Here is a 52,633-nt window from a genome sequence, read left to right as displayed (position 1 = left end):
TTCTGCCCCCCTATGACGTTATCCCAGGTGGGGGAGAGGGCGTCCTCAAAGTCCGCCATGAAGACCTTGGCCCCCGAGTTCAGGGCGTTCACGATCATCTTCCGGTCCACGGGGCCCGTGATCTCCACCCGGCGGTCCAGGAGGTCAGGGGGGGCCTCGGCCACCTTCCAGTCCCCGCCCCGGACGAAGGCGGTCTCCCGGAGGAAGTCCGGCTTCTCCCCGGCCTTGTACCGCTCCCAAAGGGCTTTCCGCCGCTCCAATAGGGCCTTGCGCACGGGGTTGAACTCCCGGTGCAGGGCCACCACGAACCCCAAGGCCTCCTCCGTCAGGACCTCCTTCAGGAGGGGATGGTCTTTGCGGATCTCCACGCCCTTCATGGTGGCCTGAGCCTAAGGGGGAGGGCGGGGGTTTGTCAAGATACAAAATAGTTTTTTGCATCTTGAAAAATCCCCCAGGGCCTGGTACCCTGGGGCCATGCCGCGGCCTAGGGCTAAGGGCGCAGGGACGGTGAAGACCCTGGAGCGGGGGCTCGGGGTGCTGGAGGCCCTGGCCGCCCTGGGGGAGGCCCGCCTCTCCCAGCTGGCGGCGGAGGCTGGCCTCTCCCCCAGCACCCTCTACCGCCTCCTCCAGGCCCTGGCCCGCCGGGGCTTCGTGGAGGAGGAGGGGGGGGTTTACCGGGTGGGGCCCCGGGCCTTCGCCGTGGGCCAGGCCTATCCCCGGAAGAGCCTCCTCCGGGCGGTGCGGCCCGAGATGGAGGCCCTGGCGGCGGAGACGGGGGAGAGCGTGAACCTGGCGGTAATGGCGGGCATGGAGGCCCTCTACCTGGACCAGGCGGAGGGGACCAAGTTGGTGCGCCTCTTCACCGCCCCCGGCTCCCGGGCCCCCCTGCACGCCACGGGGGTGGGGAAGGTGCTCCTGGCCTTCCGCGGGGTGCCCGAGGGGCTTTCCCTCGAGGCCTACACCCCCCACACCCTCACCCGCCGGGAGGACCTGGAGCGGGAGCTGGAACGGGTGCGGGCGAAGGGGTACGCCCTGGACAACGAGGAGAAGGAACTGGGGGTGCGGTGCGTGGCCGCCCCGGTCTTTGGCCCTGGGGGGGAGGTGGTGGGGGCCATCTCCCTATCGGCCCCGGCCAGCCGCCTCTCCCCCGCGGAGGCCCACCGCCTGGCCCCCCGGGTGGTGGAGGCGGCGAAGAGAGCTTCCTTGCGCTTAGGGTTTGCCCCTGCCCTATAATGAATGGGGTTAGGAGGTTTTAGCGGGAGGGGCTAAGGGCCATGGACAAGGACCGTCCGGTCTACGTGATCTCGGTGGCGGCGGAGCTGGTGGAGATGCACCCGCAGACGCTAAGGCTATACGAGCGGAAGGGGCTCATCAAGCCGCGGCGGTCGGGCGGGAAGACGCGGCTTTACTCGGAGCGGGACATTGAGCGGCTTAGGGAGATTCGGCGGCTGACGCAGGAGCTGGGGGTGAACCTGGCTGGGGTGGAGGAGATCATGCGGCTTCGGGCGGAGCTCGAGGCCCTGCAGGCCCGCTTTGAGGCCGAGGTGGCCCGGCTCAAGCGGGAGATCGGGGCCCGCTTTGAGGCCTTGGAGCGCCCCGCCCTTCCCGCCCCCGGGGAGACGGAGAAGCCCTCCCCCAAGGACCGCCCCGTGTACGTGATCTCGGTGGCGGCGGAGCTGGTGGAGATGCACCCGCAGACGCTAAGGCTATACGAGCGGAAGGGGCTCATCAAGCCGCGGCGGTCGGGCGGGAAGACGCGGCTTTACTCGGAGCGGGACATTGAGCGGCTTAGGGAGATTCGGCGGCTGACGCAGGAGCTTGGGGTGAACCTGGCTGGGGTGGAGGAGATCATGCGGCTTCGGGCGGAGCTCGAGGCCCTGCAGGCCCGCTTTGAGGCCGAGGTGGCCCGGCTCAAGCTCCTCCTTTTGGAGGAGGGCAAGGCGCTTTCCGAAGGAGGTAGTATGGGCGCGTGAGCGCCCTGGAACCCCTTTTGGAGTTTTTGGCTATCCCTTCCGTCTCCACCGACCCGGCCCGCAAGGAGGACGTCCGTAAGGCGGCCCTTTGGCTTGAGGAAAGGCTTAAGGCCCTGGGTTTCCGCACCGAGCTCCACGAGACCCCCCTTCACCCCATCCTCTACGCGGAGCGCCGGGTGGGGGAGGAGGCCCCCACGGTCCTGGTCTACGGCCACTACGATGTCCAGCCCCCTGACCCCCTGGAGCTTTGGGACACCCCGCCCTTCTCCTCGGTGGTGCGGGAGGGGAGGATCTACGCCCGGGGGGCCTCCGACGACAAGGGGCAGCTTTGGGCCCACGTCCTCGCCGCGGAGGAGGCCCCCGTCAACCTGAAGTTCCTGGTGGAGGGGGAGGAGGAGATCGGAAGCCCCCACCTCCTGCCCTTCGTGCGGGAACACCGGGAGAGGCTTCGGGCAGACGTGGTCCTCATCTCCGACGGGGCCATGTTCGCCCCCCACACCCCCACCCTCACCTACGGCCTCCGGGGGCTTTGCTACCTGGAGGTGCGCCTTAAGGGGGCCAGGCGGGACCTCCACTCCGGGGCCTTCGGCGGGGTGGCCCCCAACCCCATCCAGGCCCTGGGGTGGCTTCTCGCCCGGCTCAAGGACGAGAGGACGGGGAAGGTCCTGATCCCCGGGTTTTACGACCGGGTCCGGCCCCTGTCCTCAGAGGAGAAGGGCCTTTGGCCCGCCTTGGACGAGGAGGCCCTGAAGCGGGAGCTTGGCGTGGAGGCCCTGCCGGGGGAAGAGGGGTTTGGCCTCCTGGAACGCCTTTGGGCCCGGCCCACCCTGGACCCGAACGGCATCTGGGGCGGATACCAGGGGGAGGGCTCCAAGACGGTGATTCCCGCCGAGGCGGGGATGAAGCTCTCCATGCGCCTGGTGCCGGACCAGGACCCCGAGGAGGTGGCGGACCTGGCCGAGGCCTACCTGAAGGCGGTCTGTCCTCCCGGCTACACCTTGGAGGTCCACAGGCTTCACGGGGGCAAGCCCGTCCTCACCGACCCCTTTAGCCCCCCCATGCGCCTCATGGCCCGGGCCCTGGAGGAGGTCTGGGGCCGCCCGCCCGTCTACGCCCGGGAGGGGGGGACGATCCCCGTGGTGGCCGAGCTGCAGGAGGCCTTAGGGGCCCCGGTGGTCCTCCTGGGCCTGGGGCTTCCCGACGACAACCTCCACGCCCCCAACGAGAAGCTGGACCTGGTGAACCTGGAGAAGGGCGTGGCCACTTTAAGGCGCTTCCACGGGCTCTTGGCGGGGGAGTGGAGGCCCTGAGGCCCCTCCCCCGTGCCGGCAAGGGCCAGCGCGGGGTGGTCTCAGCCCCCCTGCCCGGGGTGGGTTCGCTTGAAGATGAGGGCCTCCCCCACCCGGCCCGAGAGGAGGGGGACGGCGGCGCTCTTGGCCACCTCTGCGCAGAAGGGGACGTCTTCCTCCAGGCCCACCGCCTTGAGGGCCTGGGCGGCCGCGGAGAGGCTTAGGGCCTCGAGGGGATCCTGGTAGGAGCGCTTCACCGCCAGGGCCACCCGGGCCCCGTCCTCGGGCTCCACCTCCCCCATGAGGCCCAGGTACTCCGCCAAGACCCCCGCGGTGTAGAGGTCGTCCAGCCCCACCCGCCCCTCCTTGCCCGCGCAGAGGATGGCCACCTCTTCCGTGGCCAGCTCCCGGGCCAGCCTGGCGGCGGCGTGGGCGTTGTAGAGGGAGGCCAAGAGGACGTGCTTGGCGGTTCTGGCCGCCGCATGGGCGGCCCTGGTGCCGTTGGTGGTGCTCATGACCACGATCCTTCCCCCCACGGGGGCCTCCAGGGCCTCCCGGGGGGAGTTGCCCAGGTCAAAGCCCGGGGGCTTGAGCCCCCCCACCTCCCCCACCAGGACCACGTCCCCATCCTTGAAGGCCTTGGCGGCCTCGAGGCTCGGCACCAGGTACAAGGCCTCCGCCCCCGCTTCCAAGAGGCAGGTGGCGGTGGTGGTGGCCCGGATCACGTCCACCACCAGGACCACATCCGGGTAAACCAGCTCTTCCGTGGGCAGAACGTCCACCTTCAGGCGCACGGAAAGACCTCCCTTGCAAAGCCCTCAGACCAGACCAAAGGCCACTTCCTCCAGGATTTTCTCGTCCACCACCTCCACCTCCCCTTGGGCCAGGCGCAGGACCTCCTGCTCCCGGAGCTGGTGCAACACCCGGGTCACGGTCTCCCGGCTGGCCCCGGCCAGGGCCGCCAGGTCCTGGTGGCGCAGGCGCAACCGGGGGCCGTGCCCTTGGCGCAGGAGCTTCAGGAGGGCGTAGGCCACCCGGCTTTGCGCCTCCTCAAAGGCCAGGAGGTCCAGCTCCAGGTCGGCCTCCCGCAGGCGGTGGGCCAGGATGCGGGCCAGGTTGTGGGCGAAGAGGGGCAGGCGGCGGATAAGCCCCAGGTAGGCCTCCCGGTAAAGGGCCAGGAGGAGGGTGTCCTCCTCGGCCACGGCGCTGGCGCTCCGCTCCGAGCCGTCCAGGAGGCTCATCTCCCCGAAGACTCCTCCCGGGCCCACGAAGCCCAAGGTTTTCTCCTGGCCTCCCAGGTGGGTGCGGTAAAGCCGTACCCGGCCCCGCTCCACCAGGTAGAGGCTTTGGCCCAGATCCCCCTGGGCGAAGATCCGCTTGCCCTTGGGGTAGGCGAGGGGCTGGAAGTAGGAGCGCGCCAACCCGGCTTCCTCGGGGCTCAGGTCCTGGAAGAGGGGGCTATGGCCCATCGGGCCTCACTCTAACCGAAGCTTCATCTATTGCCTAGAGGATGGGGGGGTGGGTCCGGTGCTGGAGGCGCGGGGTTTGGGGTTTGCTTATGGGAATGGCCCCCTCTTCCGCGGGCTTTCCTTCGCCCTCCACCCCGGGGAGGCCCTGGCGGTCCTGGGACCTTCGGGGAGCGGCAAGACCACCCTCCTCCACCTCCTGGCGGGGCTCCTTCCCCTGCAGGAGGGGGAGGTCTACTGGGAGGGGGAGCCCATCCGGGGGCTTCCCGAGGGGCGCCTGGCCGGGAAAAGGCTCCGCTTCCTGGGCCTGGTCTTCCAGCACCACTTTCTCTTCCCCGAGCTCACCGCCCTGGAGAACGTCCTGGCCCCCGGGTTCCTGGCGGGGCGGGTGGACCGGGAGCATGGGCGCTGGCTTCTTGCCCGGCTCGGCCTTGCGGCGCGGGCGGACTACCTTCCTCAGCGGCTCTCCGGGGGGGAGAGGCAGCGGGTGGCGGTGGCCAGGGCCCTCTACCTCCGGCCCAGGTTGCTCCTGGCCGACGAGCCCACGGCCAGCCTGGACCGCCGTCAGGCCCGGGAGGTGCTTGGGCTCCTGAGGGAGCTCGCCCTGGAGGTGGGGGCCGCCCTCCTCCTTTCCACCCACGACGAGGCCCTGGTGGAGGGCTTTCCGGTCCTGCGCCTGTAGGCGGGGTAAGATGGGGCGGTATGAGTCCCATCCACGTGCGGGGCAAGCGGGGCGACGTGGCGGAGCGGGTGCTCCTGCCCGGCGACCCGGGCCGGGCGGAATGGATCGCCAAGACCTTCCTGCAGGACGCCGTCCTCTACACCGCCCACCGCGGGCTTTTGGGCTTTACGGGGCGGTACCGGGGGGTGCCGGTCTCCGTGCAGACCACGGGGATGGGGGCGCCCTCGGCCAGCATCGTGGCCGAGGAGCTCCTGCAGCTTGGGGCCCGGGTGCTCCTTCGGGTGGGCACCTGTGGGGCGGTGGATGCCGCCTTGGCCCCAGGGGATCTGGTGGTGGTCCAGGGTGCCGTGCCCCTGGACGGGGCCACGCGGCAGTACCTGGAGGGCCGCCCTTACGCCCCGGTGCCCGACGCCGAGGTCTTCCGGGCCCTGTGGGGGCAGGCGGTGGCCAAGGGCTACCCCCACCACGTGGGCCTGGTGGCCACGGAGGACGCCTTTTACGCCACCACCCCGGAGGCGGCCCGGGCCTGGAGTCGCTACGGGGTGCTGGCCTTTGAGATGGAGGCCAGCGCCCTGTTCCTCCTGGGCAAGATGCGGGGGGTGCGGACGGGAACCATCCTCACCGTCTCCAACCGCATCGGCGATCCCCAGCTGGCCCCCCCGGAGGTGTTGCAAGAAGGCGTCCGGCGTATGGTGGAGGTGGCCCTCGAGGCCCTTTTGGAGGTGTAGCCATGGCCCACGAGCACGAACACGAGCACGAGTTCATCCTGGAGATCCCGGAGTTTGAACACCTCGCCTACGAGGTGGATGAGGGCATCGCCCTCGTGACCCTGAGGCGGCCCGAGGCCCTGAACGCCCTTTCCCAGGACCTCCTCCGGGAACTGGCCGAGGTGGCCGAGGTGATCCACCAAGACCCCGAGGCCCGGGCCGTCATCTTCACCGGGGAGGGGAAGGCCTTCGCCGCCGGGGCGGACCTGAAGGAGATCGCCGCCCTCAAGGATCCCTTCATGGCGCGGGAGTACGCCCTCTTGGGTCAGCAGGTCTTTGCCGAGATCGCCGCCCTACCCGTCCCCACCATCGCCGCCATCAACGGCTATGCCCTAGGGGGCGGCCTGGAGCTCGCCCTGGCCTGCGACCTCCGGGTGGCCGCCAAGGGCGCCAAGCTGGGCCTGCCCGAGGTGGGCCTGGGCCTCATCCCCGGGTTCGGCGGCACCCAGCGGCTCCCCCGTCTCATCGGGCGGGGGCGGGCCTTGGACCTTATCTTCACCGGGCGGCACGTGGACGCGGAAGAGGCCCTCCTTTTGGGGCTCGTGAACCGGGTGGGGGAGGACGCCCTGGAAGAGGCCAAGAAGCTGGCGCAGAAGATCCTGAAGAACGCCCCCATCGCCTTGGCCTTGGCCAAGGAGAGCGTGGTGCGGGGGGAGGGGCTGGACCTGGCGGAGGCCCTGGAGATTGAGGCGGACCTCTTCGGCTACGCCTCAGCCACCCAGGACATGAAGGAAGGGGTCCAGGCCTTTTTGGAAAAGCGGGCGCCCAACTTCCGGGGCGAGTGATCCCACCCCGGCAAAAGGCCCCGGTGGGGGTCTTTAGGGGCTTCCTTTTGCGGAACCCCCGCTTTCTTGGCCGCGGGGATGGTGTAAGGTAGGAGGTGCCCATGACGGGAGACCGCGTGGTCCACGTGGCCAGCCCCAAGGCCAAACTCTACGCGGAGGCCGACCAGGCCATCCGTGAGCGCCTAAAGCCCTTTCCCAGGGCCCTGAGGGCCTACGAGCTCCTCATCCAAGACCCCGAGGCCCGCTCCGGGTGGAACATGGCCAACTACCTCACCATGCGCAAGCTGGGCTACAACGACCACGGCCGGGTTCACGCCCTCCTCACCGGGGCGGCCAGCGTGGCCATCCTGCAGCTCCTGGCCGAAGCCGGGGTGCGGCTGGACACGGTGGAATCGGGGGCCGGGGACCTGGAGGACGCCTACGTGGTGGTCCTCCTCGCCACCATGCTCCACGACCTGGGGAACCAGGTCCACCGGGAGCACCACGAGGCCTTCGGCGTCACCTTGGCCCTCCCCATCCTGAACCGCATCCTGGAGAAGATCTACCCGGATCCCGAGCAGCGCACCGCCCTAAGGGCCCTGATCCTCCACGGCATCTACAGCCATGACCTCTCCCCTGAGCCCCTCACCCTCGAGGCGGGCGTCACCGCCGTGGCCGATGGCACCGACATCACCAAGGGCCGGGGGCGGAAGGCCTTCGCCCTGGGGAGCATTGATATCCACTCCATCAGCGCCCTGGCGGTGGACGAGGTGCGCATCCTCAAAGGGGAAAGGACGCCCGTGGAGATCCAGGTGACCATGAACAACTCCGCGGGGATCTTCCAGGTGGAGGAGACCCTCACCAAGAAGGTCCTCAAAAGCCCCTTGCGCCCCTACGTGACCGTGGTGGCCATGACCGAGCCCGACGGCGGCCAGGACCAGCGCATCGTCCACCGGGTTCGGCTTCACGAGACGGAGGACCGCTTCGTCCTGGACTGAGACCACGCCGCCTCCCTGAGCTCCCGCTTGAGGATCTTGCCCACGCTAGACTTGGGGAGGCTGTCGCGGAACTCTAGGATGCGGGGGACCTTGTAGGCGGCGAGGTTTTGGCGGCAGAAGGCTTCGATGTCCTTTTCCGTGACCTTGCCCCGGTAGTCGGGTTTGAGGACGAGGAAGGCGGCCACGGTCTCCCCGCGGTAGGGGTCTGGGAGGCCCAGCACGGCGGCTTCTTGGACGGCGGGGTGCTGGTAGAGGACTTCTTCCACTTCCCTGGGGTAGATGTTGTAGCCGCCGGCGATGATCATGTCTTTTTTGCGGTCCACGATGTAGAAGTAGCCGTCCTGGTCCATTTTGGCCATGTCGCCGGTGTGGAGCCAGCCGTTTTTGAGGGTTTTTTGGGTTTCTTCGGGGCGGTTCCAGTAGCCTTTCATGACGTTAGGGCCTTGGACGAGGAGTTCGCCCACCTCGCCCGGGGGCACCTCCTTCCCCTCCTCGTCCACCACCTTGGCCTCCACCCCGGGGAAGGGAAGGCCCACGCTTCCCGGGCGCCTTTCCCCGTAGAGGGGGTTGCAGTGGGTGACGGGGCTTGCTTCCGTGAGGCCGTACCCTTCCACCAGCTTGGCCCCCGTGAGCCTCTGGAAGCGCTCGGCCACCTCCAGGGGCAAGGGGGCGGAGCCGGAGATGCAGGCCCGCACGCTCTTCAGGTTCCGCCTTTCTATGCCGGGGAAGTGGTTGAAGGCCACGTAGAGGGTGGGGACCCCGGGGAAGAGGGTGACCCGGTGTTTCTCTATGGCCTCCACGATGGCCTTGATCTCCGGCCTTGGCAGGAGGATGAGCTTGGCCGCCCCCAGGAGGGCCAGGTTCATGGCCACGGTCATCCCGTACACGTGGAAGAAGGGGATGGCTCCCAGGACCACCTCCTCCCCCTCGCGGAAGTCGGGAATCCAGGCGCGGACCTGCAGGGCGTTGGTGGAGAGGTTTCGGTGGGTGAGCATGGCGCCCTTGGCCACGCCGGTGGTCCCTCCGGTGTACTGCAGGAGGGCCAGGTCGTCCAGGTCCACGGCCACGGGCTCGGGGGGCCCTTTCTTGAGGAAGCCCCGCCAGGGGATGCCTTCCCGCAGCCTGGGCCACGCGCCCTTGCGCTTCAGCAGGAAGGGGTAGAGGAGGTTCTTGGGGAAGGGGAGGTAGTCCTGAATGCCCGTGTGCACCAGGACCTCCACGGGAGCCTCCTCCTTGATCTCCTGGTAGCGGGGGAGGAGCTGGTCCAGGATCACCAAGACCCGGGCGCCCGCATCCTTAAGCTGGTGGCGGAGCTCCCTCGGGGTGTACATGGGGTTCACGTTCACCCCCACCCCCCCGGCCAGGAGGGTGCCGAAGAAGGCGATGACGAACTGGGGGGAGTTGGGGAGCATGAGGGCCACCCGGTCTCCGGGCCTTACCCCCATGGCCTGCAGGCCCCGGGCGAAGGCCTGCACCTCCTGCCAGAGTTGCCGATAGGTGAGACTTCGCCCCAGGAACTCCAAGGCCACCTTTTGGGGGAAGCGTTGGGCGTTGGCCTCGAGGGCTTGGGGCAGAAGCCAGGGCCTGGGGGCCTCCTTGGGGACCCCGGGGTCGTAGTGGGCGTACCAGGGGCTCATGGCACCTCCTTGAACCGGGTCAAAGTTTATACCCCCTGGGGGGGACCCCGCAAGGGGGTGGCTCAGGTGCGGAAGTAGCGGAAGGGAGGACCTTCTCGGGCCAAGAGGCCCTGGTGGCGCAGGTACTCCAGGTGGGCCAGGGTCTCGGCGAAGGCAAAGCGGCGGCCCGCGGGGTCCAGTTCCTGGGGAAAAAGCCTGAGGGAGAGGGACCAGGCGCTTTGGGGGTGGGTGAGAAGGCCGAGGAGGGCCTCCAGGCGCTCCTGGTGGTGAAGCTTGAGCTCCTCCGCCCGCCTCTTCACCTGGGGGATGGGGCCGAAGTGGCCCGCGTGGGCTTCCCTTAGGGGAAGCTCCGAGATCCGGTCCAAGGAGCCCAGGAAGTCCTCCAGGGGGTTTTCCCGGGTGTAGGCCCACAGGCCCACGTTGGGGGAGACCCGCTCCAGGAGGGCATCCCCCGCAAGCAGGATCCCTTCGTCCTCCAAGAGAAAGGCCACGTGCCCGTCCGCGTGGCCCGGGGTCCAGATGGCCCTCAGGCGCCTTCCCGCCACCTCCAGCACCTCCCCGTCCCTCAGGGGGATGGGGCTTTGCGGTGGGTGGACCCGCTCCCGGGTCTTGGCCATGGTCTCCCGGATGTCCCGGAGGGCACTCTCCGGGGTGCCGTGGTCCCGGAAGAGCTGCCAGCTGGCCTCGGCGAAGGCCTCCGGGTGAAGCCAGAAGCGGTGGCCTCGGGGAAACTCCTCCTCGTGGAGGTAGACCCGGGCTCCAAGCCCCTCAAAGAAGCCGGCGAGGCCGTAGTGGTCCGGGTGGTGGTGGGTGAGGAGGACCACGTGCACGTCCTGGAAGCACAGGCCGAGCTCCGCCAGGTAAAGCTCCAGGCTACCCCGGGCGGTCTTGGTGCCCAGGGCGGTGTCCACCAGGGCCACCTCGCCTTCCCCCTTCAGGAGGTAGAGGTTGACCGCCTTCAGGGGATAGGGGATGGGGACCGGAAGCCGGTATAGCCCGGGGAGGAGTTCCCTCATAGGAGCACCCGCAGGAGGAGGAGGGCCGCCAGGAAGGGGTCCTTCTCCGATAGGTGCCAGGGGAAGCGGAAGCCCCCTTCCCCGTCCGCCTCCACCTCCCGGCCTGCCAGGGCTTCCTCCAGGTGGGCCAAGGCCCCTTCCGGGGGGAGCATCTCCCCCCCGGGGAGGACCACGGCCAGGCGGTCCGCGTCCCCGTCCAGGGCCAGGCCCAGGGCCGGGGGCTCCTGGGCCTTCATCAGGACCCGGAGGGTGTTCAGGTTCTCGGGCCTGGGGTCTGGGTCCACCCCGTAGAAGAGGGGGTGGGGAAGGGGGTGGATCTCCCGGAGTTCCGCCTCGAGGCCCAGGCGCTTAAACGCCAAGGGCATCACCCCTCCCCCCGCGCCCCCCATGGTGTCCAGGTAGACCACGCCCCGCTTGCCCTTGGCGCCCTCCCCGGCGCTTTCCGCCAGACGTTCCAGGTAGGCCTTCCTCAGGTCCAGGGCCCCGAACGCCCCCGGGCGGGGAAGGGCCTCGGGCAGGGAGAGGCCCTGCGGGGAGAGGGGCCTTCCCGGCCCCAGGCGGAGCCGCACCCCTTGGTAGCGGGCGGGCTTACGGCTGGCGGTGAGGTAGAACCCCGCGGCCTCCACCTGCTCCAGGGCGAAGGCGAAGAGGGGGAAGGGGGCGGGTCCTTTTAGGAGGTGGACCTCCAGGCCGAGCCCCGCCAGCACTCCCGCCGCCTCCTCCGCCATCTCCTTGGCCAGGAAGCGGGCGTCGTGGGCCACCACCACCCGGCCTAGCCCCTCGGCGCGCGCCCGCTCGCCCAGGCCCGCGGCCAGACGGGCCACCGTGGCGAAGGTGAAGCCCCTGGCGATCTCTCCCAGGAAACCGTCCTGCGTGGGGTAGAGCTCCATGCCCTCAAGTCTACCCCGTGGTACACTCTCCCCCGTGGACGACAGGCTCCTCCATTCCCTGAACGAGGCCCAGCGCCAGGCGGTCTTGCACTACGAGGGTCCGGCCTTGGTGGTGGCGGGGGCGGGAAGCGGCAAGACCCGCACCGTGGTCCACCGGGTGGCCTACCTCATCGCCCGGCGGGGGGTGTACCCCTCGGAGATCCTGGCGGTCACCTTCACCAACAAGGCCGCCGAGGAGATGCGCACACGGCTGAAGGGGATGGTGAAGGGGGCGGGGGAGCTTTGGGTTTCCACCTTCCACTCGGCCGCCCTGCGCATCCTCAGGGTCTACGGGGAGCGAGTGGGCTTAAAGCCCGGCTTCGTGGTCTACGATGAGGACGACCAGACGGCCCTCCTCAAGGAGGTCCTGAAGGAACTGGGGCTTGCCGCCAAGCCCGGGCCCATCAAGGCCCTCCTGGACCGGGCCAAGAACCGGGGGGAGCCTCCGGAAAACCTCATTGCCGAGCTTCCCGAATACTACGCGGGGCTAAGCCGGGGGCGGCTTTTGGACGTGGTGAAGCGCTACGAGGAGGCCCTCCGGGCCCAGGGGGCCTTGGACTTCGGGGACATCCTCCTCCTGGCCCTGAGGCTTTTGGAAGGGGATGGGGAGGTGCTAAAGAGGGTGCGCCAGCGGGCCCGCTTCATCCACGTGGACGAGTACCAGGACACGAACCCGGTGCAGTACCGCTTCACTCGGCTCCTCGCGGGGAGCGAGGCCAACCTCATGGCGGTGGGGGATCCGGACCAGGGCATCTACTCCTTCCGGGCCGCGGATATCCGCAACATCCTGGACTTTACCCGGGACTTCCCCGGGGCCAAGGTGTACCGCCTCGAGGAGAACTACCGCTCCACCGAGGCCATTTTGCGCTTTGCCAACGCCATTATCGTGAAAAACGCCTTGCGCCTGGAAAAGACCCTGCGCCCGGTGAAGCCCGGGGGGGAGCCTGTCCGGCTCTACCGGGCCAGGGACGCCCGGGACGAAGCCCGCTTCGTGGCGGAGGAGGTGCTCCGCCTGGGCCCCCCCTACGACCGGGTGGCCGTCCTCTACCGCACCAACGCGCAAAGCCGCCTCCTGGAGCAGGCCCTGGCCTCCCGGGGCGTGGGGGTGCGGGTGGTGGGGGGCGTGGGCTTCTTTGAGCGGGCGGAGGTCAAGGACCTGTTGGCCTACGCCCGCCTCGCCTTAAACCCCCTGGACGCGGTAAGCCTCAAGCGGGTGCTGAACACCCCTCCCCGGGGCATCGGCCCGGCCACGGTGGAGAAGCTCCTCCGCCTGGCCCAGGAGCGGGGGCTTCCCCTCTATGAGGCCTTGAAGGTGGGGGCCCAGGCCCTCTCCCGGCCCGAGCCCGTGCGCCACTTCCTGGCCCTCATGGAGGAGCTTCAGGATCTGGCCTTTGGCCCTGCGGAGGCCTTTTTCCGCCACCTCCTCGAGGCCACCGACTACCCCGCCTACCTGAAGGAGGCCTACCCCGAGGACCACGAGGACCGCCTGGAGAACGTGGAGGAGCTCCTCCGGGCGGCCAGGGAGGCAGAGGGCCTCATGGACTTCCTGGACAAGGTGGCCCTCACCGCCCGGGCGGAGGAGCCCGCCGAGTCCGGGGGCAAGGTGGCCCTCATGACCCTGCACAACGCCAAGGGCCTGGAGTTTCCCGTGGTCTTCCTGGTGGGGGTGGAGGAGGGGCTTCTGCCCCACCGCTCCGCCCTGAGCACCCTGGAGGGCCTCGAGGAGGAGCGCCGCCTCTTCTACGTGGGCGTGACCCGGGCCCAGGAAAGGCTCTACCTCTCCCACGCGGAGGAGCGGGAGATCTACGGCCGCCCGGAGCCCGCCCGGCCCAGCCGCTTTCTGGAGGAGGTGGGGGAGGGGCTTTACCTGGAGTACGATCCCTACCGGGAAGGCCTCCCGGCCGCGGCGAGGCCGGTTCCCCCGGCCCACCGGCCCAGGCCCGGGGCCTTCCGGGGAGGGGAGAAGGTGGTCCACCCCCGCTTCGGCCAGGGCACGGTGGTGGCGGCGCAAGGGGACGAGGTCACCGTGCACTTTGAGGGGGTGGGGCTAAAGCGCCTTTCCCTGAAGTACGCGGACCTCCGCCCGGCATGAGGTGAGGGATGCGCCCCCAGTACCCCAAGGCCCGCCCCCTGGTCTTCCTCTACCGGAAGCCCACGCCCCTCTTTGACCGCCTGGCGGCGGAGGTGGCCGCGGCCCGGCTTCCCCTCTTCCCCTACCCCGTGGAGGTGGAGGACCCCTGGAAGGCCCTTCCCTGCCTGGCCCCCTTGGGCCTGGCGGGGGCGGTGCTGGGGGAGGCGTGGCCGTCTGCGGAAGGGGTCCGGCTGGAGCCCGAGGCCCGGGCGGCGGGCCTGGTGGACCTCGTGGTGCCGGGCGCAGGGGGCCCCGTGGGGCAGTACACCGAGGGGGTGGCCCTGGAGCGCTTCCTCTCCCTTTCCTTTCCCGGGGCTAGGGGGCTCTGGCTAGGCCCCTTGCGCCCGTCTCTGGCCCCCTTTCTCAGGCCCCTGGGGCAGGTTTCCGTGGCGGCGGGAAGCTTTGCCGAGGGGGATGGCTTCCTCGCCCGGCTTCCCGAAAGGGCCCGGGGACACGTGGCCCTGAGGCGGGAGGAGGTGGCCTCCTTGGCCCTAAAGGCGGACCTTCTCCTCTACGCCGGGGGCGGGTTTCCCCTGGATATTTTACAACCATTTCACGCCCTGCTGGCCCTCGCGCCCGTGGACCGGGGGGTTTGGGAACGGGTGCATGCCGTCTACCCCCCGGAGGAGCTTTTGGCCTTCCAGGCGCGCGTGGCCCTCGAGGGGCTCGGCTACCCCCTTTGAAAGCGCCGGGCCTCCCCGGCCAGGAGGGCCATGCTGAGGGCGATGAGGGCAAAGGCGATGAGGGCCTGTAGGGGGATGGGGAACGCTGGGATGTACTCCACGGAGCAGGGGACCGGGGGTTTGCAGGCCAGGGTGAAGAGGTCGGGGAACCGTTGCTCCATGAGGTGCAGGGTGCTGAGGCTTCCCCCCATCAGGGAAAGGGCAAGGCTATAGGGCCAGACGCCTAGGTCCTGCCGCCACAGGGCCAGGCCCAGGAGGACCGCCTGGGGGTACATGAAGATGCGTTGGTACCAGCAGAGCTCGCAGGGCAGGAAGAGCCTGACCTCGGAGTAGTAGAGGCTTCCCAGGGTGGCCACCAGGGCCACCACCCAGGCGAAGCCGAGGAGAAAGGGACCGCGCCTCATGGACCCAAGCATACCCCTAGACTGGGGCTTGTGAAGGCCGAGGAGCTCAAGGAGGGGGAGGACTTTTACTGGGAGGATGGCCGGGTGGTCTTCACCGAGGCCTACCACCGGAAGCGGGGCTACTGCTGCGGCTCGGGGTGCCGCCACTGCCCGTGGCGGCAAAAAGAGAGGCCCCCGGAGGAGAGGGAGCCTTCGGCGTCCTGATAGGGGTCAGGCCTCCAGCAAGGCCTCCACAAAGGCCTCGGGGTCAAAGGGCTGCAGGTCCTCAGGGCCTTCCCCCACCCCGATGAACTTGATGGGCACCTTAAGGGTGCGCACGATGGGCACCAGCACCCCGCCCTTGGCGGTGCCGTCCAGCTTGGTGACGATCACCCCGGTGAGGCCCACGGCCTCGTGGAAGCGTTTGGCCTGCTCCAGGCCGTTCTGCCCCGTGACCGCATCCAACACCAGCCAGACCTCCCCCGGTTCCCCGGGGTCGGCCTTGGCGATGGCCCGCTTCACCTTCTTCAGCTCCTCCATCAGGTTGTGCTTGGTGTGGAGGCGGCCCGCGGTGTCCACGAAGAGGAGGTCCAGGCCCCGGGATTTTCGGGCCTGGGCGGCGTCAAAGGCGAGGGCGGCGGGGTCGGCCCCTTCCGGCCCCTGGAGGACGGGAATGCCTAGGCGCTTGCCCCACTCCGCGAGCTGGGCTCCCCCTGCGGCCCGGAAGGTGTCCCCGGCGCAGAACATCACCTTCTTGCCCAGGTTCTGGTAGTAGCGGCCCAGTTTGGCGATGGTGGTGGTCTTGCCCACCCCGTTCACCCCCACCACCATCACCACGTGGCCCTGGGGTTCCACGGGCCTGGGGTTTTGCGGGCGGAAGCCGAGCTTCCTCAGCGTGGCCTTCCGCTCGTCCGGCTCCAGCATCTGGACGAGCTTTTCCTTCACCGCTTCCTTCAGGTCCTTGCGCCCGGAGGCCCGCACCTCATGGAGGAGTTCCTCGGTGGCGGAAAGGCCCACGTCCGCGGCGAGGAGGGCCACCTCCAGCTCCTCCAGCACCTCCTCGGGGTCGCTCCCCCAGGGGATGGCCCTGAGGAGCCTCTCCCGCGTCTTGGCGAGGCCCGCTTTAAGGCGATCGAAGAAGCCCATCTTTAGGGTTAGCGGAAGTTTACCCCCAGGGCGAACCGCCAGACCTTGGGGAAGGCGGCGAAGCCGTACACGTAGGTGCCCTCGGCGAAGAGCCCGGTGGAGGGGTCCAGGTGGCCTTCCAGGCCCAGGGTGAAGCCGACCCCCGCGGTGAGGCTTGGCCCCACCACCGCCCCCAACCCCCCGCCGAAGTAGGGCAAGAGGCCCCCCAGGGCGGGATCGTACTGGCCCAGGTCGGGCTTGAAGAGGAGAAGGGCCTCGAGGGCCACCCCGGGGGCCGCGGGGGCCAGCTCCGCGGTGAGGCGGCCCACCAGGTTTCGCCTTAGCTGGTTCTCCAGGCCGGCGCCGAAGGTGAGGCCCAGCCCTTCCCCGTAGCCGAAGCGCATGCCGATGGCGCTTTGGGCGCTGGCTAAGCCGAGGAGGGTGAGGAGGGCAAGCCACCGCTTCACGCCCCCCAGTATACCCCCTCTTGCGCCAAGGGCCGTCTAAGGGTTTTCGCCTAGGGCCCGCGCCAGCCGGGAGATCACCCGTTCCTTCCCCAGGAGGGCCATGATCTCAAAAAGCCCCGGCGTTTCCAGGCTCCCCGTGAGGGCGGCCCGGAGGGGCTGGGCCAAGTGGCCGAGCTTCAAGCCCTTCTCCTGGGCCAGGCCCCGGAGGAGGGCCTCGAGGGCCGCCTCGCTCCAGTCCTCCTGGGCCTTTAGGTGGGGGAGGACCTGGCGCAGAAGGGGAAGCCCTTCCCGCAGCTTCTCCTGGGCCCTTTCCGACATGGGGTAGGCCTCGCTGAAGAGGTAGGGGGCCTTCTCGGGAAGCTCCTTCAGGGTGTCAAACCGGGGCCGCATGAGGGCCACCGCCCGCTTGAGGTAGGCTTCGCTCTCCCAGGAAAACCCCGCCGCCTGCAAGAAGGGCTTGACCCTTTCCGCCACCTCCTCCAGGGGGAGCACCTCGCGGATGTACTTGCCGTTCATCCAGCGGAGTTTCTCCAGGTCAAAGACCGGGCCCCCCAAGGAGACCCGTTCCCAGGTAAAGGCCTCTATGAGCTCCTCCAGGGTGAAGATCTCCCGGCCGTCGGGCATGGAGAAGCCCATGAGGGCCAGGTAGTTTCTAAGGGCCTCCGGTAAAAACCCCTCGGCCCGGTACCACTCCAAGGAAGTGTGGCTCTTGCGCTTGCTGATCTTGGTCTTGTCGGGGTTGCGCAGGAGGGGCATGTGATAGAACTTGGGCACTTCCCAGCCGAAGGCCCGGTAGAGGAGGACGTGGATGGGGGTGGAGACCAGCCACTCCTCGGCCCGGATCACGTCGGTAACCTCCATCAGGTGGTCGTCCACCACGTTGGCCAGGTGGTAGGTGGGGTAGCCGTCGGACTTCAGGAGGACCACGTCGGGGATCTCGGCGTTGTCGTAGACCACCACCCCCCGTAGCTCGTCCTTCACCTCCGTGGTGCCCGGGCGGGGGACCTTGAGGCGGATCACGTGGGGCTCCCCCCGCTTGGCCCGCTCTTCCGCCTCCTCAGGGGGGATGTTCCGGGCCCTTCCGTCGTAGCCGCCCTTCTCCTTCCGGATCCTCTCCAGCTCCTCCGGGGTCTCAAAGGCCCGGTAAGCCCATCCCCGCCGGAGAAGCTCCTCCGCGTGCTTTTGGTAGAGGGGAAGCCTTTCCGACTGCCGGTAGGGGCCGTGGGGGCCCCCCTTGTCCGGCCCCTCGTCGTAGGGGATGCCGAGCCACCCCAGGGCGGCCAGGATCCTTTCCTCCGCCCCGGGCACGTAGCGGGCCCGGTCCGTGTCCTCAATGCGCACGATGAAGCGGCCCCCGTTTTTCCTGGCCCACACGTAGTTGAAGAGGGCGATGTAGGCCGTGCCCACGTGGGGGTCCCCCGTGGGGCTTGGGGCGATGCGGGTCACCACCATACCGTGCCCATTATCTCATCCGAAGCTAAAGGCCGGGCCTTACCCTAGAGGATAATGGACGGGGAACTTCTGGCCCAAGGCCTGCGCAAGCGTTATGGCCCCAAGGAGGTGGTGCGGGGCGTGGACCTTGCCCTGAAGCGGGGGGAGATCGTGGCCCTCTTCGGCCCCAACGGGGCGGGGAAGACCACCACCTTTTACATGCTGGTGGGCTTTATAAGGCCCACGGGGGGGCGCATCTTCCTGAAGGGGCAGGAGGTGGGCCGGTTGCCCATGTACAAGAGGGCCCGCCTCGGCCTCGGGTACCTTCCCCAGGAGCCCAGCGCCTTCCGGCGCATGACGGTTCTGGAAAACCTCCTGGCGGTGCTGGAGTTCCAGCCCCTTTCCCCGAAGGAAAGGCTGGAGAAGGCCAAGGCCCTTTTGGAGGAGCTCGCCATCCACCACCTTAAGGACCGCATGGCCTATGCCCTTTCCGGGGGGGAAAGGCGCAGGCTGGAGATCGCCCGGGCCCTTTGCACCGACCCCGATTTCATCCTCCTGGACGAGCCCTTCACCGGGGTTGACCCCAAGAACGTGAAGGAGATCCAGAAGGTTATCGCCGAGCTTCGGGAGCGGCGGGGGGTGGGGGTCTTCATCACCGACCACTCGGTGCGGGAAACCTTGGCCATCACCGACCGGGTCTACGTGATGTACGACGGGGAGATCCTGTTCCACGGGGACCCCGAGACCTTCGCCAAGGACCAAGGGGTGAGGCGGCATTACCTGGGCGAGGATTACGAGCTTTAGCCCATGACCTTCTGGGCGCTCCTCCTCCTCTTCCTCCTCCTCTCCGCCCTGGTGGCCTACCTGGGGGACAAGGTGGCCAAGTGGGCGGGCAAACGCCACTACCGCCTCTTCGGCCTCAGGCCCCGCCAGACGGCCACCTTGGTGGCGGTGTTCACGGGGGTGGGGATCGCCCTCTTGAGCTACCTGGGTTTTCTCCTGGTGTTCAGAGAGGCCCGGGAGGTGATCCTCGAGGCCCAGGCCATCCGGCAGGAGCGGGACCGGCTCAAGGAGGAGCGGGAGGTCCTGCTCAAGGCCAAGGAGGCCTTGGAGGCGGAAGCGGCCAGGGCCTTGGCCCAGGTGAACCTGCTGCGGCAGGACCGAAAGGAGCTTTCCCAGGCCCTGGAGCGGGCGGAAACCCTTAGGAGGCGGCTGGAGGCCGAGGCCCAGGCCTTGGCCGCCCAGGTCCAAGGCCTGACCCGGGAGCGGGCGGAGCTTCAGGCGGAAAGGCTGGCGCTTTCCCGGCTTCTCCGGGAAAGGAGCGGGGAACTCACCCGCAAGACGGAGGCGCTCCAGGCCCTGGAGGGGCGCCTCCGGGCCCTCCAGGAGGCGGCCAGGCGGGCGGAGGGGGAAAGGGCCAGGCTCCTGGAGGAAAGGCGGCGGCTGGAAGGGGACCTGGCCCAGGTTCTGGCCCGCCTGGAGGAGGCCAGGAAGGAGCGGCAGGCGCTTTCCCAGGAGGTGGAGGCCCTGAGGGCCAGCCTGGCCCAGGCCCGCCAGGAGTTGCGCCAGGCGGAGGAGCGGGTGCGTTCCCTCCTAGCCCAGGCCGAGGTGCTCCAGGGGGAGAGGGGCCGTCTTGCCCAGAGCCTGGTGCGCCTGAGCCAGGGCCTCTACCTGGGAGAGGTGCGCCTGGGAAGCGAGGAGGGAAGGGCGGTCCTGGAGCGGGTGGCGGAGCGCCGGGCCCTCCTTTTGGGCTTCCGGGGCGCCGAGCTTTTGGAGGCCGCCCAGGGCCCGGGCCTGGCGGTGCTGGAGGGGGCGGGGTACCAGGAGGGGCGGCTTTTGGTGCGGGTGCGCTTTTACCCGGAGCGCCTGGCCTCCCGCGCGGGGGAGGTGCTGGCCGCCCGCACCTTCCGCCTTTCCACCCCGGGGCGCAATCAGGAGGTCCTCGAGGCCCTGGGGGAGGAGGTGCGCAAGAAGCTCCTGGAGGCGGGCTTTCCGCCGGAATACGCCACCTTCCCCTCCCCGGAGGAGCTGGCCCGGGGCCTCGGCCTCCTCCAGGGAAAAAGGGGCGTGGTGCGGGTGGGGGTGGTGGCGGCCAAGGACCTCTGGACCGTGGAGCGCCCCCTCCTCGCCTTCTCCCTCCTAGGCGGGCCGCCGGGCCCGGAGGTACCGGTCCCGTCCCGCCAAGTCCCGTAGCACCGCCACCTCCTGCCAGCCCTTCTCCCGGAGCTCCTGGGCCAAGCGGTGCACGTTCTCCGGGGCCAGCTCCAGAAGGAGGAAGCCCTCAGGGCTCAAGGCTTCCCAGGCCGCTTCCGCCAGGGGTCGGGCCACGGCGAGCCCCTCCTCCCCGGCGTACAGGGCCTGGGGGCTCTCGTAGGCCAGCTCCTTGGGGGCCACGGGCCGGTAGGCCTCGGGCAGGTACGGGGGGTTGGCCACCACCAGGTCTAGGTCCTTTAGCCCCCCGGTGAAGGGCGCGTGCAGGAAGACCACCGGGAGCCCCAGCCTTTGGGCGTTGGCCCGGGCCAGGGAAAGCGCCCTTTCGTCCACCTCCGTGGCGAAGACCTGGGCCCCGGGGAGTTTCTGCTTGAGGGCTAAGGCGATGGCCCCTGTGCCGGTGCCCACGTCCAGGATGCGGGGCGCATGGGGCAAGGGAAGGTCCAGGGCCAAGGCCACCAGGCCCTCGGTCTCGGGCCGGGGGATGAGCACCCCCTCCTCTACCCGAAGGGGCAGGCCAAAGAACTCCACCTCCCCCAGGAGGTACTGGAGGGGGTAGCCGGAAAGGCGCCGGGCCAGCAAGGCCAGGGCCTTTTCCTCCACCCCTGGGGGCGGGGGCCGGCGCAGGTGGAGGAGGAGGTCCTTGCGGGGGAGGCCCGCGGCATGGGCCAGGAGGTCCAGGGCCTCCCCCTGCGGGAGGCCCGCCTCTTTAAGCCTCCTTTCCAGTTCCCGGAGGAGCTTGATCACGGGGGTAGACCACCACGTGCCGCCCTTCCCCCTCCCCTTGGCTTTCCGTGGTCACCTTGGGGTGGTTCTTGAGGAGCATGTGGACGATGCGCCGCTCCGAGGGCCGCATGGGGGGAAGGTGCAGGGGTTCCCCGGTCATGGCCACGGTGAGGGCGGCGTCCTCGGCGATCTTGCGGATTTTGTCCTCCTGGCGCTTGCGGTAGCCGGCGGCATCCAGCACCACCCGGTACTCCCCCCCGAAGTGCTTGGCCAGCACCACCCCCGCCAGGTACTCCACGGCCTTCAGGGTGCGCCCCTCCTTGCCGATGAAGCGACCCAGGTCCCCGCCCTTCACCTCCGCCCGCAGGATGTTCCCCTCCTGGCGAATCTCCACGTGGTGGGCGGGGTCCAGGCGCAGGAGAAGGCCCACCAGAAAATCCTCCAGAACCTCCTTGGGCCCCTTGGCCCGGGCCTCCTTCCCCGCCTCTTTCAGCTCCACCTCCACCGGGGCCTCTTCCAGCACCCCCAGGTCGGAGAGGAGGTCGTCGATGCTCTTTTTCTTCTCGTCCATGCCCTCAGTTTATGCCGCCACGGGCTTCAGGCTCCGGTTGATAAGCCACTGCTGGACCAGGCCGATGAGGTTGGAGAGTACCCAGTAAAGGGTCACCCCCGAGGGGAATTGCAGCACCAGGAAGATGAAGATGAGGTTCATGAAGAGGCTCTGGCGGATGAGGTCCTTGTTCCCGTGGGCGGAAAGCCAGGTGGAGAGGAAGGTGGAGACCACGTAGAGGATGGGGAGGATGTAGAAGGGGTCGGGCAGGGCCAGGTCGGGGATCCAGAGGAGGCCTTGGCCGAACTCGTAGTTGGCGATCACCTTCCAGAGGATGAAGAGGATGGGCATCTGGATGAAAAGGGGCAGGCACCCGGCGGCGGGGTTCACCTTGTGCTCCTGGTAGAGCTTCATGGTAGCCTCCGCCCGCTTGTTGGGGTCGTCCTTGTACTTCTCGTTGATCTTCTGGATGAGGGGCTGGAGGCGTTGCATCTCCGCCATGCTCTTGAACTGCTGGTGCATCAGGGGCCAAAGGAGGAGGCGCACCACCAGGGTGAGGAAGAGGATGGCGAGGCCCCAGCTTCCCGTGTAGCGAAAGGCCGTCTCCATGAGCCAGAGAAGGCCTAGGGAGAGCTGGCCCCAGATGTTGGGGGCAAAGAGGCCGGGAAGATCCAGGAGGCCTTCCACGTGGAAGCGGACCAGCTCGTTCTGCCCCCCGTAAAGCGCCAAGGGCTCCCCCGGGGCCAGCCGGACCAGGCCCTCCTTGCCCACCAGCCTGCCCTCCAGGGGCTTGGGGGCGAAGGCCACCAGGGCGTAGCCCGCCTTGGGCTTGGTCTGCCAGGCTAGGTAGCGCAAAAGGCCCTCCCCGCTCGGGGTGGGCTCCTTGGCGCCCTCCGCCAGGACCTTTGGGGTGCCCTGGGCGGAAAGCCTTAAGGTGAGGGGAAAGTCGGCCTCTACCCTCACCGTGTAGCGGCCTTTCTCTATGCGGTAGGTGAGGGTGCCCTCCCGGCCCTGGAAGCGGGCCAGGAGGCGCCCGTCCTCCACGGAGAACTCCGCCCTCTCCGGGGTGAAGCCCAGGGGGGCCACCACCGGGCCGTTTGGGCTCAGGTTCGGGGCCCGGGTGTAGTCGTTGAAGGCGGTCCCCTTGTAGGTCTTCACGTACCAGCCCACCACCTGCCCCGTTTCGTTAAAGGCCAGGTCCATGAGGTTGGTGACGGCCACCTTCTCCGCCTTGCCGTCCCCGTTGACGTCGGCGTCCTTGAAGCCCGCCTCCAGGGCCAAGGCGGGCACCAGGAGGAAGAGGGCGGCAAGCCACCTCATCGGACCCCCTCCTTGGCCCGCCGGGGCGGGAAGACCAGGGGAACGGGGTCCAGCCCTCCGGGGTGGAGGGGGTGGCACCTGAGGAGGCGCCTTGCCGCCAGGTAACTACCCCAGAGGGCTCCGTGGCGTTCCAGGGCCTCGAGGGCGTAGGCGGAGCAGGTGGGGTGGAAGCGGCAGGTCCTGGGTTTTAGGGGGGAGATGAACCTGCGGTAAGCCTTGACCAGAAGGAGGAGTAAGCCGCGCACGCCGCCTATTGTATCAGCCCGCTCTTCTTCAGGGCGCGGATGAGGTCCTGGAAGAGCTCGGCGTACGGGGCCTCCCGGGCTTCAGGGCTCACCACCACCAGGAGGTGGGCCTTGGGCAGGTGGAGGCGGCGAAGGATCTCCCGCAGGCGGCGCTTGATGCGGTTGCGCACCACCGCCTTGCCCACCTTCCTTGACACCACGATGCCCACGCGGAGCTCCGGGGCGGGAAGCCACTTGACACCAAGCAACCTCCCCCGGCCCGCGCGGCCCTTGCGCAGGCGCTGGAAGGCCCGGTCGCCCTTGAGGGAGAGAAGCTTGCCCCCCAGGGCGGGGGGCTTTTCCCTTAACCGCTTATCTTGGGCGTGAGGCGCCAGCGGCCCTTCTGCCGGCGGCGCTTCAGCACCTTCCTGCCCCCTGGGGTCCGCATGCGGGCCCGGAAGCCGTGGGTCTTGGCCCGCTTCCTCCGGTTGGGTTGCCAGGTCCTTTTCATCCATTTCCCTCCCTGGGGCCTTGGCCCCCGATACCCTAAAGAGTGTAGCACATGAAGGCCTGTACCGGGTCTAACGGTTTTTTACACATCGGCAGTATAACGTTGACAACCCTCCCGCTCCCCCCTTATACTTCCCGGCAAACGGTCGTTAGGGAGGAAGCTGTGGCCCAGCTAACGGTGGAAAACGTCACCCTCACCTTCGGCGGCGTGGCTGCCCTTTCGGCGGTCTCCTTGGAGGTGGAGAAGGGGGAGCTGGTCTCGGTGATCGGCCCCAACGGGGCGGGGAAGACCAGCCTCCTCAACGTGGTCTCCGGCTTCTACCATCCTCAGCGAGGGCGCGTCCTCTTTGAGGGCCAGGAGATCACCCGGGCGAGCCCCCACGAGGTTACCAAGCGGGGCATCGCCCGGGCCTTCCAGAACATTGAGCTCTTCTCCGGTCTTACGGTGCTGGAAAACCTCATGCTGGCCCGCCACACCCACCTGGCCTATGGCCTGGTCCAGGCGGGCCTCTTCTACGGGAGGGCCCTGGCCAAGGAGGTGGAGAACCGCCGCTTGGTGGAGGAGGTCATCGACTTCATGGAGCTGGAGCCTTACCGCAAGGCCCTGGTGGGGAACCTCCCCTACGGGGTCAGGAAACGGGTGGAGGTGGCCCGGGCCCTGGCCCTCTCCCCCAAGCTCCTCCTCCTGGACGAGCCCATGGCCGGGATGACCCTGGAGGAGAAGGAGGACATGGTCCGCTTCATCCTGGAGATCCGCGCCCAGGGCACCACCGTGGTCCTCATCGAGCACGATCTGGGTGTGGTCATGGACATCTCCGACCGGGTCTACGTCCTGGACTTTGGCCAGGTGATCGCCGCGGGGAGGCCCGAGGAGGTGGCCAAAAACCCGTGGGTGCAGGAGGCCTACCTGGGGGTGGAGGCGTGAAGGCCCTAAGGCCCTCCCACGAGATGAAGCGCTACACCCTACCCCAGCTCCTGCGCCTCAGGGCCCTGGAGGAGGGGGACCGGGTAGCCCTCCGGGAGAAGGACTACGGTATCTGGAACGAGATCACCTACGCCCAGTACTACGAGAACGTCCTCCTCTTCGCCCACGGCCTCCTCTCCCTGGGCTTTCAGCCGGGGGAGCGCCTTGCCATCATCGCTGACAACATCCCCGAGTGGCTCTACGCTGAGCTGGGCACCCAGGCGGTGCGGGGGATCAGCGTGGGGGTATACCAGAGTAGCCTTCCCCCGGAGATCGCCTACATGCTCGGCTACACCGGGGCAAGCGTGGTCCTCGCCGAGGACCAGGAGCAGGTGGATAAGCTCTACGAGATCCGAAACGAGATCCCCCAGGTCCGCCACGTGATCTACGAGGACCCCAAGGGGATGCGGAGCTACCAGGATCCCTGGCTCCTCTCCTTTGCGGAGGTCCTGGAGCGGGGAAGGGAGCACCGGAGGAAGCACCCGGAGGCGGTGGAGAAACTGCTCCTGGAGGCGAGCCCGGAGGAGGTCTGCCACCTCTCCTCCACCTCCGGCACCACGGGCCGGCCCAAGGCGGCCATGCTCCGCCACCGCAACCTGGTGCACATGGGGGTGGCCCTGCAGGAGGTGGACCCCCTTTTGCCCACCGACGACTACCTCTCTTTCCTCCCCCTGGCCTGGATCGGGGAGCAGATGATGTCGGTGGCCATGGCCCTCACCGGGGGCTTCGCCGTCAACTTCCCCGAGGCGGTGGAGACCGCCATGCAGGACCTCAAGGAGGTCGGTCCCCACGTGATGTTCAGCCCACCCAGGGTTTGGGAGAGCATCCAAAGCGGCATCTGGGTGCGCATGTCCGAAAGCTACGCCTTCAACCGCTGGGTCTACGAGCGGCTTTTGCGGCTGGGCTACCGGGCGGCGGAGTACCGCATGCGGGGGAAGCCCATGCCCTTGGGCCTGCGCCTGGCCTACTGGCTCGCCGACCAGGCCCTCTTTAAGCCCCTCCGGGACCAGCTGGGGTTCTTGCGCCTCAGGCGGGCCTACACCGGGGGGGCCGCCTTGGGCCCGGACGTCTTCCGCTTCTTCCACGCCATCGGGGTCAACCTCAAGCAGATCTACGGCCAGACGGAGATCATCGGCATCGCCTTCGTGCACCGGGACGGGGATGTGCGCCACGACACCGTGGGCTTGCCCATCCCCGGCACCGAGGTCAGGATCAGCGAGGAAGGGGAGATCCTTTGTCGCTCGGATGCGGTGTGCGCCGGGTATTGGGAGCGCCCCGAAGCCACGGCGGAGACCTTCCGGGACGGCTGGCTCCACACGGGGGATGCGGGTTACCTCACGGAGGACGGGCACCTGGTGGTGATCGACCGCCTCTCCGACGTGATGCGCACGGAAAAGGGCACGGTCTTCAGCCCCCAGTTTGTGGAGAACAAGCTGAAGTTTTCCCCCTTCATCAAGGAGGCCGTGGTCTTCGGGGACCGGAAGCCCTTTTTGGCGGCCTTCATCAACATAGATCCCCAGACCGTGGGCAAGTGGGCGGAGGACCGGGGCCTGGCCTACACCACCTACCTGGACCTCTCCCTCAAGCCCGAGGTGGGGGAGCTTATCCGCAAAGAGGTGGAGCGGGTGAACCGGGAGCTCCCCGAGGACCTGAGGATCCGCCGCTTCGTCCTGCTCTACAAGCTCTTGGACGCGGACGACGAGGAGCTCACCCGCACGGGCAAGGTGCGGCGGGGGCTGATCGCCAAACGGTATGCCCCCTTGGTGGAGGCCCTCTACTCGGGGGCCAAGGAGGTGGAGGTGGAGGCGGAGTACCGCTACCAGGACGGCACCGTCCAGAGGGTGCGGGCCCGGGTGCCCGTGCAGGAGTTTCGGGAGGAGGTGCTGGCGTGACCTTTCTCCTGCAACTCCTCTTTTCGGGGGTGGTTTTGGGCCTGGTGTATGCCCTAGCGGCCCTGGGCTTCGTCCTCATCTACAAGGCCAGCCGGGTGGTGAACTTCGCCCAGGGGCAGTTCATCGCCATCGGGGCCTTTCTGGCCTACGGGGCCATGGTGGCCTTGGGGGCTCCCTTCCTTTTGGCCGCGGCCTTGGCCTTGGCCCTCACCGCCCTTCTAGGCTTCGGCGTGGAGCGGGTCTTCTTGAAGCGCATGGTGGGGCAGCCCATCATCTCCGTGATCATGGCCACCATCGGCCTGGCCTCCCTCTTGGACGGCCTCATCCACCTGACCCCCTACGGGGCCGGGAACTTCAGCTACCCGAGCTTCCTCCCCGCGGGGGGGCTCACCCTTTGGGGCGTCCAGATCTCGTACGCCCAGCTTTTGGCGGTGGCCTTCACCCTCCTCTTCCTCCTGGTCTTCACCTGGTTCTTCCAGCGCTCCACCCTGGGGGTGGCCATGCGTAGCGTGGCCGATGACCAGATGGCGGCCATGAGCCTGGGGGTCTCCGTGGAGCGGGTCTTCGCCCTGGCCTGGGCGGCGGCAGGGCTCACGGCGGCGGCGGCGGGGATGGTGGTGGGCACCATCTCCGGGCTCAACCTGGACGGGTTGGTGCACATCGGCCTCCGGGTCTTTCCCGTGGTCATCCTGGGGGGCCTGGACTCCATCCCGGGGGCGGTGGTGGCGGGCATCCTCATCGGGGTTTTGGAGAACCTGGCCGCAGGCTTCCTGGACCCCTTCATCCCTGGGGGGGGTACCCGGGACGTCTTCCCCTTCCTGGCCCTGCTCCTGGTCCTCTGGTTCAAGCCCCACGGCCTCTTCGGTACGGAGGAGATTGAGCGCGTATGAGAAACCCTTGGGCCCAGACCGGAAACTACCGCACGCGGTACGAGCAGGATGCCAGCGTCTTCGCCACCCACCGGGAACTCGTTTCCCTCCTCCTCTTCTTGGGCTTTCTCCTGGTTCTGCCCCAGTTTCTTTCCCGGACCCAGGTCTTCATCCTGGACCTGATCCTGGTCTATAGCATCGCCGTCTTGGGCCTCAACATCACCACGGGGTATGCCGGCCTCATCAACATCGGCCAGGCGGCCTTCATGGGGGTGGGGGCCTATACCGCCGCCCTCCTTGCCCCGCAGGGCCTCCCCTTCTGGGTGGTGGTGCCCCTAGGGGGGGTGGTGGCCGCCTTCTTCGGCTACCTGGTGGGCATCCCTAGCCTCAGGGTAAAGCACCTTTACCTGGCCCTGGCCACCCTGGCCTTCCAGGTGGTCTTCGAGTGGGCGGTGGGGCACATGCCCCTGCTCAAGCAGGGAGGGGCCATGGACATGCCCAGGGCGAGCCTTCTGGGCATAGAGGCCGGTTTTCGCAATCACTTCCACTTCTGGTACTATGTGTCCCTGGTTTCCTTGGTGTTGCTGGCCCTCTTTTTCCGCAACCTCCTGCGCACCCGCTACGGCAGGGCCCTGGTGGCGGTGCGGGACAACGACCGGGCCGCGGATGCCATGGGCATGGACCCCGGGCGCACCAAGCTCTTTGCCTTCGCCCTGGGGGCCTTCTACGCGGGGGTGGCGGGGGTCCTCTACGCTTACCTTTCCCGGGCGGTGGTCATAGAGGATTACACCTTTGCCGTGTCCATCAAGCTTTTGGCCATGGCCATCGTGGGGGGGCTCGGCACGCTGGTGGGGAGCTTTTTGGGGCCAGCTTTTCTGGAGCTTTTGGATGTGAACATGGAGGCCCTGTCCAACCTCATCAAGGCCCTGGGGTTTAGCGTGGCCGGGGTGGACGTGGCGAGCGCCCTAAGGCCCTTGGCCTTTGGCCTCATCATCGTCCTCTTCTTGATGTTTGAGCCCCGGGGCCTTTACAACTGGTGGCGCATCGTGCGAAGCTACTTCCGCACCTGGCCCTTCAAGTACTAGGCAACCCCCCGCATAGGGGTTGGCAATGGGAGGTGAGGCGCATGCGCAAACTCGGATTCGGTCTTTTGGCGGCGGTGGGGCTGGCCTTGGGCCAGCAGCAGGTGAGCATCCTCTGGTCCGGGGCCATCACCGGCCCCACCTCGGACGCAGGGGCCCCTTACGGGGCGGCGGTGGAGGACTACTGCAAGTACGCCAACGAGCGAAAGCTCATCCCCGGGGTGGTCCTGAACTGCCTGGTCCGGGACGACCAGTACAACAACGCCAACACCCAGCGCTTCTTTGAGGAGGCCTTGGACCGCTTCAAGATTCCCGTCTTCCTCTCCTACGCCACGGGGGCCAACCTACAGCTCAAGAACCTGATCCAGGAGGTCAAGGTGGTGACCATCCCGGCCTCCATGCACGTGGAGCTCATCGATCCCCCCAACAACGACTACTTCTTCATCCCCACCTCCACCTATTCGGAGCAGGTGGTGGCCCTCCTGGAGTACATCGCCAAGCAGAAGAAGGGGGCGAAGGTGGCCCTGGTGGTCCACCCCTCCCCCTTCGGACGGGCCCCGGTGGGGGATGCCCGCAAGGCGGCCCAGCAGCTGGGGATCCAGATCGTGGACGTGCAGGAGGTGGGGGCGGGCAACCTGGACAACACCGCCTTGCTCAAGCGGTTTGAGCAGGCAGGGGTGGAGTACATCGTCCACCAGAACGTGGCCGGCCCCGTGGCCAACATCCTGAAAGACGCCAAGCGCCTGGGCTTGGACAAGAAGATGCGCCAGCTCGGGGCCCACTACACGGGAGGGCCGGACCTCATCAAGCTGGCCGGGGATGCCGCGGAGGGGTTCCTCTGGGCCACCAGCTTTTACATGTTCCACGAGGATGCGCCGGGCATCCGGTTGCAGAAGGAGCTGGGCCAGAAGTATGGGCGGCCCCAGGCCATCGTGGAGAGCGTGAACTACACCAACGGCATGCTGGCCACGGCCATCGCCGTGGAGGCCATGCGGCGGGCCCAGGAGCGCTTCAAGCGCATCACCAACGACACCGTGTACCAGGCCATCGTGGGGATGAACGGGCCGAACGCCTTCAAGCCGGGCTTCGCCGTTTCCACCAAGCAGGGTATTGAGATTGACTTCACCAAGAGCGAGCACACGGGAGCGGAGGGCCTCCGGATCCTCGAGGCCAAGGGCGGCCGCTTCGTCCCCGTGACCGAGCCCTTCACCTCGGCCCTCTTCCGCAAGGTGCACTACGGGAAGTAGACCCTCTGGCCCGGGGGGGACCTCCCCGGGCCTTTCCCCTGACCATGAGCCTGAACCCCACGCGCCCTGAAGACCTAGGTCCCATCCTCCTCCTGGTCAACAACATTGAGGTGGTGTACCACGACATCATCCAGGTGCTCCGCGGGGTCTCCCTGAAGGTGCCCCAAGGCCACATCACGGCCCTCCTGGGCCCCAACGGGGCGGGGAAGACCACCACCCTTCGCGCCATCTCCGGCCTCCTCATCCCCGAGGACGGGGAGGTGGTGCGGGGGGAGATCCTCTACCAGGGGGAGCCCATCCAGGGCCGCCCCCCGGAGGAGATCGTCCGGCGGGGGATCGTGCAGGTGCTGGAGGGCAGGCGGGTCTTCAAGCACCTGACGGTGGAGGAGAACCTGCGGGTAGGCACCCTCACGCGCAAGGACGCCCACCACCTCAAGGAAGAGCTGGAGCGCATCTACCACTACTTTCCCCGCCTGGCCGACCTCAGGAACCGCCTGGCGGGCTACTGCTCCGGGGGGGAGCAGCAGATGATCGCCATCGGCCGGGCGCTTCTCGCCAAGCCCAGGCTGCTCCTCCTGGACGAGCCCTCTCTAGGCCTTGCCCCCCTCCTCGTGCGGGAGATCTTTGACATCGTGGCCCGGGTCAACGCGGAGGAAGGGGTCACCGTCTTGGTGGTGGAGCAGAACGCCAAGGTGGCCCTTTCCATCGCCCACTACGGCTACATCATGGAGACGGGGCGTATCGTCTTGGAAGGAGACCGGGACTACCTTTTGGAGAACCCGGATGTGCAGGAGTTCTACCTAGGGGTGGCCAAGGGGGGCGGCCGCAAGAGCTTCAAGGAGGTGAAGGCCTACAAGAGGCGGAAGCGGTTCATGTAGGCGCCCCCCGGCTCCTTGACGAGAACTTGATAACGCAGTATCGTTATTGCCGTGTGGGCCCTGGAGGTGCAAGGCCTCTCGGTGCGCTTTGGGGAGTTCCAGGCCCTGGAGGGGGTTTCCTTTAGGGTGCCCGAGGGGGCATTCGTGGCCATCGTGGGCCCCAACGGGGCGGGGAAGAGCACCCTCTTGAAGGCGGTGCTGGGCCTCGTGCCCTTCCGGGGGGAGGTGCGGGTCTACGGGCGCCCCCTGGCCGAGGCCGAGCCCCTCTGGTTTGGGTACGTGCCCCAGATCAAGACCTTTGACCGCACCTTCCCCGCTTTGGCCCTGGAGCTGGTGGCCACGGGGCTTCTGCGGCGCTGGCCCTTTAGGCTTTCCCCCGAGGTGCGGCGGAAGGCCCAGGCGGCCTTGGAGCGGGTGGGGGCGGGGGCCTTGGCGGAGCGCTCCCTGGGGCGGCTTTCCGGGGGCCAGCTCCAGCGGGTCTACCTGGCCCGGGCCCTCATCCGCAACCCCCGCCTCCTCCTCCTGGACGAGCCCGCCACCGGGGTGGACCGGGTGGGGGAGGTGGACCTCTACCGCTACCTCGAGGCCTACCAGAAGGCCTCGGGCGCCACGGTCCTCATGATCACCCACGACTGGGAGGCGGCCCACCACGCCAGCCACGTGCTGGTCCTGAACCGCCGGGTGGTGGGGTTTGGCCCCCCGGAGCGGGCCCTCACCGAGGAGTGCCTGCGCCAGGCCTTTGGCCACCTGGGCCACGCCCACGGGCTTTATGTGGGAGGGGAGCGTGCTTGAAGCCCTGGCCTACCCCTTCTTTCAGCGGGCCCTCCTGGCGGGCCTCTTGGCGAGCCTCCTCACCGGCCTTCTCTCCCCCTTTGTGGTGCAAAGGCGGCTCTCCTTCCTGGGGGACGGCCTGGCCCACGCCGCCTTCGCCGGGGTGGCCCTGGGGCTCTTCCTCCGGGGGGAACCCCTCTACTTCGCCCTCCCCTTCACCTTCCTGGTGGCCTTGGCCATCACTTACGTGAAGGAGAAGACGGAGCTTTCCGAGGACACGGCCATCGGGGTTTTCTTCGCCCTCTCCGTGGCCCTGGGGGCGATCTTCCTGGCCAAGGCCCGGGGCTACGTGGGGGACGCCATGGGCTACCTCTTCGGCTCCTTGCTGGCGGTGGGGCCCTCAGACCTTGGGGCCATCGGCCTTCTCCTCGGGGTGGCCCTTTTCCTCCTCCCCCTTTGGGGGCCCTTGGCCTACGCCACCTTTGACCGGGAGCTGGCCCTGGCGGACCGGGTGCCGGTGGTGCGGCACGACTACCTGCTTGCCGGTTTCCTGGCGGTGAGCCTGGTCCTGGCGGTGAAGGTGGTGGGCCTCATCCTGGTGGCGGCCTTCCTGGTCATCCCCGGAGCGGCGGCCAGGCTCCTCGCCCGCACCTTCGCGGGCCTTGCCCTCCTTTCCCTCCTGCTTTCGGCCCTTTCCACCCTCCTGGGCCTCTTCCTCTCCTTTGTGTGGGACTGGCCCAGCGGGGCCAGCGTGGTCCTCGTCCAGGCCTTCCTCTTCGCCTTGGCCTTCGCAAAAACCCTATTCTCGGGCGGGAAATAGGGGTATACTGGGGCCATGTGGGTTTCCACGAAAGCCCAGTATGGCCTCCGCGCCCTGGTGGAGATCGGGCTTCGCGCCCCGGAGGCCGTGCCCTTGAAGGAGGTGGCCGAGGCCCAGGGCATCAGCCAGCACTACCTGGAGCAGATCGCCGCCCAGCTCCGCCGCGCGGGGTTCATCCGCTCCGTGCGCGGGGCCAAGGGGGGCTACCGCCTGGCCCGCCCTCCGGAGCGGGTGACGGCCCTGGAGGTGGTGGAGGCCCTGGAGGGGAGCCTGGCCCCGGTATCCTGCATAGAGGACCCCGAGTCCTGCGCCAAGGTGGGGCAGTGCTCCACCGAGCTCCTCTGGAAGCGGGTGGACCTGGCCATGCGCCAGGTCTTGGGGGGTACCAGCCTCCAGGACCTCATCGAGGAGCGGAAGCTCATTGAGGCCAGGCGCCTCATCCAGCTCCAGCCCGCCAGCTGATGGTCTACCTGGACTACGCCGCCACCACGCCCCTGGACCCGGAGGTACGGGAGGCCATGCGGGGGGTGGAGGGGGTCTTCGGCAACCCCTCCAGCGTTCACCGCTTCGGCCAGGAGGCCCGGAGGGTGTTGGAGGGGGCCCGGGAGAAGGTGGCCCGCCTCCTCGGGGTGCGCCCCCGGGAGGTGGTCTTCACCGCCTCGGGGTCCGAGGCGGACGCCTTGGCGCTTCTGGGCGTGGCCCTGGCCCGGGGCAGGGGGCATGTGGTGAGCACGGAGGTGGAGCACGCCGCCGTGCTCGGGGCCTTGCGGCTTTTGGAGCGCCTGGGCTTCGCCGTGACCCGCCTGAAGCCCGACCGGTACGGCCTGGTCTACCCCGACCAGGTGGAGGAGGCCCTCCGCCCCGACACCTTCTTGGTGAGCGTCATGGCCGCCAACAACGAGCTCGGCACCCTCTACCCGGTGCGGGAGATCGCCCGGGTGGCCCACGCCCACGGGGCCCTCTTCCACACGGACGCGGTGCAGGCCATCGGCCAGGTGCCCTTTAGCGTGGAGGAAGTGGGGGCGGACCTGGTGTCCCTGAGCGCCCACAAGTTCTACGGGCCCAAGGGGGTGGGGGCCCTCCTGGTGCGCCAGGGGGTGGACCTCCTCCCCCTGGTGCCGGGGAAGCAGGAGGGGGGGAGGCGGGGGGGGACCCCAAGCCCCGTCCTGGCCCACGGGATGGCGGTGGCCCTGGAGAAGGCCCTTAGGCTCCTCCCCGAGGAGTCCCGGAGGCTTCCCGCCCTGAGGGGGCGCCTCGAGGCGGGCCTCCTGGCCGTGGCGGGGGTGGAGCTGAACGGCCACCCCGAGCACCGCCTGCCCAAGCTGGTGAACGTCACCGTGAAGGGGGCGGACGGGGAGGCCTTGCTCCTGGCCATGGACCTCCTGGGGGTGGCGGTCTCCTCCGGTTCCGCCTGCAGCGCGGGAAGCCTCGAGCCCTCCCACGTCCTCCTGGCCATCGGCCGGAGCCCCGCCGAGGCCAAGGCCTCCCTGCGCTTCTCCCTGGGGCGCTTCACCACCGAGGCCGAGGTGGACCGGGCGGTGGAGGTCTTCCGGGAAGCGGTGGCCCGGGCCCGGAGGTAGGGCCCTTCCCTTGCCGGGGCCCCCATGGGGTGGCATTAAGCGCCCGCACCTCCCTTCCTCAAGACGGGGCGCCTCGGCTAGGACCACGGGGACCCCTTTTGGGGCCTAGAGCCAGAGCGGGGTACTTAACCCTGCCGCTTGGTGAACTCCTCCCTGAGCTCCCGCTTGAGGATCTTGCCCACGCTAGACTTGGGGAGGCTATCGCGGAACTCTAGGATGCGGGGGACCTTGTAGGCGGCGAGGTTTTGGCGGCAGAAGGCTTCGATGTCCTTTTCCGTGACCTTGCCCCGGTAGTCGGGTTTGAGGACGAGGAAGGCGGCCACGGTTTCCCCGCGGTAGGGGTCTGGGAGGCCCAGCACGGCGGCTTCTTGGACGGCGGGGTGCTGGTAGAGGACTTCTTCCACTTCCCTGGGGTAGATGTTGTAGCCGCCGGCGATGATCATGTCTTTTTTGCGGTCCACGATGTAGAAGTAGCCGTCCTCGTCCATTTTGGCCATGTCGCCGGTGTGGAGCCAGCCGTTTTTGAGGGTTTTTTGGGTTTCCTCGGGGCGGTTCCAGTAGCCTTTCATGACGTTGGGGCCTTGGACGAGGAGTTCGCCCACCTCGCCCGGGGGTACCTCCTTCCCCTCCTCGTCCACCACCTTGGCCTCCACGCTGGGCAGGGGCAGGCCGATGGAGCCTTTTCTCACCTCCCCCAGCACCGGGTTGGAGTGGGTGACGGGGCTGGCCTCGGAGAGGCCGTAGCCTTCGATGAGCCGGGCCCCAGTGATCTCCTCGAAGCGCTTGGCCACCTCGAGGGGCAAGGGGGCGGCCCCCGAGAGGCAGATGCGGATGCTCTTGACGTTCCGCCTTTCTATGCCGGGGAAGTGGTTGAAGGCCACGTAGAGGGTGGGGACCCCGGGGAAGTGGGTGACCCGGTGTTTCTCTATGGCCTCCACGATGGCCTTGATCTCGGGCCTTGGCAGGAGGACGATCTTGTAGCCCGAGAAGAGGCCATAGTTCATGGCCACGGTCATCCCGTAGACGTGGAAGAAGGGCAAGGCCCCCAGCATCACCCCCTTGCCCGCAAGCTCCTTGGAGGTGGGGTCCCAGGCGTCAATCTGGAGGACGTTGGCCACGAGGTTTTTGTGGGTGAGCATGGCGCCCTTGGCCACGCCGGTGGTCCCCCCGGTGTACTGCAGGAGGGCCAGATCCTCGGGGTCCGAGGGGTGGGGGGTGGCGGGGGGGCTTTGCAGCAGGCGGGTAAAGGCGTGGAAGCCCTCCCCTTTGGGAAAGCCCAAGGGGAGCTTGTCCCGCCTGGCCTTCAGGGGGTAGAGGAGGTTCTTGGGGAAGGGGAGGAAGTCCTTGATGCCCGTGACCACGGTGCGCCGCACCGGGGTCTCCCCTTGGACCTCCAGGAAGCGGGGCAGGAGGTGATCCAGGATCACCAGGGTCTCGGCCCCCGAGTCCGCCAGCTGGTGGCGGAGCTCCCTCGGGGTGTAGAGGGGGTTCACGTTCACCCCCACTCCCCCGGCCAGGAGGGTGCCGAAGAAGGCGATGACGAACTGGGGGGAGTTGGGGAGCATGAGGGCCACCCGGTCCCCGGGCCTTACCCCCAGGTCCTTAAGCCCCTGGGCGAAGCGTCGGGAAAGCTCCCATAGCTCGGCGTAGCTCAGGGTCTTCCCCAGAAACTCCAGGGCCACGTGGTTGGGGTAGCGCTTGGCGCTTTCCTCCAGGAAGCGCCAGAGGGGAATGGGCGGGACGCTGATCTCCGCGGGTACGCCGGGATCGTAGCGGTTGAGCCAGGGTTTGGAGCCTGTTTGGGCCATCTTGACCTCCTTCAGGCCCAGGCTACCAAAAACTTTATACCGCGTTCAAGACCCGGGCCCGGTGTAGCATGGGTGGGGAGGTTTCCTATGCGCTTCCGCGACCGCAGGCACGCCGGAGCCCTTCTGGCCGAGGCCTTGAAACCCCTGGGCCTCGAGGCCCCCGTGGTCCTAGGCATCCCCCGGGGCGGGGTGGTGGTGGCGGACGAGGTGGCGAGGCGCTTGGGAGGGGTGCTGGACGTGGTCCTGGTGCGCAAGGTGGGGGCTCCCGGCAACCCCGAGTTCGCCTTGGGGGCGGTGGGGGAGAAGGGGGAGCTCGTTTTGAAGCCCTACGCCCTGCAGTACGCGGATTCCAGCTACCTGGAGCGGGAGGCCGCCCGGCAGAAGGACGTGATCCGCAAGCGGGCGGAGCGCTACCGCAGGGTGCGGCCCAAGGTGCCCCTGGCCGGCCGGGACGTGGTGCTGGTGGACGACGGCATCGCCACCGGCTCCACCATGGAGGCGGCCTTGGGGGTGGTGCTCGCGGAGAAGCCCCGCCGGGTGGTGGTGGCGGTGCCCGTGGCCAGCCCGGAGGTGGCGGAAAGGCTGAAGGCGCGGGCGGAGGTGGTGGCCCTCTCCACCCCGCCGGACTTCGCCGCCGTGGGGGCTTACTACATGGACTTCGGTGAGGTCACGGACGAAGAGGTGGAGGGCCTTCTGCTACAATGGGCGGCATGAAGCCTGTGGTGAAGCAGGCCGCGAGCGTGGAAGCCCGTCCCGTGGAGAGGGGGGAAAGGGCCTTCATCCAGGTGCTCATCGGCCCTGAGGACGGGGCGCCCCACTTCATCACCCGCAAGTTCACCATCCTGCCCGGAGGCCGCATCCCCAAGCACAAGCACCCCACCATTGAGCACGAGCAGTTCGTCCTTTCCGGGCGCATGAAGGTGCTGTTGGGCGACGAGGTGAAGGAGGTGGCCGCCGGCCAGGCGGTGTACATCCCCCCCGACACCCCTCACGCCTACGTGAACGAGGGGGGGGAGCCCGTGGAGTTCCTCTGCGTCATCCCCAAGACCAGCGCCTACGCCACGGAGTGGCTGGAGGACTAAGGCACCGCTTCTCAACACCCCGACGAGGCGGAAGCCTCGCCGGGGTGTTTAGCCCGGGAAAGCCCCCCTGGGTCCCCATGCTGGCTTGGGCCAGCATGGAGTGGTGTTAGGCCCGCACCTCCTGCCGCTGGAAGGCCACGTAGGCCAGGGTGAAGAGGAGGACGGAGAGGGCGAAAAGCCCCGTGAGCTGGGGCCAGATGAGGAGGAGGCTCTGGCCCAGGGGTAGGGGGGTGCCCAGCACGGCCCCCTCCAGCTGGGTGATGAGGATGGGGCCCAGGGAGCGGACCGCCGGGTTGAGGAGGGCGGTGAGGCTCTCGGCGTAGAGGGTGTTGGGGGAAAGCCGGGAGACCCAGAGGGCCAGGTTGGCCTGCCGGAGTTGGCTTTCCGGGTCAAAGGGGTCGGCCCGGAGGAGGAGGGCGTTCGCCGCCAGGTCGGTGAGGATGGGGAAGAAGACCGCGAAGAAGAGCCAGACCCCTATGGCCGCCAAGGCGGCGGTGGCCGGCTGGCGGAAGAGCACGGAGAAGAGGAGGCCGAGGGCCAACCACACCCCCGCGTAGAATAGGGTGGCCAGGAGGAAGAGGAAGGAGCGGGCCATCTCCTCGGCCTCGGGGGGCACCCCCAGGGTGAAGAGGCCCAGGCCCACCACCAGGAGGAAGAGGGCCAGGAGGAGCACCGCCAGGGTGCCGAGGCCCGCCAGGAACTTGCCGAAGAGAAGGGCATCCCGGTAGATGGGTTGGGAGAGGACGCGGGAAAGCGTCCCCCGGGCGTACTCCCCGTTCACCGCGTCAAAGGCCAGGGCGATGGCCGCCAGGGGGACGAAGAAGGAGAGGAAACCCACGAAGGAGGGCAGGGGGTCTTGGGCCGTGGTGAGGAGCTTGAGGTAGAGGTAGGGGTCCTCCCCCACCGTCTGGCGCAGGGTCTGGGTGCCGGTATAGACGGCGGCCAGGGCGGAGAGGAGGATAAGGGCTTCCAGAAACCGCATCCTAAGCCCCGTGAGGTGGTCGGCCATCTCCTTGAAGAAGACGGCCCAAAGCCCGGTCCAGGGGGAGCCCTCACGCCGCATGGCCCACCTCCTTGAAGTAGTGGGCGTAGACCTCGTCCAGGCTGGGGCGGCGGAGGGCGAGGCTGAGGAGGGTGCCCCGCTCCACCGCCACCCGGGCCAGCTCGGGGCGCAGGTCCCGGCTGGCCAGGACCCGGTAGCGCCCCCCTTCCGCCTCCACCCGCGCCACCCCTTCCAGGCTCCGGAAGGCGGCCTCGAGGCCCGGCTCCGCCTCCAAGAGGATCTCGTACCCGCCCCCGAGGACCTTCTCCGCCAGTTCCTCCACCGTGCCCAGAAGGGCCAGGCGGCCCTTGTGGAAGAGCCCCACCCGGTCGCAGATCTCCTGCACCTGGTGCAGGAGGTGGCTGGAGAGGAGGATGGTGATCCCCTCGGCCTTCAGGTCCTTGATGAGCCCCAAAAACTCCCGGGCCGCCTCCGGGTCCAGGCCCAGGGTGGGCTCGTCCAGGATGGCCACCCGGGGGCGCTTGAGGAGCACCTCCGCCAGGCCCAGGCGCTGGCGCATGCCCCGGCTGAAGGCGGCCACCTTCCGTTCCCGCACCTCCCAAAGCCCCATGCGCCTTAGCACCTCCTCAATGCGGGCTTTGGCCTCGCCCTCGGGGAGGCCCAGGAGGCGGCTGGTGTAGCGCAGGTTTTCCCAGGCGGTGAGTTCCCCGTAGAAGCCCACCTGGTCCGGGAGGTAGCCCACCCTGGCCTTCACCTTCAAGGGCTCCCGCATGGGGTCTAGGCCCAGCACCCGCGCCTCCCCCAAGGTGGGCTCGGTGAGGCCCAGGAGCATGAGGATGGTGGTGGTCTTCCCCGAGCCGTTGGGGCCCAGGAGGCCGAAGACCTCCCCCTCCTCCACCTCCAGGTTCAGGTCTTCCACGGCCACCACCTTGCCGTAGCGCTTGGTGAGGCCATGGGTCGCGATGACCGCCATGCTACCTCCGGCCGAAGCGGTTCACGGCGAAGCCCAGCACCAGGAGGGCCACGGCCATGATGCCCACCCCCACCAGGCCCCAGAGGCTGGAGCGCACCACGGTGGCCCGGTAATCCAGGCTCTGGCTTACCCCCTCGTCCCCGGAGAGGCTCAGGGTCACCATGTAGTCCCCGGTGACCGCCTTGGGGGAGGGCTTGATGCGGGCGGTGACCTCCGCCTCCTGGCCGGGCTCCAGGGCCTCCAGCTTCTCGGGCTCAAACTTCACCTCCCAGCCCGAGGGCTCCATGGCGCTGAAGGAGAGGTTCTTGGCAGGGGCGCTCCCCTCGTTCTTGAGGAGCAGCTTCACCTGGTTCTCCCGGCCCGCCACCACCTGGCCGGAGAGCCGGCCTTCCTTAGTGGTGAAGCGCACCTCGGGCCGTCCCGTGACCTCCAGGGTGAGGCCGAGCTCCGCCTTGGCCTCCCCGGCCACCGCCCGCACGGTGAGCCCGTAGGTGTCCGCCTTGGTGTCTTTGGGCAGGGAGACCTCCACGTCCAGGTCCCGGCTCTCCCCGGCCTTGATGGGGAGGCTCGTCACCTGCTGGCTGGCGAAGGCGGGGGTGAAGGTTACCTGGAAGCCCTTGGGGGCCTCGTACTCCAAGGAGACGAGGAGGTCCCGGTCCGACTCGTTCCGCAGGGTGACCCGGTAGCGGAAGGAGCTGGTGGGCGGGCCCTTGAGGATGGGGAGTTCGGCCTCGAGGCCCAGGCGCTGGGGGAGCCCCTGGCCCACCACCAAGGCGATGGGCAGGGTGGCGGTGTGCCCCAGGCCCTCGGCCCGCACCAGGAAGCGGTAGGTGCCGGGCTTGGCCTCCTTGGACGGCTGCAGGCGCAGGGTGAGGGTGGCCTCCCCATCGGGGGCCAGGTAGACGGCGCGCACCAGCCTGCCGCCCCCGATGAGGCTCGCCTGCCACCCCGGGGCGGCCTCGGCCACGGCCAGGCGCACCACCCCGGGGGGGAGGCCGTGGTTCTTCACCGTCAGGGTCAGGTTCACGCTCTCCCCGGGTTGGACCCCGATCTCCGGGTACGGGGTGCCCAGGGAGAGGCCGCGGAAGCCTTGCGCCAGGGCCAGGGAAAGCGCCAGGAGGAACAGGGGGATAAGCTTGCGCACCATACCTAAGCCTCCTCCTATTAAGGCTAGGGGGGAAGGATGAGCCCGAAATGAAACCCCCGGGGCGCGCCCGGGGGCGGGGGGAGGCGGCTTAGCCCACCCGGGCCTCGAGGTACTCCCGCTCGCCCAGGACGATCTGGCGGGCCAGCTCGGGGTCCTTGGGGAACTCCTTGCCCCGGTTGATCATGTAGGTCTCGTAGCGGCCTATCTCAAAGACCTCGGTGAGCTTGCGCAGCACCTGGGCCATGTCAAAGGCCTTGCAGGAGAAGATGTCGATGGAGAGGAAGCGCTTCTTGGGGAAGGTGTGGATGGCGATGTGGCTCTCGGCGATGATCACCACCCCCGTCACCCCGTCCTCCCCCTCGGGCCCGTAGCTGTAGACGAAGGGGGGAAGCACCTTGGTCATCTCCATTTCCTCGGGGAGCTCGTCCAGGACGCGGCGCACCAGCTCGGCGTCCCGGAGCTTAGCGGGGTTGGCATCGTAGCCATCCACCATCAGATGTGGACCGAATCCGAAGAGTTCCACCATGACCACCTCCTTCCCGTGCCCCCCGGGGTATCCCCCCACGGCACGCCCCCCATTATGCCCCCCCCCTCCCCCCCCTGTCAATACCTCGTCTCCTGGCGGGAAATCCCCCCTTGCGCCTTTGGGGTTTTTTCCCTGGGGGCCTGGGCGGGGGGTGAGGGGTAAAGGAGCCTTCCGCCCGGGCTTCCGATACCCCCTTTGGGTATGCTCGGGGGCGAATGGGCTTCCCCACGCAAAGCCAGCCCAATGAGGGTGTTATGATAGACCCCGGCAAGGAGGTGCCATGTATAGGGGAAGAGAAGGGCAGTGGGCGTTCTACCTGCACCGGATCTCGGGCCTGGGCATCCTGGTCTTCCTCATGCTCCACGTGGCCAACATTTCCAGCGCCATGTGGGGGCCGGAGGTGTCCAACGCCCTCATGAGGTTCTACCACCAGCCCGTGTTCCAGGTGGGGCTTTTGCTCCTCATCGCCGGGGTGCTCTACCACGGGTTCAACGGGCTCCGGATCATCCTCATGGACTTCACCGCCTGGGGGGTGCGCTACCAGCGGCAGCTTTGGTACGCGGTTTGGGTGCTCTTCGTGGTCTTCTACCTGCCTTTTCTGGTGAAGATCGGAGGCGGCATCCTGGGAGGGGGTCATGGCGATTAAGTCCAAGCGCTACGCGGAGGCCAGGCTCGAGGCCAGCACCAACCTGGAGCTCTACTGGTGGGTCTTCATGCGCATCTCCGGGGTGGTCCTGGTCTTCTTGCTCATCGGCCACATGTGGATGAACGCGGTGGTGGCCGACCTCAACTCCATTGACTACGACTACGTGGCCAAGAGACTTTCCCAGACCACCTGGAGGGTCTACGACTGGCTGATCCTGGCCCTGGGCCTTTTGCACGGGGCCAACGGGCTTCGCTACGTCCTGGACGACTGGGTGCGCGATCCTTCCCGGCGCTTCTGGACCAAGGTGGTGCTCTACGGCCTCATCGCCTTCCTCTTCTTCCTGGGGAGCCTTTCCCTGTTCAACCACGATTTCGGGGTGAAGTGATATGGCGCACAGACACGAGGTCATCGTGGTGGGCGCGGGCGGGGCGGGCCTCGCCACCGCCCTTTACGCGGCCAGGGAGGGTGCGGACGTGGCGGTGGTCACCAAGCTCTACCCCACGCGGAGCCACACCGGAGCGGCGCAAGGGGGCATAGGGGCCGCCCTGGGCAACGTGGAGGAGGACCACTGGGAGTGGCACATGTTTGACACGGTGAAGGGGGGGGACTACCTCACCGACCAGGACGCCGCCGAGGTCTTCGCCAAGGAAGTGATCGAGGCGGTGATTGAACTGGAGCACATGGGCCTCCCCTTTGACCGCCTCCCCAGCGGCAAGATCGCCCAGCGGCGCTTCGGGGGCCACACCAAGGACTGGGGGAAGGCCCCGGTGCACCGGGCGGCCCACGCCGCCGACCGCACGGGGCACATGATCCTCCAGACCCTCTACCAGCAGTGCGTGAAGGCGGGCATCACCTTCTACAACGAGTTCCACGTCACTGACGTCATCATTGAGGACGGGGTGGCCAAGGGCCTCGTGGCCCTGGAGCTCGCCACCGGGGAGCTCCACCTCTTCCAGGCCAAGGCCATCGTCATCGCCTCCGGGGGCTTTGGCCGCATCTACAAGGTGACCTCCAACGCCTACACCCTCACCGGGGACCTGCAGGCCATCCTCTACCGCAAGGGGCTTCCCCTGGAGGACATGGAGTTCTACCAGTTCCACCCCACGGGGCTTTACCCCCTGGGCATCCTCCTCACCGAGGGGGCCCGGGGCGAAGGGGGAATCCTCCGGAACGCCCTGGGAGAGCGCTTCATGGAGCGCTACGCCCCCACCATCAAGGACCTGGCCCCAAGGGACATGGTCTCCCGGGCCATGTACCTGGAGGTGCGGGAAGGGAGGGGCGTGGGCCCCAAGAAGGACCACGTCCTCTTGGACCTCACCCACCTGCCCCCCGAGGTCATTGAGAAGAAGCTCCCCGACATCACCGAGTTCAGCCGCATCTACCTGGGGGTGGACCCCTTGAAGGAGCCGGTCCCGGTGATGCCCACCGCCCACTACGCCATGGGGGGGATTCCCACCACCCTCTGGGGCCAGGTGATCAAGGACGAGAAGAACACCGTGGTCCCCGGCCTCTACGCCGCCGGGGAGGCGGCCTGCGTGAGCCTCCACGGGGCGAACCGCCTGGGGACGAACTCCTTGGGAGACCTGGTGGTCTTCGGGCGCCGCGCGGGGATCCACGCGGCCCGTTTCGCCAAGGACGCCGACTACCACGAGCTCACCGAGGAGCACCTGGGGGAGAGCCGGGAGCGCATCCAGCGCATCAAGAACTCCACCGGGAAGGAGCGGGTGGCCGTGCTCCGCGCCGAGCTGCAGCAGACCATGATGGACCACGCCTCCGTCTTCCGCACGGGGGAGCTTTTGCAAAAGCAGGTGGAGATCCTGAAGGAGCTCATGGACCGCTACAAGCGGATCTCCATCGACGACAAGGGGGACGCCTACAACACCGAGCTCGTGGAGGCCCTGGAGCTCGGGTACCTCCTGGAGGTTTCCGAGGCCCTGGTGCACTCCGCCTTAAACCGCACCGAGTCCCGGGGGGCCCACGCCCGCGAGGACTACCCGGAGCGGGACGACCAGAACTGGCTCAAGCATACCCTGGCCTACAAGGTGGAAGACGGCAAGGTGGCCTTCCGCTACAAGCCCGTGGTCCTGGGCCGCTTTGAGCCCAAGGCCCGCACCTACTAGGAGGGGGCATGCAGGTTACCCTGAAGATCCTCCGCTTTGACCCCGAAAAGGACCCGAAGCCCACCTGGCACACCTACCAGGTGGAGGCCGAGCCCTGGGATAGGGTCCTGGACCTCCTGCACAAGGTGAAGTGGGACCAGGACGGCACCTTGGCCTTCCGGAGGAGCTGCGGCCACGGCATCTGCGGCTCGGACGCCATGCTCATCAACGGCAGGAACCGCCTGGCTTGCAAGACCCTGGTTCGGGACCTGGGAAGCGTGATTACCGTGGAGCCCATCCGGGGCCTCCCGGTGGAGAAGGACCTCATCGTGGACATGGAGCCCTTCTTCGCCGCCTACCGGGCGGTGAAGCCCTTCCTCATCAACGACGAGCCGCCCCCCCAGAGGGAGAGGCTCCAGTCCCCGGAGGAGCGGGAGCGGTTTGACCACGGCACCAAGTGCATCCTCTGCGCCAGCTGCACCACCAGCTGCCCCGTCTTCTGGGTGAACGGCGCCTACCTGGGCCCGGCGGCCATCGTCCAGGCCCACCGCTTTATCTTTGACTCCCGCGACCGGGGCAAAAGGGAGCGCTTCAAGGCCTTGGGCTCGGGGAGTGGGGTGTGGCGGTGCCGCACCGCCTACAACTGCACCGAGGCCTGCCCCCGGGAGATCCCCGTGACCCAGCTCATTGAGGAGGTGAAGCGGGCCATCCTCTTCGACCGGTTTTAGGGAGCCTGCCCCCACCGCGGCCCGCTTCCCTTGCCGCGGTGGGGGGTCTTCTAGGGGGTCAGGCGGTGCCGGTCCCGGGGGAAGGCCCGGGCGTAGCGCACGTTGGGAAGGCCCAAAAGCTTCTGGGTGAGGCGCTCGGCCCCGATGGCGAAGCCCCCATGGGGGGGCATCCCGTACTTGAAGACCTCCAGGTAGCCCTGGAAGCCCTCGGGGTCCATCCCCTTGGCCCGTAGGCTTTCCAAAAGCTCCGGGTAGAGGTGGATGCGCTGGCCCCCCGAGGTGATCTCCAGGCCGCGGAAGAGGAGGTCAAAGCTCCGGGTGGTGCCGTCCGGTTCCGGGTAGGTGTAAAAGGGCCTGAGGGCGCGGGGGTAGCGGGTGACGAAGAGCCAGTCCGAGCCCCAGCGTTCCTTGGCGTACCGGCCCAGGAGGCGCTCCGCCTCCTCGGAGAGGTCCTGGCCCGCGGGGTAGCCGAGCTCCTCTCGGAGGAGCCTCCGGGCCTCGGCGTGGGTGAGGCGGGGGACGTCCTGGGGGAAGGAGGGCCAGTCCGCCCCCAGGAGGCGGACCTCGTTCCCTGCCTTGCTCAAGGCCTCCTCCAGCATCTCGGCGAGAAGCGCTTCCTCCAGCCGCATAAGTTCCTCTTCGCTTGCGATGAAGCCCATCTCCACGTCCAGGGAGAGGTACTCGTTCAGGTGGCGGCTGGTGTTGTGCTCCTCCATGCGCCATACCGGGGCCACCTCGTAGACCCGCTCGAAGACCCCCACCATGATCTGCTTGTAGAGCTGGGGGGACTGGGCCAGGTAGGCCCGTTTCTCAAAGTAGTCCACCCCAAAGAGGCCGCTTCCCCCTTCGGCCCCGGCCCGCACCACCTTGGGGGTGAAGATCTCCGTGAAGTCCTGGCGGTCCAGGTAGCGCCGAAAACCCCGCACCAGGGCTGCCTGGACCTTGAGGGGTGCGCGGGCCTTTTCCCCCCGGAGGGTGACGTAGCGGTACTCCAGGAGGGTGTCGGGGTGGGCCCGCCATTCCTCCTTGGGGATCTCCACCGGGGTGGGCTCGAGGGCGGGGGAGAGGACCTCCATGGCCTGGGCCTGGACCTCGAGGCCCCCCGGGGCCTTGGGGTTCTCCACCACCACCCCCCGCACCCTTAGGGAGGACTCGGGGAGGGGCAGCCTCTGTCCCCCCGTCACCACCTGCACCACCCCGCTTCGGTCCCGCAGAAGGAGGAACTGCACCTTCCCCAGGTCCCGCCGCCAGTGCAGGAAGCCCATGACCTCCACCTCTTGGCCCACGTGTTCCTTTAGTTCCCTTACCAGGACGCGCATGCCTCCTCCTTAAGCCTTGACCCCCCCGGCCATGGGGAGCCGGGGGGGCCTGTGTCCTCGCCCCCCTTAGCGGTCGTTGTTGCGAAGGCGCGGGCGCATGTTGGGCCTAAGTTTAGGGGTTTGTGCCCCCGAGGTCAAGCGCTTCAAAGGCCCGGACCAGGCTGGGCAGGTCTTCGGGCCGGGCCACGGCGAAGAAGTTCTCTTCCAGCTCGTACCTGGCCGCCCACTCCCCCTCCACCCCCAGGAGGTGGAGGGGCCGGGCCTCCTCCCGCAGGAGGCGCTTGCGCCGCAGGCGGAGGTCCCCCTTTTCCGAGTAGAAGACCTGGTAGACCACGCCCCCCCGGCGCTTCTCCCCGTAAAAGCCCCCCTGGATGGGGCTCACCTCGTAGCCCAGGGCCTCAAGGGCCTCCATGGACCACCTCCAAGGCCGTGGAGTCTTCCAACACGATCTCGTAATACCCCGCGTAGAGGACGATGCGCCCCCGGGCCCGCACCACCTTGCCCAGGTAGCTTCCGGGGAAGGGTTGCAGGAAGAGGCCGTAGCTCCGGGGGAAGACCACCAGGCGCAGGTCGCTTTCCCCCGGGCCGAACTTCAGGAAGGCCACGGTGCCCCGGTCCTCCACCTCCCGGATGACCCCCTCCACGGTGGCCACCCGGCCGAAGTACCGGGGGGCCTCCTGCCAGGGGATCACCCCTTCCACCGGGGGGAGGGCGAAGGGGTTTGCGGGAAGGCCCGCCCGGAAGTCCTCCTCCAGGGTGGCGAGAAGCCTGGAGAAGGCCTCCGGGGCCTCCTTCTTGCTGAGGAGCACGGAGAGCTCCCGGTTGGCGTTCAGGGAGTTGGCGCTGAGGTTTAGGCTTCCCAGGAGGGCCACCTCCCCATCCTGGACCAGGACCTTGGCGTGCACGTAAAGGCCCGGCAGGAAGCGGATCTCAGCCCCCGCCCGCCTGAGCTCCTCGGCCCCCGCCAGGAAGTAGGTGTCGCCGGGTTCGGCGGGGCTGCCCACCAGGCGCACCCGCACCCCCCGGGCCAAGGCCTCCTTCAGGGCCGCCACCACCTCGAGGTCCGCCATGGCCTGGTGTTCCAGGAAAAGCTCCCGCTTGACCCCCCGGATGAGGGCGAGGAGGGTTTCCCGGGCGTTGCCTTCCTTGGCCCCTCCCAGGGTGCGGCTCGGGGCCCAGACCAAAAGGGCCCGGGAGAGGTCCAGCCGCTCCCCGGCCCAGTCGGCCTCAAAGACGCGGGCCACCTCCGCCACCTGCCTCGGGTCGTCCAGGACGAGGGCGTACTCCCGGTTGGCGCTGAAGGAGCTCCCGGTGAGGTTCATGGTGCCCACCCAGGCCCGCTTGCGGTCCACCACCAGGCTCTTCTCGTGCACGAAGACGAAGCGGAAGGGGGTGGTGAGCTTCACCTCCACCCCCCGGTCCTTCAGGGCCTGGAAGACGGACAAGTCCACCCGCCCGCCAGCGGGCTCCCGCTCCAGGAGGACCCGTACCCTCACCCCCCGGGCTACCGCCTGGCCCAGCGCCTCCACCACGTCCATGCGGCTCGGCGTCCAAAGGTACATCTTGACCAGCACTTCCTGCCTGGCGGAGGCGATGAGGTCCAGGAGTGGCTTCACCCCATCCTCCGGCTCCACCACCAGGCGGGGAGCGGCCAGGACGGGGAGGAAGAAGAGGAGAAGGGCTAGGAGAGGCCTCATGGTCACCACCTAAAGCACCTCCTGGCGTTTTCGTCGGTGACGGCTTCCATCACCGAGAGGTCCACCCCCCGTACCTCGGCCAGCTTGGCCAGGGTGTGGCGCACGTGGTGGGGCCGGTTTCGCTTTCCCCGGAGGGGCTCAGGGGGCAGGAAGGGGGTGTCGGTTTCCACCAGAAGCCTCTCCGGGGGAAGCCTCCTGGCCGCCTCCCGCAGGGCCTCGTTCTTCCTGTAGGTGAGGGGGCCGGCAAAGCTGAAGTAGGCCCCCACCTCCATCCCCGCCCGCTCCAGGGCGGGATGGCCCCCGTAGGCGTGGAGCACGGCCTTCTTGGGGCGGTGGACCAGGAGCCAGGCGGCCAGGTCCTCCTCCGCCCTCCCGTCCTTGCTCCGCACGTGGAGGACGAGGGGAAGGCCGAGCTCCTCCGCCAAGGCCGCCTGGAAGTCCAGGGCCTTGAGCTGGGCGGGTTGGGTCTCGGGGGTCCAGTGGTAGTCCAGCCCCGTTTCCCCGATGGCCCGCACCCGCTCGCTTCGGGCGTAGTGGCGGAGGGCCTCCATGACCTCGGGGGAGAGGAGGTGGGCCCCTGTGGGGTGGAGGCCCACCCCCGCGTAGACGTTACCCACCGCCAGGGCTAGGGTCTTTTCCCAGCGGGCCGGGTCCACGCCCAGGGTGAGGACGGCCACGAGCTCGGAAAGGTGGGTCCTGGCCTCCTCCAGCTCCTCGGGTTCCAGGAAGTCCAGGTGCGCGTGGGTATCGGTCACGGCCTTCACTGTAGCCCAATTCCGGCAAGGGGGGGAAGGCTTTCCGACTAGAATTCGGGTAAGGATGAGGGGGTTTTGGCTTGCCCTCCTTTTCCTCGCCGCTTGCGCCCCTGCCCTCTTGGGGGTGGACCCCAAGCGCCTTCCCGACCCCCACGACTGGGACCCCAAGCCCGCCCCCTTGGAATGGTGGTACGCCTCGGGCTGGGCCTTCCCCTACGCCTTCCACTTCGCCTTCTTCAAGGCCTATGCGCCCCCTTCCTACACGGTCCTGGGCCTGCCCGGTAGCCTCTTCGGGGCCTTCCACGCCGCCCACCTGGCCCTTACCGACCTGCGCACGGGGGAAAGGCGCTTCCTGGAGGTTTCCGACCAGGACCTCCTCGCCCCCCGGGGGTGGGCGGAACCGGGGCCCCGCCTGGGGCTTGGGGGCTGGCGCTTCTTCCGGGAGGGGGAGGCCTTCCGCCTCCAGGCTCCCGGGGTGGACCTGGCCTTCTTGCCCCAGAAGCCCCCCGTGGTCCACCCGCCGGGCTACTCGGGCACGGGGGACACGGGGCGGATGTACTACCAGTCCTACACCCGGGCCGAGGCCAGGGGAAGCCTCCTGGGGGAGGCCGCTTTGGGGGAGGCCTGGCTGGACCACCAGTGGGGGGAGTAGCTTTCCGGGGTGTCGGCCACCTGGGACTGGTTCGGCCTCCACCTTTCGGACGGGTCGGAGCTCATGGCCTACCGGGTGCGGGACCGGGAGGGGAGGGTGGTCCAGGTCCTGGGAAGCCGGGTGGACCCCCTGGGGCGGGTGGAGGCCCTGGAGGTGGCTTTCCTGCCCCTGGCCTCTTGGCTAAGTCCCTCGGGGCGCACCTACACCCTCGCCTGGCGCCTGGTGGGGCCGGAGCTGGACCTCGCCCTCGCTCCCTTGTTCCAGGAGGGGGAGATCCTTTCCCGGACCACCCGGGTGGCCTACTGGGAGGGGCCCGTGGCCGGGGAGGGGCTCCTAAAGGGCTATCCGGTGCGGGCTAGGGGCATGGGGGAGTTCGTGTCCGGGGCCTGGCGCCCCTAAGTGCGCGTGCTATACTAAAAGGGGTTTAGTGCGTAGGTGATAGTTATGGGCTTACGCGTGCTCGGCGTCAACGCATCGGCACGAACGGACGGGTTTACGGCGGAGTTGTTGGACGAGGTTTTGGAAGCGGCCAGGCGTAAAGGGGCGGTGACCGAGCGCCTGGACCTGGTGAAGCACCCCTTTCCCCTCTGCGCGGGGAACTACTCCGTGGACCCCGCCTCTTGCGGCCCCGAGACCTGCGTGCAGGGGCCTTGGGACGGCTTCGGCAAGGTGGCGGAAAGGCTCCTCAACGCCCACGCCGTGGTCTTCGCCACCCCGGTCTACTGGTTCAGCGTCTCCGCCCGGATGAAGGCGCTCCTGGAGCGCATGACCTCCATGGAAAACCAGGGCCTCCTGAACCTGGGCAAGCCCATGGCCCTCCTGGCGGTGGCGGAGGAGGAAGGGGCCTCCCAGGCCTTGGCCCAGATGCTCCTGCCCCTCTCCTACATGGGCTTCGTCCTGGCCCCCCTGGGCCTGGTCTACGCCCACCGCCGCGGGGCCTTGGGCCTCCGGGAGAACCCCGAGCTCCTGGAGGATGCCCGCATCGCCGGGGAGAACCTGGTGCTGATGGCGGAGAGGCTGAAAGGGACCCCCTTCCAGGAGCCCGTCCCCAGCTACGTGTACCGCCTTCCCCGCTCCCCTGGGGTCGCCGCGGACTAGGCCTGGACACGGGGCGGTATCACAGGTAGAGGGGCTCCACCCCTTCCCGGGCGAAGGGGAGGAGTTCGTAAAGGGCCCTGGGGTCGGGGGGAGGGTCCAGGAGGAGGCCTTCTTTGGGGAGCTCGCGGGCCTCGAGCTTGCGGGGAGGCATCAGCTCCACGGGCTTCCCCTCCCGCTTGGCGTAGGTGGCCCCGTAGTAGAGGCGGTTTCTGGCGGTGAAGAGGGGGGTGAGGGGCCTCCCCCCCTCCTCCAGGTAGGGCCAGCAGGCGGCGAGAAGGGAGCCCACCCCGTGGACCTCGGCCCCCTGGGCCAAGGCCACCCCGAGCCCCGCGGCCAGGGCGATGCGGATCCCGGTGTAGGACCCGGGGCCTTCCCCCAGGATGAGGCGGGAAACCTCCTCCCGCCTCGCCCCCACCTCGGCGAGGAGCTCGTCCAGGAGGGCGAAGAGGGCTTCCTCGTGCCTTCTTCCCAGCCGCACCACCCGCCCCACCCCCTCCGCTTCCCGGAATAGCCCCAGGGCCAGGTACGGGGTGGCGGTGTCCAAGGTCAGGGTCCACACGCCCTTCATGGTAAAGGCCCCTGATATACTCCGGCTCGGAATGCGGGGTTTCCCCTTGCATCTGCTCCTGGGGCTTGGCGCCCTCCTCACCCTGGCGGGCTATGCGGGCCGCCTCGGCTTCCTGGCCACGCCAGCGCTGGGGGCGGGCCTGGCCGTGTACGGGTTGCTGGCCCTTTGGGGCCTGCGCTTCGGCCTGCGCCATGCCCTCCTCCTTCTGGGGCTTTTCGCCCCCTGGTTTCCCCCGGCCCCCTTTCTGGCCCCCCTCTTGTTCGCTTGGCTCTTCGCCCGGGACCTGAGCGAGAAGGAACAGGGGGCCTTTTACGGCTGGGCCCTGGTCTGGCCCGCCTTGGCCCTCCTTTTGGTCTGGCACGTTTTCCCCACCTTCTACGCCTTTTACCTGAGCCTCTTTGAGCGGGTGAACTTCCTGCGTCCCGCGGCCTTCGCCGGGCTGGAGAACTACCGCATCCTCCTCGAGGACCCCCTCTTCTGGAAGGCCTTGGGCAACACCTTCTGGTATGTGGTCTTCACCGTTCCCCTGGGCCTCTTGCTGGCCACGGGGGTGGCCATCTTGCTGAACACCGGGGTGGCTTTTTTGGGCTTTTACCGCACCCTTTTCTTCCTCCCTTACATTACGGCCCTTACGGCGGCGGCGGCGGTTTGGCGCTGGATCTACCACCCGGAGTTCGGCTTCCTGAACTGGCTCCTCCGTACCCCGGGCCTGGACTGGCTGAACACACCCACCGGGGTCTTCGCCCTGCTCCTGAGGCCTTTGGGGGTGGAGGTGCAAGGCTTTTGGGCCGGCCCCAGCCTGGCCTTCTTGGCCATCATGGTCATGAGCGTGTGGCACTTTTTGGGTTACCAGGTGGTGATCCTGTTGGCGGGGCTCCAGGCCATCCCCAAGGAGTACTACGAGGCGGCCGCGCTGGACGGGGCCACCTTCTGGCAGCGCCACCGCTTCATCACCTGGCCCCTCCTTTCCCCCACCACCTTCTTCCTCTTCACCCTGGGGCTCATCGGGGCCTTCCAGGTCTTCACCCAGGTGTACGTGCTCACCCCCACGGGGGGGGTGTTGCAGGATACCCTGACCCTGGCCTTTTACCTCTACAACAAGGGCTTCCGCGACTCCGACTTCTCCTACGCCAGCGCCATCGCCATGGTCACCTTCCTGCTCATCCTGGCCCTCACCCTGCTCCAGCGCCGGGTCCTGGAGAGGCGGGTGAACTATGAGATTTAGCCTTTCCGCCCTTGGGGTGCACCTGGTCCTCCTGGTGGGGGGGGTGATCATGGCCTTCCCCTTCTACTGGATGCTGGCCACCAGCTTGAAAAGCCCGCAGGAGGCCCTGCAGGCCCAGCCCGTGTGGGTGCCGGAGCGCATGAAGCCCGGGAACTGGGTGCGGGCGGCCAGGCTGGGGGAAAGCCCCTGGTGGGGCGGCCTGGGGCCGGGAAGAAGCGTGGAGCTGGTCTTTCCCGGAAAGGAGGGGCGCCCGCCCCGGGCCTTTGTGCCCCGGGTCCCGGGGGCCTTCCACGACCCCCGGGCCGAGGGTACCCGGGTGGAGGTGGCCTACCGGGAGGGCGCATGGCGGGTGCGCCTCACCAACGAAAGCGGGGAAGCCTTCCGGGCCTTGCCCTTGGTGGTCCTCTGGCCCAAGGAGGAGCCCTGGCAGGCGCCCCTGCCCCCGGACGCGGTGCGCTCCCAGGGGGAGGCCTGGCGGCTGGAGTGGGTCAACGTGGTGCCTGGGGCCTTGGGCTACGTGTTCCACAACTACCTGGAGGCCTGGCACGCGGCCCCGTGGGGCCGGTATTTCTGGAACAGCTTCTTCACCGCCCTCACCCAGGTGGCGGTGGGCCTTTTCCTCGCCGCCATGGCGGCCTTTGCCCTGGCCCGCATCCCCTTCCCGGGCAAGGACGCGGTCTTCGTGCTGATCCTGGCCACCATGATGGTCCCCGGGGAGGTGCTCCTCATCCCCAACTACGTCCTCCTGGCCCGGTTGGGCTGGCTGGACACCTACTACGCCCTCATCGTCCCCTGGCTGGCCTCGGTGTTCGGCATCTTCCTCCTGCGGCAGTTTTACCTCTCCCTCCCCCAGGACCTCTTTGACGCCGCCAGGATTGACGGGGCCGGCTACCTCACCCAGCTTTTCCGCATCGCCTTGCCCTTGAGCCTGCCGGGGCTCGTTTCCTACGGGATCTTCACCTTCTTGGGGGCCTACAACGCCTTGCTCTGGCCCCTTATCGTCACCCAGAGCCCGGAGATGCGCACGGTCCAGCTGGGCCTCCAGGCCTTTGTTTCCGAGGCCGGTTCGGACTACGGGGCCCTGATGGCGGCCAGCACCTTCGTGATCCTTCCCGTCATCCTCGGCTACTTTTTGGCCCAGCGCCAGTTCATCCAGGGCATCGCCCGCTCGGGGCTCAAGTGAGCTTGAAGATGCTCTGACAAAAGACGGGGTATACTTTGCCCGGAGGTGCGCGGGTATGAGAAAAGCGCTCTTGCTAGCGGCGGTACTGGGGCTGGCCCTCGCCCAGCAGGCCAAGCCGGAAGAGGTCATCAAGGAGCAGTGCGCCAAGGCCAAGGTGGTGGCCGAACTCTGGCATGGCTTCACCGGCGGGGCGCCCAAGGCCGCCCTTGAGAACCTGGTGGTGGAGTTCAACAAGGGGCAGCAGGGACGGTGCGTCCGCCCCGTGCCCCAGGGAAGCTACCGGGACCTCTCCACCAAGATCAAGGCGGCCTTCGCCGCCGGGAAGGTGCCCGCCATGGCCCAGGCCTACGAGAACAACATCGCCTTGTACCTGGAGGCCAAGGCCCTTCTGCCCATCGAGGCCTTGGGGGTGAAGCTCCAGGGGGTGAGCCTCAGCTTCCTGAACGCGGTGCGCTTTGGGGGCGTGGTCTACGGGGTGCCCTTTAACAAGAGCATCCAGGTCCTTTACCACAACAAGGACCTCCTGCGGAAGCACGGGGCCAAGGTGCCGGCCAGCCTCGAGGAGTTCGTGGCCCTAAGCAAGAGGCTCTCCCAGGCGGAGGGCGGGCCCGTCTACTGGTTCCAGCCCGATGCCTCCACCTTTGCCTACTTCTTCTTCAACCTGGGCGGCAGCTACCTGAAAAACGGCAAGCTGGTTCTGAACAGCAAGGAGGCGGTGGAGGCCCTCACCCTCTTGCAG

Annotated in this window: 58 protein-coding genes and 1 pseudogene (2 of these 59 cut by a window edge); 33 read left to right on the top strand and 26 right to left on the bottom strand. The window is 68.2% G+C overall.

Annotated elements, in window-relative coordinates; all coding sequences use genetic code 11:
• Positions 1–377, bottom strand: the 5' end (the start) of a protein-coding gene (aceB, locus tag ACYQ0J_RS01395) for a malate synthase A (protein WP_460170406.1). It extends 1,186 nt beyond the left edge of the window; only the first 377 of its 1,563 coding nucleotides appear in the window; its start codon is at positions 375–377; its stop codon lies off the left edge, out of view.
• Positions 378–474: 97 nt separating this feature from the next.
• Here aceB and ACYQ0J_RS01390 point away from each other — a divergent pair, with 97 nt between their 5' ends.
• From ACYQ0J_RS01390 to ACYQ0J_RS01380, 3 genes are read left to right on the top strand one after another with little or no spacing between them, the layout of a single operon-like run.
• The gene (locus ACYQ0J_RS01390) at positions 475–1,233 is read left to right on the top strand and encodes an IclR family transcriptional regulator (protein ID WP_460170405.1); all 759 of its coding nucleotides are present in this window, start codon (positions 475–477) and stop codon (positions 1,231–1,233) included.
• Between the two features lie 41 nt (positions 1,234–1,274).
• Positions 1,275–1,973, top strand: coding sequence for a heat shock protein transcriptional repressor HspR, fused homodimer type (gene hspR, locus ACYQ0J_RS01385; protein WP_460170404.1), 699 nt, complete (start codon positions 1,275–1,277; stop codon positions 1,971–1,973).
• Positions 1,970–3,283, top strand: a complete 1,314-nt coding sequence (locus ACYQ0J_RS01380; protein WP_460170403.1) for a dipeptidase — start codon at positions 1,970–1,972, stop codon at positions 3,281–3,283. Before hspR ends, ACYQ0J_RS01380 begins: the two co-directional genes overlap by 4 nt.
• Before the next feature lie 41 nt (positions 3,284–3,324).
• Here the strand turns inward: ACYQ0J_RS01380 and ACYQ0J_RS01375 are convergent, their stop codons facing one another.
• Positions 3,325–4,056: a 2-phosphosulfolactate phosphatase gene (locus tag ACYQ0J_RS01375; protein WP_460170402.1), complete on the bottom strand. Its 732-nt coding sequence runs from the start codon at positions 4,054–4,056 to the stop codon at positions 3,325–3,327.
• Positions 4,057–4,080: 24 nt separating this feature from the next.
• Positions 4,081–4,731: a Crp/Fnr family transcriptional regulator gene (locus tag ACYQ0J_RS01370; protein ID WP_460170401.1), complete on the bottom strand. Its 651-nt coding sequence runs from the start codon at positions 4,729–4,731 to the stop codon at positions 4,081–4,083.
• Positions 4,732–4,780: 49 nt separating this feature from the next.
• On the opposite strand from ACYQ0J_RS01370, the gene ACYQ0J_RS01365 reads away from it, so the two are divergent.
• The 4 genes from ACYQ0J_RS01365 (at position 4,781) to ACYQ0J_RS01350 (ending at position 7,939) form a co-directional block, all read left to right on the top strand.
• A complete protein-coding gene (locus ACYQ0J_RS01365; RefSeq protein ID WP_460170400.1) occupies positions 4,781–5,410 on the top strand; it encodes an ABC transporter ATP-binding protein in 630 nt (209 codons plus the stop codon).
• A 20-nt stretch (positions 5,411–5,430) separates the two neighbouring features.
• Entirely contained in the window at positions 5,431–6,138 is a 708-nt protein-coding gene (locus tag ACYQ0J_RS01360; RefSeq protein ID WP_460170399.1) for a phosphorylase family protein, read from the top strand.
• 2 nt (positions 6,139–6,140) lie between these two features.
• On the top strand, positions 6,141–6,962 hold the full coding sequence (locus tag ACYQ0J_RS01355) for an enoyl-CoA hydratase/isomerase family protein (RefSeq protein ID WP_460170398.1): 822 nt from the start codon (positions 6,141–6,143) through the stop codon (positions 6,960–6,962).
• Between the two features lie 101 nt (positions 6,963–7,063).
• A complete protein-coding gene (locus ACYQ0J_RS01350; RefSeq protein WP_460170397.1) occupies positions 7,064–7,939 on the top strand; it encodes an HD domain-containing protein in 876 nt (291 codons plus the stop codon).
• Here the strand turns inward: ACYQ0J_RS01350 and ACYQ0J_RS01345 are convergent.
• The 3 genes from ACYQ0J_RS01345 to ACYQ0J_RS01335 all read right to left on the bottom strand — a co-directional run bounded on the left by ACYQ0J_RS01345 (position 7,906) and on the right by ACYQ0J_RS01335 (position 11,482).
• Positions 7,906–9,576 carry a long-chain-fatty-acid--CoA ligase gene (locus ACYQ0J_RS01345; protein ID WP_460170396.1) on the bottom strand — a complete coding sequence of 557 codons (1,671 nt, stop codon included), beginning with the start codon at positions 9,574–9,576 and terminating at the stop codon, positions 7,906–7,908. The genes ACYQ0J_RS01350 and ACYQ0J_RS01345 overlap by 34 nt on opposite strands.
• 62 nt (positions 9,577–9,638) lie before the next feature.
• Entirely contained in the window at positions 9,639–10,592 is a 954-nt protein-coding gene (locus tag ACYQ0J_RS01340; protein ID WP_460170395.1) for an MBL fold metallo-hydrolase, read from the bottom strand.
• Positions 10,589–11,482 (bottom strand): phosphohexomutase domain-containing protein, encoded by an 894-nt coding sequence (locus tag ACYQ0J_RS01335; protein ID WP_460170394.1) that lies wholly within the window; start codon positions 11,480–11,482, stop codon positions 10,589–10,591. Before ACYQ0J_RS01335 ends, ACYQ0J_RS01340 begins: the two co-directional genes overlap by 4 nt.
• Positions 11,483–11,516: 34 nt before the next feature.
• Here ACYQ0J_RS01335 and ACYQ0J_RS01330 point away from each other — a divergent pair, with 34 nt between their 5' ends.
• A complete protein-coding gene (locus tag ACYQ0J_RS01330) occupies positions 11,517–13,613 on the top strand; it encodes an ATP-dependent helicase (RefSeq protein ID WP_460170393.1) in 2,097 nt (698 codons plus the stop codon).
• Positions 13,614–13,621: 8 nt separating this feature from the next.
• The gene (locus tag ACYQ0J_RS01325) at positions 13,622–14,335 is read left to right on the top strand and encodes a hypothetical protein (protein ID WP_460170392.1); all 714 of its coding nucleotides are present in this window, start codon (positions 13,622–13,624) and stop codon (positions 14,333–14,335) included.
• On the opposite strand, the gene ACYQ0J_RS01320 is transcribed toward ACYQ0J_RS01325, so the two are convergent.
• Positions 14,323–14,739, bottom strand: a complete 417-nt coding sequence (locus ACYQ0J_RS01320) for a disulfide bond formation protein B (protein ID WP_460170391.1) — start codon at positions 14,737–14,739, stop codon at positions 14,323–14,325. The genes ACYQ0J_RS01325 and ACYQ0J_RS01320 overlap by 13 nt on opposite strands.
• Before the next feature lie 30 nt (positions 14,740–14,769).
• Here ACYQ0J_RS01320 and ACYQ0J_RS01315 point away from each other — a divergent pair, with 30 nt between their 5' ends.
• Positions 14,770–14,943 carry a DUF5522 domain-containing protein gene (locus ACYQ0J_RS01315; RefSeq protein ID WP_460170390.1) on the top strand — a complete coding sequence of 58 codons (174 nt, stop codon included), beginning with the start codon at positions 14,770–14,772 and terminating at the stop codon, positions 14,941–14,943.
• 6 nt (positions 14,944–14,949) lie between these two features.
• Here ACYQ0J_RS01315 and ftsY read toward each other — a convergent pair whose 3' ends face one another.
• Genes ftsY through gltX form a run of 3 tightly spaced genes read right to left on the bottom strand, consistent with a single transcriptional unit; the run spans position 14,950 to position 17,762 of the window.
• Positions 14,950–15,864, bottom strand: a complete 915-nt coding sequence (gene ftsY / locus ACYQ0J_RS01310) for a signal recognition particle-docking protein FtsY (protein ID WP_460170389.1) — start codon at positions 15,862–15,864, stop codon at positions 14,950–14,952.
• 8 nt (positions 15,865–15,872) lie between these two features.
• The gene (locus ACYQ0J_RS01305) at positions 15,873–16,310 is read right to left on the bottom strand and encodes a hypothetical protein (protein WP_460170388.1); all 438 of its coding nucleotides are present in this window, start codon (positions 16,308–16,310) and stop codon (positions 15,873–15,875) included.
• Between the two features lie 36 nt (positions 16,311–16,346).
• Positions 16,347–17,762 carry a glutamate--tRNA ligase gene (gene gltX / locus ACYQ0J_RS01300; protein ID WP_460170387.1) on the bottom strand — a complete coding sequence of 472 codons (1,416 nt, stop codon included), beginning with the start codon at positions 17,760–17,762 and terminating at the stop codon, positions 16,347–16,349.
• Between the two features lie 54 nt (positions 17,763–17,816).
• Between gltX and lptB the strand changes: the two genes are divergently transcribed.
• Both lptB and ACYQ0J_RS01290 read left to right on the top strand, forming a co-directional pair.
• A complete protein-coding gene (lptB, locus tag ACYQ0J_RS01295; RefSeq protein WP_460170386.1) occupies positions 17,817–18,545 on the top strand; it encodes an LPS export ABC transporter ATP-binding protein in 729 nt (242 codons plus the stop codon).
• Positions 18,546–18,548: 3 nt separating this feature from the next.
• A complete protein-coding gene (locus ACYQ0J_RS01290; protein ID WP_460170385.1) occupies positions 18,549–19,934 on the top strand; it encodes a DUF3084 domain-containing protein in 1,386 nt (461 codons plus the stop codon).
• On the opposite strand, the gene prmC is transcribed toward ACYQ0J_RS01290, so the two are convergent.
• The 6 genes from prmC to rpmH form a co-directional block, all read right to left on the bottom strand.
• Positions 19,881–20,699 carry a peptide chain release factor N(5)-glutamine methyltransferase gene (gene prmC / locus ACYQ0J_RS01285; protein WP_460170384.1) on the bottom strand — a complete coding sequence of 273 codons (819 nt, stop codon included), beginning with the start codon at positions 20,697–20,699 and terminating at the stop codon, positions 19,881–19,883. The two genes, ACYQ0J_RS01290 and prmC, sit on opposite strands and share 54 nt — an antisense overlap.
• The gene (locus ACYQ0J_RS01280) at positions 20,662–21,249 is read right to left on the bottom strand and encodes a Jag family protein (protein WP_460170383.1); all 588 of its coding nucleotides are present in this window, start codon (positions 21,247–21,249) and stop codon (positions 20,662–20,664) included. The genes prmC and ACYQ0J_RS01280 overlap by 38 nt, the downstream gene beginning before the upstream one ends.
• Before the next feature lie 9 nt (positions 21,250–21,258).
• Complete coding sequence (locus tag ACYQ0J_RS01275) at positions 21,259–22,548, bottom strand: YidC/Oxa1 family membrane protein insertase (protein ID WP_460170382.1); 1,290 nt, start codon at positions 22,546–22,548, stop codon at positions 21,259–21,261.
• Positions 22,545–22,793 (bottom strand): membrane protein insertion efficiency factor YidD, encoded by a 249-nt coding sequence (gene yidD, locus ACYQ0J_RS01270; RefSeq protein ID WP_460170381.1) that lies wholly within the window; start codon positions 22,791–22,793, stop codon positions 22,545–22,547. The genes ACYQ0J_RS01275 and yidD overlap by 4 nt, the downstream gene beginning before the upstream one ends.
• Positions 22,794–22,798: 5 nt before the next feature.
• On the bottom strand, positions 22,799–23,041 hold the full coding sequence (rnpA, locus tag ACYQ0J_RS01265; RefSeq protein ID WP_460170380.1) for a ribonuclease P protein component: 243 nt from the start codon (positions 23,039–23,041) through the stop codon (positions 22,799–22,801).
• Between the two features lie 95 nt (positions 23,042–23,136).
• Entirely contained in the window at positions 23,137–23,283 is a 147-nt protein-coding gene (rpmH, locus tag ACYQ0J_RS01260) for a 50S ribosomal protein L34 (RefSeq protein WP_460170379.1), read from the bottom strand.
• 162 nt (positions 23,284–23,445) lie between these two features.
• Here rpmH and ACYQ0J_RS01255 point away from each other — a divergent pair, with 162 nt between their 5' ends.
• Genes ACYQ0J_RS01255 through ACYQ0J_RS01210 form a run of 10 tightly spaced genes read left to right on the top strand, consistent with a single transcriptional unit; the run spans position 23,446 to position 33,385 of the window.
• On the top strand, positions 23,446–24,207 hold the full coding sequence (locus tag ACYQ0J_RS01255; protein ID WP_460170378.1) for an ABC transporter ATP-binding protein: 762 nt from the start codon (positions 23,446–23,448) through the stop codon (positions 24,205–24,207).
• A complete protein-coding gene (locus ACYQ0J_RS01250; protein ID WP_460170377.1) occupies positions 24,204–26,138 on the top strand; it encodes an AMP-binding protein in 1,935 nt (644 codons plus the stop codon). Before ACYQ0J_RS01255 ends, ACYQ0J_RS01250 begins: the two co-directional genes overlap by 4 nt.
• A complete protein-coding gene (locus ACYQ0J_RS01245) occupies positions 26,135–27,028 on the top strand; it encodes a branched-chain amino acid ABC transporter permease (RefSeq protein ID WP_460170376.1) in 894 nt (297 codons plus the stop codon). Before ACYQ0J_RS01250 ends, ACYQ0J_RS01245 begins: the two co-directional genes overlap by 4 nt.
• The gene (locus tag ACYQ0J_RS01240; RefSeq protein WP_460170375.1) at positions 27,025–28,092 is read left to right on the top strand and encodes a branched-chain amino acid ABC transporter permease; all 1,068 of its coding nucleotides are present in this window, start codon (positions 27,025–27,027) and stop codon (positions 28,090–28,092) included. Before ACYQ0J_RS01245 ends, ACYQ0J_RS01240 begins: the two co-directional genes overlap by 4 nt.
• Positions 28,093–28,133: 41 nt before the next feature.
• A complete protein-coding gene (locus ACYQ0J_RS01235) occupies positions 28,134–29,336 on the top strand; it encodes an ABC transporter substrate-binding protein (RefSeq protein WP_460170374.1) in 1,203 nt (400 codons plus the stop codon).
• Between the two features lie 44 nt (positions 29,337–29,380).
• A complete protein-coding gene (locus ACYQ0J_RS01230) occupies positions 29,381–30,214 on the top strand; it encodes an ABC transporter ATP-binding protein (protein WP_460170373.1) in 834 nt (277 codons plus the stop codon).
• A gap of 51 nt (positions 30,215–30,265) precedes the next feature.
• The gene (locus tag ACYQ0J_RS01225) at positions 30,266–31,006 is read left to right on the top strand and encodes a metal ABC transporter ATP-binding protein (protein ID WP_460170372.1); all 741 of its coding nucleotides are present in this window, start codon (positions 30,266–30,268) and stop codon (positions 31,004–31,006) included.
• Entirely contained in the window at positions 30,999–31,805 is an 807-nt protein-coding gene (locus ACYQ0J_RS01220) for a metal ABC transporter permease (protein ID WP_460170371.1), read from the top strand. The genes ACYQ0J_RS01225 and ACYQ0J_RS01220 overlap by 8 nt, the downstream gene beginning before the upstream one ends.
• Positions 31,806–31,820: 15 nt before the next feature.
• Positions 31,821–32,267: an RrF2 family transcriptional regulator gene (locus ACYQ0J_RS01215; protein WP_460170370.1), complete on the top strand. Its 447-nt coding sequence runs from the start codon at positions 31,821–31,823 to the stop codon at positions 32,265–32,267.
• The gene (locus tag ACYQ0J_RS01210; RefSeq protein WP_460170369.1) at positions 32,267–33,385 is read left to right on the top strand and encodes a cysteine desulfurase family protein; all 1,119 of its coding nucleotides are present in this window, start codon (positions 32,267–32,269) and stop codon (positions 33,383–33,385) included. Before ACYQ0J_RS01215 ends, ACYQ0J_RS01210 begins: the two co-directional genes overlap by 1 nt.
• 125 nt (positions 33,386–33,510) lie before the next feature.
• Here ACYQ0J_RS01210 and ACYQ0J_RS01205 read toward each other — a convergent pair whose 3' ends face one another.
• Positions 33,511–35,193, bottom strand: coding sequence for a long-chain-fatty-acid--CoA ligase (locus tag ACYQ0J_RS01205; RefSeq protein WP_460170368.1), 1,683 nt, complete (start codon positions 35,191–35,193; stop codon positions 33,511–33,513).
• A gap of 87 nt (positions 35,194–35,280) precedes the next feature.
• On the opposite strand from ACYQ0J_RS01205, the gene ACYQ0J_RS01200 reads away from it, so the two are divergent.
• The gene (locus ACYQ0J_RS01200) at positions 35,281–35,907 is read left to right on the top strand and encodes a phosphoribosyltransferase (protein WP_460170367.1); all 627 of its coding nucleotides are present in this window, start codon (positions 35,281–35,283) and stop codon (positions 35,905–35,907) included.
• Entirely contained in the window at positions 35,895–36,275 is a 381-nt protein-coding gene (locus ACYQ0J_RS01195) for a cupin domain-containing protein (RefSeq protein ID WP_460170366.1), read from the top strand. The genes ACYQ0J_RS01200 and ACYQ0J_RS01195 overlap by 13 nt, the downstream gene beginning before the upstream one ends.
• 106 nt (positions 36,276–36,381) lie before the next feature.
• On the opposite strand, the gene ACYQ0J_RS01190 is transcribed toward ACYQ0J_RS01195, so the two are convergent.
• The 4 genes from ACYQ0J_RS01190 to speD all read right to left on the bottom strand — a co-directional run bounded on the left by ACYQ0J_RS01190 (position 36,382) and on the right by speD (position 39,924).
• Positions 36,382–37,338, bottom strand: coding sequence for an ABC transporter permease (locus tag ACYQ0J_RS01190; RefSeq protein WP_460170365.1), 957 nt, complete (start codon positions 37,336–37,338; stop codon positions 36,382–36,384).
• Positions 37,328–38,251, bottom strand: coding sequence for an ABC transporter ATP-binding protein (locus ACYQ0J_RS01185; protein WP_460170364.1), 924 nt, complete (start codon positions 38,249–38,251; stop codon positions 37,328–37,330). Before ACYQ0J_RS01185 ends, ACYQ0J_RS01190 begins: the two co-directional genes overlap by 11 nt.
• A 1-nt stretch (position 38,252) precedes the next feature.
• The gene (locus ACYQ0J_RS01180) at positions 38,253–39,398 is read right to left on the bottom strand and encodes an NEW3 domain-containing protein (protein ID WP_460170363.1); all 1,146 of its coding nucleotides are present in this window, start codon (positions 39,396–39,398) and stop codon (positions 38,253–38,255) included.
• 88 nt (positions 39,399–39,486) lie between these two features.
• Entirely contained in the window at positions 39,487–39,924 is a 438-nt protein-coding gene (gene speD / locus ACYQ0J_RS01175; RefSeq protein ID WP_460170362.1) for an adenosylmethionine decarboxylase, read from the bottom strand.
• Positions 39,925–40,204: 280 nt separating this feature from the next.
• On the opposite strand from speD, the gene sdhC reads away from it, so the two are divergent.
• Genes sdhC through ACYQ0J_RS01155 form a run of 4 tightly spaced genes read left to right on the top strand, consistent with a single transcriptional unit; the run spans position 40,205 to position 43,397 of the window.
• Positions 40,205–40,570: a succinate dehydrogenase, cytochrome b556 subunit gene (gene sdhC / locus ACYQ0J_RS01170; protein ID WP_460170361.1), complete on the top strand. Its 366-nt coding sequence runs from the start codon at positions 40,205–40,207 to the stop codon at positions 40,568–40,570.
• A complete protein-coding gene (locus tag ACYQ0J_RS01165) occupies positions 40,560–40,955 on the top strand; it encodes a succinate dehydrogenase hydrophobic membrane anchor subunit (protein ID WP_460170360.1) in 396 nt (131 codons plus the stop codon). Before sdhC ends, ACYQ0J_RS01165 begins: the two co-directional genes overlap by 11 nt.
• A 1-nt stretch (position 40,956) precedes the next feature.
• Positions 40,957–42,690, top strand: a complete 1,734-nt coding sequence (gene sdhA / locus ACYQ0J_RS01160) for a succinate dehydrogenase flavoprotein subunit (RefSeq protein WP_460170359.1) — start codon at positions 40,957–40,959, stop codon at positions 42,688–42,690.
• Between the two features lie 8 nt (positions 42,691–42,698).
• Positions 42,699–43,397 (top strand): succinate dehydrogenase iron-sulfur subunit, encoded by a 699-nt coding sequence (locus tag ACYQ0J_RS01155; RefSeq protein WP_460170358.1) that lies wholly within the window; start codon positions 42,699–42,701, stop codon positions 43,395–43,397.
• Between the two features lie 50 nt (positions 43,398–43,447).
• Here the strand turns inward: ACYQ0J_RS01155 and aspS are convergent, their stop codons facing one another.
• The 4 genes from aspS to ACYQ0J_RS01135 all read right to left on the bottom strand — a co-directional run bounded on the left by aspS (position 43,448) and on the right by ACYQ0J_RS01135 (position 47,168).
• On the bottom strand, positions 43,448–44,716 hold the full coding sequence (aspS, locus tag ACYQ0J_RS01150) for an aspartate--tRNA(Asn) ligase (protein WP_460170357.1): 1,269 nt from the start codon (positions 44,714–44,716) through the stop codon (positions 43,448–43,450).
• Between the two features lie 112 nt (positions 44,717–44,828).
• On the bottom strand, positions 44,829–45,128 hold the full coding sequence (locus ACYQ0J_RS01145; RefSeq protein WP_460170356.1) for a hypothetical protein: 300 nt from the start codon (positions 45,126–45,128) through the stop codon (positions 44,829–44,831).
• Positions 45,115–46,413 carry a phospholipase D-like domain-containing protein gene (locus ACYQ0J_RS01140; protein WP_460170355.1) on the bottom strand — a complete coding sequence of 433 codons (1,299 nt, stop codon included), beginning with the start codon at positions 46,411–46,413 and terminating at the stop codon, positions 45,115–45,117. Before ACYQ0J_RS01140 ends, ACYQ0J_RS01145 begins: the two co-directional genes overlap by 14 nt.
• A 2-nt stretch (positions 46,414–46,415) precedes the next feature.
• Positions 46,416–47,168 (bottom strand): TatD family hydrolase, encoded by a 753-nt coding sequence (locus ACYQ0J_RS01135; RefSeq protein ID WP_460170354.1) that lies wholly within the window; start codon positions 47,166–47,168, stop codon positions 46,416–46,418.
• A 64-nt stretch (positions 47,169–47,232) separates the two neighbouring features.
• Here ACYQ0J_RS01135 and ACYQ0J_RS01130 point away from each other — a divergent pair.
• Both ACYQ0J_RS01130 and ACYQ0J_RS01125 read left to right on the top strand, forming a co-directional pair.
• Positions 47,233–48,219, top strand: a pseudogene (locus tag ACYQ0J_RS01130) (lipocalin family protein).
• A gap of 45 nt (positions 48,220–48,264) precedes the next feature.
• Positions 48,265–48,918 (top strand): flavodoxin family protein, encoded by a 654-nt coding sequence (locus ACYQ0J_RS01125; RefSeq protein WP_460170353.1) that lies wholly within the window; start codon positions 48,265–48,267, stop codon positions 48,916–48,918.
• Positions 48,919–48,937: 19 nt separating this feature from the next.
• Here ACYQ0J_RS01125 and tsaB read toward each other — a convergent pair whose 3' ends face one another.
• Positions 48,938–49,486, bottom strand: a complete 549-nt coding sequence (gene tsaB / locus ACYQ0J_RS01120) for a tRNA (adenosine(37)-N6)-threonylcarbamoyltransferase complex dimerization subunit type 1 TsaB (RefSeq protein WP_460170352.1) — start codon at positions 49,484–49,486, stop codon at positions 48,938–48,940.
• A gap of 31 nt (positions 49,487–49,517) precedes the next feature.
• Here tsaB and ACYQ0J_RS01115 point away from each other — a divergent pair, with 31 nt between their 5' ends.
• The 3 genes in view from ACYQ0J_RS01115 to ACYQ0J_RS01105 are tightly spaced (at most 55 nt apart) and all read left to right on the top strand, a layout consistent with a single transcriptional unit that may run on beyond the window.
• A complete protein-coding gene (locus tag ACYQ0J_RS01115; RefSeq protein ID WP_460170351.1) occupies positions 49,518–50,711 on the top strand; it encodes a carbohydrate ABC transporter permease in 1,194 nt (397 codons plus the stop codon).
• Positions 50,701–51,894, top strand: coding sequence for a carbohydrate ABC transporter permease (locus tag ACYQ0J_RS01110; RefSeq protein WP_460170350.1), 1,194 nt, complete (start codon positions 50,701–50,703; stop codon positions 51,892–51,894). The genes ACYQ0J_RS01115 and ACYQ0J_RS01110 overlap by 11 nt, the downstream gene beginning before the upstream one ends.
• A gap of 55 nt (positions 51,895–51,949) precedes the next feature.
• On the top strand, positions 51,950–52,633 hold the 5' portion of the coding sequence (locus ACYQ0J_RS01105; RefSeq protein ID WP_460170349.1) for an ABC transporter substrate-binding protein. The gene runs 570 nt beyond the window's last position; only the first 684 of its 1,254 coding nucleotides appear in the window; the start codon lies at positions 51,950–51,952; its stop codon lies beyond the right edge, outside the window.

This window comes from Thermus sp. FJN-A, assembly GCF_054655095.1.
Note: the sequence above shows the minus strand (reverse complement) of the source record. Positions and strands in the feature narration are given on the sequence as shown.

What these genes read in the sequence shown, in the direction of transcription:
- ACYQ0J_RS01275 (WP_460170382.1), bottom strand. Translation starts at nt 22,548, where the DNA reads ATGAGGTGGCTTGCCGCCCTCTTCCTCCTGGTGCCCGCCTTGGCCCTG.
- ACYQ0J_RS01230 (WP_460170373.1), top strand. Translation starts at nt 29,381, where the DNA reads ATGAGCCTGAACCCCACGCGCCCTGAAGACCTAGGTCCCATCCTCCTC.
- ACYQ0J_RS01355 (WP_460170398.1), top strand. Translation starts at nt 6,141, where the DNA reads ATGGCCCACGAGCACGAACACGAGCACGAGTTCATCCTGGAGATCCCG.
- ACYQ0J_RS01280 (WP_460170383.1), bottom strand. Translation starts at nt 21,249, where the DNA reads ATGGACGAGAAGAAAAAGAGCATCGACGACCTCCTCTCCGACCTGGGG.
- hspR (WP_460170404.1), top strand. Translation starts at nt 1,275, where the DNA reads ATGGACAAGGACCGTCCGGTCTACGTGATCTCGGTGGCGGCGGAGCTG.
- ACYQ0J_RS01205 (WP_460170368.1), bottom strand. Translation starts at nt 35,193, where the DNA reads ATGGCCCAAACAGGCTCCAAACCCTGGCTCAACCGCTACGATCCCGGC.
- ACYQ0J_RS01290 (WP_460170385.1), top strand. Translation starts at nt 18,549, where the DNA reads ATGACCTTCTGGGCGCTCCTCCTCCTCTTCCTCCTCCTCTCCGCCCTG.
- sdhC (WP_460170361.1), top strand. Translation starts at nt 40,205, where the DNA reads ATGTATAGGGGAAGAGAAGGGCAGTGGGCGTTCTACCTGCACCGGATC.
- ACYQ0J_RS01190 (WP_460170365.1), bottom strand. Translation starts at nt 37,338, where the DNA reads ATGCGGCGTGAGGGCTCCCCCTGGACCGGGCTTTGGGCCGTCTTCTTC.
- ACYQ0J_RS01345 (WP_460170396.1), bottom strand. Translation starts at nt 9,576, where the DNA reads ATGAGCCCCTGGTACGCCCACTACGACCCCGGGGTCCCCAAGGAGGCC.
- ACYQ0J_RS01140 (WP_460170355.1), bottom strand. Translation starts at nt 46,413, where the DNA reads ATGAGGCCTCTCCTAGCCCTTCTCCTCTTCTTCCTCCCCGTCCTGGCC.
- speD (WP_460170362.1), bottom strand. Translation starts at nt 39,924, where the DNA reads ATGGTGGAACTCTTCGGATTCGGTCCACATCTGATGGTGGATGGCTAC.
- ACYQ0J_RS01240 (WP_460170375.1), top strand. Translation starts at nt 27,025, where the DNA reads ATGAGAAACCCTTGGGCCCAGACCGGAAACTACCGCACGCGGTACGAG.
- ACYQ0J_RS01370 (WP_460170401.1), bottom strand. Translation starts at nt 4,731, where the DNA reads ATGGGCCATAGCCCCCTCTTCCAGGACCTGAGCCCCGAGGAAGCCGGG.
- aspS (WP_460170357.1), bottom strand. Translation starts at nt 44,716, where the DNA reads ATGCGCGTCCTGGTAAGGGAACTAAAGGAACACGTGGGCCAAGAGGTG.
- ACYQ0J_RS01325 (WP_460170392.1), top strand. Translation starts at nt 13,622, where the DNA reads ATGCGCCCCCAGTACCCCAAGGCCCGCCCCCTGGTCTTCCTCTACCGG.
- ACYQ0J_RS01320 (WP_460170391.1), bottom strand. Translation starts at nt 14,739, where the DNA reads ATGAGGCGCGGTCCCTTTCTCCTCGGCTTCGCCTGGGTGGTGGCCCTG.
- ACYQ0J_RS01340 (WP_460170395.1), bottom strand. Translation starts at nt 10,592, where the DNA reads ATGAGGGAACTCCTCCCCGGGCTATACCGGCTTCCGGTCCCCATCCCC.
- ACYQ0J_RS01235 (WP_460170374.1), top strand. Translation starts at nt 28,134, where the DNA reads ATGCGCAAACTCGGATTCGGTCTTTTGGCGGCGGTGGGGCTGGCCTTG.
- gltX (WP_460170387.1), bottom strand. Translation starts at nt 17,762, where the DNA reads ATGGTGGTGACCCGCATCGCCCCAAGCCCCACGGGGGACCCCCACGTG.
- ACYQ0J_RS01185 (WP_460170364.1), bottom strand. Translation starts at nt 38,251, where the DNA reads ATGGCGGTCATCGCGACCCATGGCCTCACCAAGCGCTACGGCAAGGTG.
- ACYQ0J_RS01155 (WP_460170358.1), top strand. Translation starts at nt 42,699, where the DNA reads ATGCAGGTTACCCTGAAGATCCTCCGCTTTGACCCCGAAAAGGACCCG.
- tsaB (WP_460170352.1), bottom strand. Translation starts at nt 49,486, where the DNA reads ATGAAGGGCGTGTGGACCCTGACCTTGGACACCGCCACCCCGTACCTG.
- ACYQ0J_RS01335 (WP_460170394.1), bottom strand. Translation starts at nt 11,482, where the DNA reads ATGGAGCTCTACCCCACGCAGGACGGTTTCCTGGGAGAGATCGCCAGG.
- ACYQ0J_RS01165 (WP_460170360.1), top strand. Translation starts at nt 40,560, where the DNA reads ATGGCGATTAAGTCCAAGCGCTACGCGGAGGCCAGGCTCGAGGCCAGC.
- ACYQ0J_RS01200 (WP_460170367.1), top strand. Translation starts at nt 35,281, where the DNA reads ATGCGCTTCCGCGACCGCAGGCACGCCGGAGCCCTTCTGGCCGAGGCC.
- ACYQ0J_RS01195 (WP_460170366.1), top strand. Translation starts at nt 35,895, where the DNA reads ATGGGCGGCATGAAGCCTGTGGTGAAGCAGGCCGCGAGCGTGGAAGCC.
- lptB (WP_460170386.1), top strand. Translation starts at nt 17,817, where the DNA reads ATGGACGGGGAACTTCTGGCCCAAGGCCTGCGCAAGCGTTATGGCCCC.
- ACYQ0J_RS01360 (WP_460170399.1), top strand. Translation starts at nt 5,431, where the DNA reads ATGAGTCCCATCCACGTGCGGGGCAAGCGGGGCGACGTGGCGGAGCGG.
- ACYQ0J_RS01210 (WP_460170369.1), top strand. Translation starts at nt 32,267, where the DNA reads ATGGTCTACCTGGACTACGCCGCCACCACGCCCCTGGACCCGGAGGTA.
- ACYQ0J_RS01350 (WP_460170397.1), top strand. Translation starts at nt 7,064, where the DNA reads ATGACGGGAGACCGCGTGGTCCACGTGGCCAGCCCCAAGGCCAAACTC.
- ACYQ0J_RS01115 (WP_460170351.1), top strand. Translation starts at nt 49,518, where the DNA reads ATGCGGGGTTTCCCCTTGCATCTGCTCCTGGGGCTTGGCGCCCTCCTC.
- ACYQ0J_RS01180 (WP_460170363.1), bottom strand. Translation starts at nt 39,398, where the DNA reads ATGGTGCGCAAGCTTATCCCCCTGTTCCTCCTGGCGCTTTCCCTGGCC.
- rpmH (WP_460170379.1), bottom strand. Translation starts at nt 23,283, where the DNA reads ATGAAAAGGACCTGGCAACCCAACCGGAGGAAGCGGGCCAAGACCCAC.
- ACYQ0J_RS01125 (WP_460170353.1), top strand. Translation starts at nt 48,265, where the DNA reads ATGGGCTTACGCGTGCTCGGCGTCAACGCATCGGCACGAACGGACGGG.
- sdhA (WP_460170359.1), top strand. Translation starts at nt 40,957, where the DNA reads ATGGCGCACAGACACGAGGTCATCGTGGTGGGCGCGGGCGGGGCGGGC.
- ACYQ0J_RS01145 (WP_460170356.1), bottom strand. Translation starts at nt 45,128, where the DNA reads ATGGAGGCCCTTGAGGCCCTGGGCTACGAGGTGAGCCCCATCCAGGGG.
- ftsY (WP_460170389.1), bottom strand. Translation starts at nt 15,864, where the DNA reads ATGGGCTTCTTCGATCGCCTTAAAGCGGGCCTCGCCAAGACGCGGGAG.
- ACYQ0J_RS01215 (WP_460170370.1), top strand. Translation starts at nt 31,821, where the DNA reads ATGTGGGTTTCCACGAAAGCCCAGTATGGCCTCCGCGCCCTGGTGGAG.
- ACYQ0J_RS01390 (WP_460170405.1), top strand. Translation starts at nt 475, where the DNA reads ATGCCGCGGCCTAGGGCTAAGGGCGCAGGGACGGTGAAGACCCTGGAG.
- ACYQ0J_RS01110 (WP_460170350.1), top strand. Translation starts at nt 50,701, where the DNA reads ATGAGATTTAGCCTTTCCGCCCTTGGGGTGCACCTGGTCCTCCTGGTG.